Below are 56,059 nucleotides of genomic sequence, written 5' to 3' on the forward strand. Positions count from 1 at the left end.
GCCGAGGTTGTTGAGCGCCGTGGCGGTCTCGGGATGATTGTGCCCATGCATGCGCGTGGCGGCTTCCAGGGCCTGCGTGTAGTCTTTGGCGGCTGCGGCAGAGTCGCCAAGATGGCGATGAATACTGCCAAGATGATTCAGCAGGAGTGCATGCTGGGAGAAATCCCGCTGGTCTTCGTACAGTGCGACGGCTTCCTGCGTGCGCTTGATTGCTTCATCGTGACGGCCTAGTCGCTCAAAGAGCAGCCCGAGCTTGGCCGAGAGGCGGGCCTGCGAGGAGTGGGCGCCGAGGCGCTCCGCCGTTTCCCGGGCTTCCTCGAAGTACTTGGCCGATTCGACATCCTCCCCGGCGGCTTGAAATACATCACCGACGATTTCCAGCGCATCGCACATGCGGACGCTGTCCGGACGCAGGACGAGGCGCGCGGAAGACAGGAATTTCTTGCTGATTTCGCAACAATCCTGAGCGCGCGAAACCTGCCGTTCGGACTCAAAGTCCCGGCATAAAACTTCCCACAAATTGGACGTCGTCTGCATGCTGCGCCGGATTGGCTTTATTCTGTGTGATCCGGCGGTGGCTGGCGAGCGGATTTTTTCTGCTCCAGGAACCGCCACGCAGTCTCGCGAGAGGCCGGGAGGCGTCCGTAAAGCGACTCGAGAGCCTGCGCCGGACTGAGGCCTCCCGAGGCGTCGTAAACGCCCAGCTCGCGGCAAAGCTCCTTTTCAAAATGGAGCAGCCCCTTGGCTTCAGCCGGAGTGTTTTGTACGTAGTCGAGGCCCCGCTTGAGCAGGTCAAAGATCTCCGGCGCGGGACTCATGGCGGGGGCGGCGCGGCCGGCCAGCTCCGCAAAATACGCCGCGAGGTAAAAACCGCCGCTGCCCGCGCGATTCGGGTCGAAGGCTCCCAGGACGTGGCTTTCCTGGAGCACGTGCAGGTCGCTCTTGGTGCTGACGCGGAAATTGATCTCGGCGAGATAAAACAGGTCGAGCTTCCCCGCAAACGGGCTGCCCGCCTTCCGCGCGCCGCGAGCCACGGTGCGCACGGCGCCATGTTCCTCGGTGAGCCAGGAGATGATCAGGCTGGTCTCGGACCAGTTGGTTTTACGCAGGAGGATGGCCCGGGAGGTTTCCATGCGGCGGGTGAGGCTATTCCTCGAGCGTTTCGATGAGCCACTGCTGCACGGCGGCGTAGAAATTGATCTGCAGCAGCGCGAGTTCCTTCTCGTTCGTGATCTGGAGCGGTCCCGGTTGGGAAAGCTCGCCCTCGTCGAAATTGTGCTGCGCCGCCAGGGCTAGGCGCGCCTGGTTCAGGGCATTGAGCCACGCGGGCACGTGCTTGGAGGAGAATTCCACCGTGAAAAAATCGCCCTCCTCCTTGAGTCCGCGCAGGTCGGCATCGACGGTCTGGCGCGAGGTTTGGAAGAGTTCGTGCAACTCCGGCTGCACATACGCCTTCCAGTCGTCCCGTGCGCCCTCCTCGAGCGGATCTTCGGTCGGCGGCGGAAAGAGTCGGGCCTCGACGGCCTCATCCTCGAGATCGGAGCAGGTCGGCACCTGACGCAGGATCTCGGCCAGCACCGGCGGGATGTCGCGGAAGCCCAGGCGGCCTTCCGGGGTTTGGTAAAAAATCATATCACTCTCCTCGTTCCATCGTGGCGAGGAGCAGGTATCCGTGAAGGGTCTGCACATAATGCTCGGCATGTTCCCTCGCACCGGACCAGACGATGGACCGACCCTTTTCATGAACCTCGAGCATATGAGCCTCGGCCTTCTCCTTGGGATAGCCAAAAACCTTCTGGAATACCATCGTGACGTAACTCATCAGGTTGATGGGATCGTTGTGCACAATGACATTCCACGGCAGATCGACGGCTGTCGCGTCCTTGGTGGAGGTCCCGGTTTCTGTCTGGCTGGAACTGATCATGCTGCGCGCAAATGGGCGGATGCGTCGGGCGGGGGACAGGCTTGCACCATCTCAAAACACCGCTGCGGCTCTCCGCTGCCGAACTCCCCGACGCTCTCCAACAGCACGTATCCACTCAATGCCAGGCGTGGCGAAACATGGAACGCCGCAGCCCGCAAGGCCATCACCGTGGCGAGATGCGCGTGGGTGCGACCCTCGATCATGGCGGTGTAAAGCCGCGTCCAGTTTTTCTCGGCGGCGGGAACCGTGTACGCCTTCATCAGCGACTGGCCATTGCGACGGCTCAGAGTTTCCGCCCTGGCGGGAAGGGCCTCGCCGATCGTGCGGTCGGCCTCCATCCAGCCGGCAAGATTACCGGAGGCGTAGGATGCCCAGGCACGCAGAAATTGCGGAGCGAGCAGGGAATCGAAAATGTCTTTCTTCCAAAGATCCCATGGCTTGGTGGCGATGCCGGGCGTGGCGACGAAGGTCACGCGGGAAACCGATTCCCAGCCGGGGTGGCAGAGACGCACCGCCTTGAGCACATCGAGATACGGATTCCCGATGGTGGTCAGGTCATTGTCAGCCTCATGCATCATTGGGGCGAAAATCTAGTGATCCGTGTCGCGGGAGGCAAGGACGGCGCGGGAATTTCCCGCACTCTTCAGGCAGATTTCAACGCCGCCCTGGCCAGCTGGAAGATCTTTTCCTGCCGTTTGGCCATGGACTCGGCCTCGCGTTTCCGCAGGTCGTTCCATCCGGCGAGATGCAGCAGGCCATGGACGACGCAGAGCGCGGCCTCGTCGTTGGGCGACTGGCGATAGGTTTTGGCGTTGGCGCGGATCGTCTCCGCTCCGAGCACGAGTTCGCCATGGAGGAAGGTGATCACGTCTGTCGGCGTAGGGTCGTCAAAAAACTCGCCGTGTACTTTTGCGATGGTCTTGTCGCTCACGATGGACACCTCGACGGAGCGAAGGCTGGCTAGCGCGGCCTCATCGGACTTGCAGGCGGCCACACAATGCGGCATCGCGAGCTCGCCGATGCGGCGGATGAACTTGACGTCGTACGAGACAGTGCGCTGGCGGTTCACCAGCAGCAGCTCCGGCAGATGCTCAGGCGGCGGATTGCTGCTCACGGCGCGGGGAGGAGGTTTCCTTGTCCTTCTCGTCGCGCTTCGGGTAGGCGATGCGGGCGTGGAGCATGTTGACCAGCGTGAAGCGGAAGCTCTGGGCCACGCGGCGCAACTCGGCCAGCGTAAGCGGGCATTCGTCGAGCTGGTTCTCCGCGATGCGCTTCTCGATGAGGCTGTTGACCAGATCCTCGATGCGCTGGGGCGTTGGGCGATCCAGGCTGCGGGAGGCGCTTTCCACCGCGTCCGCGAGGCTGATGATGGCCGACTCCTTGGTCTGCGGCTTCGGGCCGGGATAGCGGAAGCTCTCCTCCTTCACGTCCGGGATGTCCTCCGGGCGCATGTTCATGATCTTGCCGCCCAGCTTGGCGTCATTCTGTTGCTGGAGGGCGCGCTGGTAAAAGTACGAGACGAGAGAGGTGCCGTGGTGCTGGAGGATCACATCGACGATCTGCGGGTTCAGCTTGTTCTTGAGGGCGAGGTCGACGCCCTCCTTCACGTGCGCGATGATGATGAGCGCGCTCATCGTCGGGGTCAGGTCGTCATGCGGATTCGTCCCCGGGCGCATGTTCTCCGTGAAATACTCCGGCTTCACCAACTTGCCGATGTCATGGAAGTAGGCGCACACGCGGGCGATTGTCGCATTCGCGCCGACGCTCTCGGCGGCGGCTTCGGCGAGATTGGCCACCGCGAGGCTGTGATGATAGGTGCCGGGAGCTTCCAGGCTCAGGCGGCGCAGAAGCGGGTGGTTGAGGTCGGACATTTCCAGCCAGGAAATGTCCGTGGTAATGCGAAAGATATTCTCCAGCACCGGCAGGATGCCGCTGGCGAGGATCGCAGTGACAAAACCCATGCCGACCGCTGCAAGACTCTGCCAGCCGATCATCTTCCAATCCGTCTCCCCGAGGAGATTGATTGGGCCGATCTGGCCAAAGGCGGCGGCGAGGATCCAGGTGGCGATACCCACATAGGCGCCGGCGCGGATGAGGCGGCTGCGGCGGCGCACCTGGATCGTCAGGTAGACGGCGATAAAGCCCGTAATGAGCGAGATAACGAGGAAGATCGGGTCGATGCGCCCAACGAGAAACGCACCCCACAGGCTGGCGAAGACCGCCGCATAGATGCCGTGGTTTTTGCCTAGCAGCACGGAAAGAACCAGCGGGGCAAAGGCGTAGGGAACAAGCAGCGGGACGAGCTGGAGATCGATACGACCGGCTACCGCCTGCATGAGGAAGATCTTGATCGCAGCCAGCTGGATGAAGAGCACCGAGAACAACAGCGCGAGACGCGAGTTGCTGTGCATCGTCTCCGGATGGTTGATCCAGAGCTGGGCCACAGCAGTGACAAAGATGAGCAGGCAGAGCAGGAATTTCTTGGCGGGCTCGGCATTGCCGTCGAATCCGCTGAATCCGGCCTGCTGGCCGGTAAAGATCAGGAGGGCCAGACCGCCGACGAAGGCGGCCAGAATGACGGAGCGCACAAGCCACCCGCACTCGATATTCTCGAGCAGTTCATTCTCGGAGACGGTACGACGTGTCTTGCCGCAAGCCATGCCCTTTTCCACCAGGCGGCGACGTTGGAGAAAGTTCCACATTGAGATTAAGAGAAGCAATTAAGCCTGAAAACGGCTCTCTTGCAATCCGCGATGATCCCGGTACGCGTGGATGATCGCCTGCACCAAAGGATGCCGGACGACGTCGGTTTCATCGAAGAAATGAAACCCGATGCCCGGGACCTTTCGCAGGGCCTCGACGGCCTCGATCAATCCGCTGCGCTTGTTGCGCGGGAGATCGATCTGGGTGCCGTCGCCGGTGACCACGCATTTCGAGTCCTGACCGAGGCGGGTCAGGAACATGAACATCTGCTCGGTTGTTGTGTTTTGTGCCTCATCCAGAATGACATACGCATTGCTCAGCGTGCGGCCGCGCATGTAGGCGAGGGGGGCGATTTCGATTACGCCGCGGTCCATGTACTTCTGGATTTCCTCGACATCCAGCATGTCGTGGAGAGCGTCGTAGAGGGGACGCAGGTAGGGGAGAATCTTCTCTTGGAGGTCGCCTGGGAGGAAGCCCAGCGCCTCGCCAGCCTCCACCGCCGGGCGGGTGAGGATGATGCGGCTGACCTTCTCCTGCTTGAGCGCCGCCACGGCCATGGCCACGGCGAGGTAGGTCTTGCCCGTTCCCGCCGGACCCACGCCAAAGGTGATGTCATGGCTCAGGATGGAGCGCAGGTAGGCCTGCTGGCCCGCCGTCTTGGGCACCACAGGGGCTTTTTTGGGCGAAACCTGGATCTTGAGGTCGATCAGGTGGCCGAGGCCGTCCTTGCCCTCCTGGGCGGAGGAGCGCAGGGCATACTGAAATTCATGCCGTTTGATCGTCACTCCACGTCGGCGGGCATCGTCGAGTTGGTCAAAAACCTTCCGCGCCCGGCTTACACCCTCGGCCGGACCTTCGACGCGCAACCAGCCGTCGCGCGTCGTAACCTTCACACCCAGAGCGGTTTCCAAATCACGGAGCAGCTTGTCGTCGCCTCCGTAGAGACTTTGCAGCGCCCGGGCATTTTCAAACTCGAGCGTGAGAGTTTCCTGATTATCGGTAGCCATAGACGAGCGCCCAGTGCGTGCGCTCTTGGGGGGACTTCTCGATGGTCACGATGGCGTAGTAGGTGCCGGTCGCCTTGGGTACCACCTTGGCGGCGGCGAAGCGGCCCTTCTGCCACGCCTCGGATTCCGCGAGACGTCCCTGAGAGTCGTAGATGTGGACATTGATCACGGCGCCCTTGACGTCCGTGGCCATGCAAAACCAGTATTCGTTGCCCTTGAAGAGCTGTGCTGTGACGGCCTTCTGATCCTTCACGCCGAGATCGCCGCCCCAGGCATCCTCACGGATGGTGAAGCCCTGCTTCACGTAGGGAACCGCACACTCGTGGGCAAACGACAGGGCGTCGTCGACAGTGGCGTACAGCGGCGTCAGGCAAAGGACGGCCAGCGCGATGAGCACGCGCACAGGAGAGAGGGAAAGGAAGCGCCGGTTCATTGATCCTCCGAGGTGATGGCCTTGACCGTATCGGTGGTCAGCTTGTTGACCTTCTGCACATTTTCCACCGTGATCGTGTCTTTGCCGATGATCGGCTTGATGTCGCGCAGGAGCTTGCGCACCTTGACCACGAGTTCTTCCTTCTTGAGGTTCCGGCTGCGCATCTCATCGATGCGGCGGGCGAAATAGTTGAGCAATTCCGGCTGGTTGAGCAGTTCTGCTCCGGCCGGGCTGTAGTTCTGGCCTACGATGGAGGTGAGCACCTGGGTGCCGCGAATCCAGCCGCCGAGGCTCACCAGTTGGGCGAGTTCGTCGTCTCCGAGTTCCTGCATCGCTCCACGCACATCCTGGAGGGCGCCATCGAGTTCGGATCGCACCGCTCGCCAATCCTTCGCTTCGGCCTTGTCGGTGATGCTCTTGCTGCGAGCGATCACGGCCTTGCGGACGTTGATGCCATCGGCGAGCACGAGGACCTCCTGGCCGATCTGCTTCACCTTCTCGGAATCCTCCGCTTCCACGGCGATGAAGCCGTCGGCGATCACGGTGCCGAGCAGGAGGGCGATCTGGGCGCGGTTCCCGGTATTGGTGCCGAGATTGTCGCGGAGCTCCCCTTTCCAGTTCGGAGTTCCGAGTTTATCGAGGACGATAAAGATTTCGCTCGGGACCGGAACGACCACGTCCTCCACGGCGGCTGCCGGGAATTTTGACAGGTCGATTGTGGACGGCGGTGGCTCGGCAAGTGCGTTGGCCACGGCGAATCCGCAGAGGGCGGTGGTTATCAGACGAGGCAGCATGGGAAAAATAAGCTTCGCGGATGGGCCGTTGCCCGTTAAAAGCGCGCGCATCATTAGATGAATCTAGATAGAATACAACATCTTCTTGAGCAAGCGCGCAAGCGGCGGTTGCTGGTTGTCGGGGATGTCATGCTCGACGAGTTTGTGTGGGGTAAAGTCTCCCGTATCTCTCCCGAGGCTCCCGTTCCCGTGGTCGAGGTCCAGCGCGAATCCAGCTACCCCGGTGGAGCGGCCAACGTCGCCCGCAACCTGCGTGAATTCTGCGCCACCGTGCATATCTCGGGCCTGGTGGGGCAGGATGCCGGAGCTAAGCGGTTGGCGGATCTCCTTCGTGAGGAGGGGATTGCGACGGATGGAATTATCGAGGCGGAGCATTTCGAGACGATCGTGAAGACGCGGATCATTGCGCGGCAACAGCAGGTCGTCCGTGTCGACCGCGAGAAGAAAGGGGCTCTTCCCGCGGAGGTGGTCGAACTCGCTGCCGAAAGAATATCGGCCCTCCTTCCCGAGGTGGATGCGATCATTTTTGAGGACTACAACAAGGGGTTCCTCACCCAGGAGCTCGTGGATCGGGTCAGCGCCGTCGCTTCGGCGGCGGGAAAGGTGATCACTGCCGACCCCAATCCGGGCAACCGGCTCGAGTGGCGCGGGGTCACAACGATCAAGCCCAACCGCTCCGAGGCCTTCGCCATGGCCGGACGCAGCGACACCGGAGCCGCCGACGAGCCGTTGAAAGACGAGCCGCTCCTTGAGGTCGGGCAGATCCTTCTGGAAAAGCTCGGCGCGCCCTCGCTTCTCATCACCCTCGGCGAGCATGGCATGATCCTCTTTGATCGCGCCTCGCCGCCCTATCACACGCCGACGCGGGCGCGTGAGGTGTTTGACGTTTCGGGCGCGGGAGATACCGCCATCGCGCTCTTCACGCTCGCCCTTTCCGCCGGAGCCACCCTCCAGGAAGCCGCGGAGATCTCGAATCACGCCTCCGGCGTGGTCGTGGGCAAGCTCGGCACCGCCACCCTCACCGTGGACGAACTTCTCGCCAGCCTGGAGAAAGATCATGCCTGATCGCAAAGCCGTGTTTTTCGACCGCGATGGCACCCTCATGGAGGAGGAGGACCATTGCGATTGTCCCACTCGCGTTCGCGCCATCAAGGGCGTGAAAGAGGGGCTCAAGCAACTCAAGGACGCCGGCTGGGCCGCCATTATCATCACGAACCAGAGCGGCATCGGCCGCGGGTATTTCACGATGGCGGATTTTGAGGCCGTAAACCAGGAACTCTACCGCCAGATCGGCGGAGGTATCGACGGAGCCTACTGCTGTCCCGACCTCCCGACCAATCCCACGCCGCGCCGCAAGCCGGGCATCGGCATGATCGAGGAGGCTGTGCGCGATCATGGCATCGACACCCGCAAATCATGGTTCGTGGGCGACAAACCCATCGACATCCAGTGCGGGCAGAACGCCGGGTGCCGCACCATCCTCGTTCGGACCGGGTACGGAGCGAAGGGCGAAGCCAGCGCCTCGCCGGATTTCGTCGTCGACGATGCTGCCGCCGCCATCCAGATCATCCTTTCCCATTCATGAGCAAGACCGCCGTCATCATTCCCGCCCGTTGGGCATCCACCCGTTTTCCCGGCAAGCCGCTTTTCCCCATCCTGGGCAAGCCGCTGCTTCAGCATTGCTGGGAGCGCTGCCTGAAGGCGAAGAGCGTTTCGCAGGTGATCGTCGCCACGGACGATATGCGCATCGCGGAAGCCGCCTTTGAGTTTGGCGCGGAGGTGGCGGTGACCTCGCCTAAGCACCCCAGCGGCACCGACCGTGTCGCCGAGGTGGCCCGCAAACTCACGGGCGTGACCAACATCATCAACGTGCAGGGCGACGAACCCGCCATCGACCCCCGGCTCATCGACAAGCTGGCCGCGCGGCTGGATGACGATCGCAAGCTCGACATGGTAACGGCGGCGGTCCCATTTGCGGATTTCGTCTCGGCGGCGAATCCCAATAACGTAAAAGTCGTCACCACGAAGGACGGTCGTGCCCTGTATTTTTCCCGCAGTCTCATCCCATTCGACCGGGACCAGACAGGTGCGGCGAAGTACTTCTGGCACGTCGGGATCTACGGGTACCGCCGGGCGTTCCTGGCAAAGTTCGTAGCCTGGAAGCCGACACCGCTTGAGGAGTCGGAAAAACTCGAGCAACTGCGCGTCCTGGAAAATGGCGCGTCGATTGGCGTCATTATCGCCAAGGAGCACGGCGTCGGGGTGGATACCCCCGAGGATGTCGAGCGCGCGGAAAAGATTCTTCGCGGGAAAAAACGCTAACATCGCCAAATCGCCGCCGGGCGTGGAGGGAAGTTAAGGTTTCCTTGGGAATATTCTTGCAGCGCGAGGCAAGTTGTTCCAAACGGGGAATTGACGTTTTTCCATGCCAGCTTCGCGGCGCAGGGCTGAAATTTGGCCCACCATCAAGAGGTTTCTCCCGTACCTTTGCGTGTACTGGAGGAGACTGATCGTGATCTTTTTCCTGCTGCTGATCGCGGCGGGATTTGACCTGATCCGGCCCTGGCTGATCGGTCGTATCGTCGACGGGGCGGCGAAGGTTCAGCCATGGGCCACGGTGATGTGGCCTCTCGGGTTTTTCCTCCTCTCGGTGCTCGGGCGCAGTATTAGCATCCTCAGCCGCAACTATTATACGCAGCAGACCGGCATGCGCATCACCTGCGATCTGCGGGTGGATCTCTTCCGGCACCTGCAAAGCCTCTCGCTCCGGTTTTACGACTCCCGCCACACGGGAAAGATCGTCCACCGCATCAGCGGCGATACGGCGGCGATTCACAGCCTCGTCACCGGGGCGTCGGTGAATTTCATCGGCGACATCATTACGATCATCGGCGTCCTCGTCGTCCTGGCCAACGCCCACTGGCCTCTCGCCGTGGTGACCTACACGCTGCTGCCGCTCTTCGTTTTCAACTACCTCTGGCACCGCCGCCGCCTGCGAGTGGAAAGCCGTACGCATCGCCGCAACTGGGACCGCGTGATGAGCTTCCTCCACGAGCGCATCGCCAGCACCCGGCTGGTGCGAGCCTTTGCCACGGAGGGGACGGAGATCGAGAGCTTCCGCCAGCGTATCGAGGCGGATTATGTGAACTACAGCCGCGTGGTCTGGCGCAACTCGCTCCTCAGCGTCGGGGCGGATTTTCTGACCGGCATCGGTGTCTTTGTTGTCCTTGGCTACGGCTCCTGGCTCGTGATGAACGGCAAGGGCGAGCTCACCATCGGTCAGCTAACGGCGTTCCTGTTTTACCTCGGCCTGCTCTACACGCCGATCATCCGCGTGGTGGATTCCAATGCCATCGTCCAGCAGGCGGCCACGGCGCTGGAGAAAATCTTCGCCCTCCTCGATACCAAGCCGCACATCCCGGAGAACGAGAAGCTCCCGCAATTGCCAAAGCTCGACGGCAGCATCACCTTTGACCACGTCTCCTTTGCCTACCGGCCGCAGCACACCACGCTGCACGATCTTTCCTTCCGGGCAAATCCTGGTGAGACCATTGCGCTGGTCGGACCCAGTGGATCAGGCAAGACGACTGTCATTACACTCCTGGCGAGGTTTTACGATCCCACCGCCGGGCGCATCCTGCTCGATGATCTCGACATCCGCGATTACAACGTCCAGTCGCTGCGCCGCCAGATCGGAATCGTCATGCAGGACAATATCCTTTTCTCCGGCACGATCGCGGAAAATATCCGCTATGGCCGCCCGGAGGCGACGGACGAGGAAATGTATGAGGCAGCCAAGGCGGCGAACGCGCATGAGTTCATCGTCCAAAGTCCCCAGGGCTACGGAGCCATGCTCGGCGAGCGTGGCATGCAGCTTTCCGGCGGGCAGAGGCAGCGCCTCGCCATTGCGCGGGTGATCCTGAAGAACCCGAAAATCCTCATCCTTGACGAAGCCACCTCGGCGCTTGATACGGAATCCGAGCGGCTCGTGCAGGAGGCTCTTGAGCGCCTGATGGAAAAACGCACCTCGATCGTCATTGCGCACCGGCTCTCCACCATCGTCAATGCCAGCCGCATTCTCGTGCTGAAGGCGGGCCGCATCGAGGAGCAGGGGCGTCACGACGAACTGCTCAAGAAGGGCGGCCTGTATCACCACCTCCACAAGCTCCAGTTCGCCCGGCAGGACGCAGTCGCGGCGTAGGGGTAAAATGAAGCCGGGACGCCCGGAGGCATCCCGGCTCCTGGGAAATTACATCATGCTCGCGCCCATCTCGGCGAGCGGGCTGCGTTCCCCCTTGGAGAGGGAGATGTGGGCCGTGATGCTCTGTCCGCGCAGGCGATTGCGGGTATAGACGAGCCCGTTGGACCGGCTGTCCACGTAGGGATTGTCGATCTGGGCGGGGTCGCCGACCATCACGAGCTTGGAACCCTTGGACATACGGGTCACGACCGTCTTGGCTTCGAGCGGCGTGAGCTGCTGGGCTTCATCCAGGACGAAGAACCGGTCCGGAATCGAGCGTCCGCGGATGTAGCAAAGAGCCTCGATTTCCAACAGGCCGCGAGCCATGAGCTGTTCGTAAGGTTTTACGATGGGATGCTGGCCGTTGGGTGCGCCGGGAACCGTCTGGGCGGGCTGCGCGTGCTGGTGATGCTGCTGTTGCTTCTTGCGCTCGGAAGAGGGCTTGGAGTTCTCCTTCGTCTTCGGCGGATTCAATGGGAGCAACACCTCAAAGGCGTCGTAGATCGACTGGAGCCAGGGGTGCATCTTTTCATTAAGCGTACCGGGCAGGAAGCCCAGCGTGTCGCCCATCGCCACCACCGGGCGGCTCACTGTCATGCCGCTGAAGGTGTGGAGGCCTGTCAGGTACAATCCCGCAGCCACCGCCATGAGCGTCTTGCCTGTTCCCGCCTGGCCGTAGCAGGTGATGAGGGAAATCTCGGGATCGAGCAGGGCATCGAGGAAACACTGCTGGCCGGGATTCGCCGGGCGCAGCTCGATGCCGCGTGGCATTTGCAGGCTTTGCGGGATGTTCAGCCGGATGAAGTTTCCCTCTCCGATATGGCGCGCCGGCAGAAGCTTTTCGTCCGAGGCCTTGAGAAGCACGTATTCGTTGATCTCCATTGCTCCGGTGCGGGCGGTCTCGAGATGAATCTCGCGGGCGCTGCCGAACCGCTGTAGTTCGTGCGACTCGATGATGATCGAGCGCATGTCGTAGCCCTCGGCATCCTTCACCGAGACCTTGTCATTCAGGTAATCCTGGCAGGTCAGGCCAATGGCGAGGCCCTTGAGCTGCATGTTGAGATCCTTCGTGACCAGGATGGTCGGCGCTTTTTCCCGCTCCTGCAGGGCGAGGCACGCGCCAATGATGCGATGATCCATTCTTTCCTGATCCGGGAAGATCTTGAGGAAACGCTTCATCGCCGGGGAAAGCTTGGCTGCATCCAGCGCGTCGTTGACGAGGATGCAGACCGAGCCGCCGCCGGCCGTGGGCGCGCCCTTGATCACGCTCTTGGCGTTGTGGCCGAATATCTGGTTAAGGAACCGGTGCACCGTGCGGGCGTTGGCTCCGCGCTCGGATTGCTCGTTTTTGAATCGGTCGAGTTCTGAAAGCACCTCGACCGGGATGAAAACATGGTTGTTCTCAAAGCGGTTCAGGCTGTGCGGGTCGTGCAGCAGCACGTTGGTATCCAGCACGAAATTTTTCACCATCCCTGAGGTGTCCCGCCCTTCCGGGCGCTGGGGGGTGGAGAAGAAGAGGCTTTGTTCCTCGGGGACATCCATCAGGTTGGTTCGATGCATAGGTTGCGGTTAGTCGGTGACGTGGAAAGTGATCCGCTCCAGCCACCGACACGACGAGGGTGGGGACGGTGGAGAGTAGAGGCGACGAAGACTGGGAATCCGTGACGGACCCGGGACGCGATTCCAAACGAGTTGATTGGTCGAGCAGTCCAAACCTGAGCACTCCCTTACATCTCCTGCTCCGCAGATACAATCAAAATATTGTGGTTGAATCAGATTTGCGAAGGCCAAAACCACAATGGGGTGGGCGATCCCGGTGGAACAAAAAAAGCGCCGGGCGGATTACCCGGCGCTCTTTTGGCCATTTCTCTGGATGGTTACGGACTAGTACTGAACCCGGTCCGGCTTCTCGTGATATTGTTTCCAGACCTCGACGGCTTCCTCGCGGAGGATCTGGGTCATCTTGATCGTACGCTCCTCCTTGGGCAGGGCGAGCTGCTTGTAGATCGGGCTGTCGTCAAAGTTGCCGTATTTGAACGCGTCCTCGACCGTGGCGGCGTAAAATACCTGGTCGATACCGGCCCAGTAACACGTGGCCATGCACATGGGGCAGGGCTCCGCTGAGGTGTAAAGCGTGCAGCCGGTGAGCTTGAAGCTCTGAAGCGAAATGCAGGCGAGCCGGATGGCCTCCATCTCGGCGTGCCAGGTGGGATCATGGCTGGCGACGACGCGGTTCATGCCCTCGGAGATGATTTCGCCGTCCTTGACGAGCACTGCTCCGAAGACGCCTCCGGTGCAGAGTTCCAGGGACGCCCGGCGCGAGTTGGCAATGGCTCGGCGGATGAATTTTTCGTGATCAGGTTGGCTCATGTTTTGTGGATGGGTGTGGGTTTCGTTGTGAGGGAAGGGTCAATACAAAAGATGCCAGAGCACCGCGACCTCGGCGGCAAAGCCGGCCAGAATGACGAGCGCGCCGCGCAGGTCCATGCTGCGGCTCGGGTTCTTCGGGAAAAGCCACCATCCGAACATGGCGACAAAGACCGGCATCGTTCCCCACGTCGTGAGAGCCACGCTGATGGAGTTGCCGACAAAGGTCGCGAAGGCGGAGTTCAGCGAGGCCAGCAGGGGGCTGAGGAACCGCACCTCCAGCATGACGATGGGATAAAGGCCGAGGAGCACGAGCATTGCCGCCTTCCAGTTGGGCGGGCCATTTCCCGTGCGGGGATCGGTGGGGAACCATCCCGGAAACGACCCCGGCACGTGCTGCACGTGGGCGTAGTCAATAAGCGCTTCGGCTTCCCTCAGCAGCGCGGCGCGTTCCTGGGAGTTGAGCCAGTTTTCCAACTGCCCCGGTGTGGCGAAGCGCATCAACGTCGTCCAGCCCTGGCTGGCGCTCGACGGCGGCTGGACATACGACCCGAGGTAACCGGGAAAGCGCGCCTGGGCCTGCTGCGCCCGGGTCTCCCATGCACGGTAGGCATCCTCGCACCCTGGTTTGACCTTCGTAATGATCACTTCGGTCACTCCCTCCGAGGACTCGGCGTTGTCGACACGGACTTCGGCGATCGGTTCTGTACCCTCGGGCAGATGCTGCCGCGCTCTTTCCAGCAATCCCATCCACTCCGGCGAGGTTTGCCATGTTTGCAACTCCCCGGCGCCAGTAAAGCGCTGGATGGTGATCCACTCCCTCTTGCCGTTGGACGTCGGGGGCTTGGCCTCTGCATTGACAAAACCCGGGAACCCGGAGGCGAGCGTCACAGCCTCGGCCTGCCAGGCCACGATCTGGTCGCGGCGGTCTTCACGAATGGGCAGGCGGGTGAGCAGGACGTGGATGAGTGCGGCCATCGGTATGGAAAGAGGATGGGGGGTGATTTTAAAAAAGCACGCTTACTCGCATGGTCAGCGCCCAGGCGGGATCGAGGTCCGATCCTCCTCCAGGAGTGGGAATGAAACTGACAACGGGTTGCGCATATATGCCATTCCAAATATGGGCTTGGTAATACGTCTGGAACATGAGTTCGCTGCTGCGGTTGAAGTCATTGGCATTGAGCCACGCCAGTGCCAGGCCTGCTCCGACGGAGTCGTCCGGCCGGCCCGGCACGAGGCCGAATGCTGTAAGTCCGCCACCAAGATATTCTCGGAAGGGCAGCGTGCTCGAGGTATTGGCTCCAAACTGGGCAAAGGCGCTGATCCCCGAATTGTCCTTTCCCGGGTGGCGCAGCCAGAGGCGCTGGGAACCGAACAGATAAAAACCGCTCGCGCCGGATTCGCTCGAGTTATTGCCGCCATTCATCTCCCCGGTTTGCAGCCAGCCTCCGAGTCCCGCGCTGCCGGGCAGGCCTGCGATTTCCCAGGCTCCGCCGATTTCGAGGATCTGAAAGTAATAACCGTTGAATTGCGGACCGAGCATACCCGTCTGGGCGCCCGAGGCCACGTTGCCATCGTAAAAGCCATAGGAAATGTAGGTTTCCCGGGTCGGCGCGACAGTCACGGTGACGCCACACGCGGAGTTGTAATAGCCCGGCATCACGCCGAGCAGGGTGGAATTCACAAACACCGGGGTAAACGCGAGGCCGGTCACCGCAGGGATCGCAAGCGCCTGGTCCTGCTCGGGCACGGGACGCAGGACGTTGTTGAAATCATCCGTGGGCACGAGCTTGCCGACGCGAAAGATCAGTTTCCCGTCAAAGAGCTCCTGCCGCCACCAAAGTTGATACAGCTCGGAGCGATCCAGCGGGTCGGGTCCGGGAAGCGAGTTGTACCCCTGTGCGCTTCCCGCCTGCTGGTTGGTGGCCTGTCCGTTGAACTGCAGAAACTCGATGCCGAACTCCCCGCCTTTCCAGCCGACGAGCTTTTCGGCATCCACGGCGAGGCCTGCGATGAACAGGCTGTTCCACGACCACCTGCCGGGATCGTTCCCCCCGGAGATCAGGTAATTCGTGTCGCCGACCCAGATGCCGCCGAGCCGGATTCCCCAGTCGGGGTTCAGGCCGAGCCACTCGGCGACCTGACCGGTGCCGGTGAAGGCGTCTGTGGCTCCAGGGTTGGAACTGATGCCGAGGCGACTCTCCTCGGCGTGACATACGAGGAGACCGGCCAGCGCGAGCACGGCGCAAACTGTGGAGCGGATGGGCACGTGGGGGAGTGACCGCCAGTGAGCGCGGAAATCACCCCGATGGCAAGAAGAACCGGCCTGTTTAGTCAAACAGGGCGGGGGAAGTCTTGGGATCAGGCAATCCCCAGGTCTTCCACAACCGGAGATATTCCTCGCGCGGGAGCAGCACGTAGTGCGGGTTGTCCCCCTTGCGCAGCCAGCGGATGAGCCGAACGATGGCGGGCTGAGTCATTACCGTGCAGCCAGCGGAGGGGCGGTCCGGTCCGCGCTGGATGTGAAAAAAAATGGCACTGCCTGCCCCGGGAACCGGCGGGTCGCTGTTGTGCCGGATCTCAACCAGCCAGCGATGCGGCGGATCGTCGAGCCGCATCTTCTGTTTTTCAAACCACGGCGGAGGGTTTGCCGGATCGATCACCACATGCTGGTTGTAGAGCGGGTTCAGCGGATCGTCTACCCAGGCGTCGGCTGCCGTGATGGTGTGAAAAGGATAGCTCGCGCCATCGGGCAAAGCCTTGTCGTAGGTGTAAATCGTGCCGAGGGCGAAGACACCCGCCGGGGCGCGCTTGTCTCGCTCGGCTTTGTGAATTCCCTGCTGCTCCTGGCCGAGTTCGCCCTTGCCCCAGGCCAGGCCGTTCTTGCCGTAAAGAACCCGGACGGGTTCACCGACTGGCATCCAGGTGTCCTTTTGACGCTCGAAGAGCTGGAGTTTGCCGACCGAGGAATCCCATGTCGGCGCGATGGAGACGATCAACTGGCGCACCGAGGAGTCGAGCGCGAAGACCGGCTGGCAGACGGCCAGAGTGAGAAGGAGTAGGAGGAGCCTCATGAGAAGCGCTTCGTCAGGCGGATGATGTTGCGATGCCCGCTGCGCTCGTACGAGAAGGTGTCGAGCATGTTGCGGATAAGGTGAATGCCGAGGCCGCCCACCGGGCGCTCCGCCAGCGGAGTGGCGGTGTCGGGAGTTTCCACCGAAAAGGGATCGAAGGCCGCGGCCTCGTCCTCGATGACCAACTCCACGTGATCGGCCATCACATGGACCGAGATGGAGATGCCGGGATGCACCTCAGGGAAGAGTCCATACTTTATCGTATTGGTCACGATCTCCTCCAGCGCAAGATTGGCGGCGAAGATTGCAGCCGGCGGCGTTTCCTGATCCTCGAGGAAAGACGTCATCAACGCGGCCACCCGGCTCAACTCAGGCAGGGTTCCCTGGATGGTGTATGCTGCCGTCGCCGCCATGGATGAGGTCTAGCCGTGCTTTTCGATCAGGGCGTAGGCGTTGTGGTTGTGGATGGACTCGAAATTTTCCGCCTCCACGCGATACCAGAGAATATTGGCGTCTTTCTCGCAGCGGGATGCGACATTGCGCACGAGGTCTTCCACGAAGACGGGGTTGTCGTAGGCGCGTTCGGTGACGGCTTTTTCGTCGGGGCGCTTGAGCAGGCTGTAAAGTTCCGAGCTCGCGCTGTCCTCGACGAGGCGGATCATATCCTCGATCCACATCGGCTTGCTACAGCGGACGGCGAGGGTGACGTGACCGCGCTGGTTGTGCGCGCCGCGGGCGCTGATCGCCTTGGAGCAGGGGCAAAGGGTGGTCACGGGCACGACCGTGGTTACGATGAAATCCATCTTGCCGTTCTCCACTGTGGCGTTGAACCGTGCGACATAGTCGATGAGGCCTACTGCGCCGGTGACGGGAGCTTTTTTCTCGAGGAAGAAGGGAAACTCAAAGTCCACATGTGCGCAGGTGCTCTGGAGCTTTCTGGTCAGTTGCTCGAGCACGTCGCGGATGTTGTCGACGTGGAGGATGGGGCCGTGGGAGTTGAGCACCTCGACGAAGCGGCTCATGTGCGTGCCCTTGAAATGATGCGGCAGGTCGACGGTGAGCTGCACCGTGGCGATGGTGCTTTGCAGCGAGTGATCCTTGTCGCGAATCTGGATCGGATAGCGCAGATCCTTTACGCCCACACGGTCGATGGGCAACCGGCGTTCATCACGCTGGTTCTGTGTATCTTGCAGGGTCATGGAATCCCCAGCATACCTGCTCCGGAGGGGGCTGCACGAAAGAAAATCCGGCGGAAATCGACTGGAAGCTGGATTTTCCCCCTGCCAATGGGGAAATTCTCCCGGGTGAAGTCCGCTCCCGTCCTGGCCCTGGACCTGGGCACCTCCTCCGTCCGGGCCGCCCTCTTTGATCCCCGTGGCAAGCGCCTGCCCGGAACCTTTGCCCAGCGCACCTATACCCTCCGTACCGCCGCTGATGGCACGGCTGAGCTCGACCCGTTTGAACTCCTCCGCCAGGCCAAGGCCTGCCTGAAGACCGCCGCTGCCGGGTGGCATGCCATCTCGGGCGTAGGCGTTTCGTGCTTCTGGCACAGCCTGCTCGGCACGGATGAGGAGGGGAATCCGCTGACCCCGATCTATACCTGGGCGGATTCTCGCTGCCGGGAGGACGCGGCGCGTCTCCGGGCGGAGTTCTCCGAACAGGACGTCCACGAGGAGACCGGCTGCATGCTGCGGAGTTCCTTCTGGCCGGCCAAGCTGCGCTGGATCAAGCGCACCGACCGCGCGCGGTTTCGCAAGGTGCGGTACTGGATGTCGCCCGCCGAGTGGGTGCAGTGGAAGATCGCCGGACGCGCCACCTGCGCCATCGGCATGGCCACAGGCACGGGGTTGTTTGACCCGACGAAACTCGATTGGAGCGAGCTCATGCTCGAAGCCTGCGATTTCTCCGCCGATCGTATGCTGCCGGTGACCGACGCGCCGACCCTGTGGAAGGGCGTGCCGTGGTTCCCCGCCATTGGCGATGGCGCGGCGAGCAATCTCGGCTCCGGCGCGACCCGGCCGGGCTTCGGAGCCATCAATGTCGGCACCAGCGCCGCCCTGCGCATCATGAAAAAGGGACCGGTGGCCAAGGCGCCGTTCGGCCTCTTTGCCTATCGCGTCGACGCCTCCCGCTACCTCGTGGGCGGAGCGGTCAGCAATGCTGGAAATCTCCACGCCTGGTGCCTGCGCGAGCTGAAGCTCTCCGACGATCCCGCGGAAATCGAGAAAGCCCTCGCTCTGCGCCCGCAGGCCACGCACGGCCTCACGGTATTGCCGTTCTGGTCGGCGGAGCGGGCTCCGAGCTGGGACGAGGCCGCGCAGGGAACCATCGTCGGCCTGCGCCACGATACGACCGCCATCGACCTTTTGCAGGCGATCAACGAAGGGTTTTACCTTCGCCTCGCCACCATCGCCGAGATGATCGCTGGCCGCCGCCAGCCGAAGTGGATCCTTGGCGGAGGCATCCTGAAATCGAAGTCCGCCGTGCGCCGTCTCGCCAATGTCATCGGCAGTCCGCTCTACGCCAATCCCGAGGCCGAGGCTTCCCTGCGGGGCGGGGCGATTTTCGCCCTCGAGAAACTGGGAGCGCCGATCGAGGAGCAAAAGCTCGGCAATCCCATCCTGCCATCGCCTGTTCTTCAGAAGCTCTATGTTGACGAGCGCCGGAAGCAGGCTCAATTGGAGGCTTTGATGGCTCGTGGACGATAACGCCAAACTCACAATCAACGAAATCTACCTCTCGGTGCAGGGAGAGAGCACCTGGGCGGGGCTGCCGTGCGTGTTTATCCGGCTGACCGGCTGTGACTTGCGCTGCTCCTACTGCGATACCGAGTACGCCTTCTACGAGGGGAAAAAACGGCTGGTCAGCGAGGTGCTGGCCGAGGTGTCGGACATGCCATGTCCGATGGTCGAGGTGACGGGGGGCGAGCCGCTCTTGCAAAAGAACGTCAAGCCGCTCATGGCCGCCCTTTGCGATGCCGGAAAAACCGTGCTCATCGAAACGAGCGGCGCCCACGACATCTCGGGCATCGACCCGCGGGTCCATCGCATCGTCGACCTCAAGACGCCCTCCAGCGGCGAGTCCGGGCGTAATCGCTACGAGAATATCCCGCACCTGACCGAGCGGGATGAGGTAAAATTCGTCCTCGGTTCGCGAGAGGATTACGAATGGGCCCGCGAGCAGATCGGTCGATACGACCTCGGTTCTCGCGTAAGGGCCGTGCTTTTGAGCCCGGTTTTCGGAAAAATCGACCCCAAAGACATCGTGCAATGGATGCTGGATGACCGGCTTCCCGCCCGGTTTCAGCTGCAAATGCACAAATTCATTTGGGAACCGCGCGCCAGAGGGGTATAAAGCCGGGGTGAAAGCTCGTCTCTCTAAGGATTTCTTTTTCGAAGCAGGTCAATCATTGCCCAACGTGCCTCCCGGGCACAAATGCGGGTCGATGCATGGCCATAGCTTCAAGGTCGAAATCGTGGTCGAGGGCGAGGTGGACCCCCACATGGGCTGGGTCTACGACCATGCCGAGATCAGCCGCGCCATGGAGCCGCTGCTCGACTACATCGATCACAAGTACATGAACGAGCTGCCCGAGCTGGAAAATCCCACCATCGAGCACATTGCCGCGTGGTTCTGGCGCAAGCTGACCCCGACCCTGCCGGGTTTGGCGGAGATCGTCGTGCACGAGACGCCGACCGCCCGCTGCATTTACCGCGGCGAATAGCCTCGTCCTTGCTTATTGGCGCGGAAGGGATTACCATCCGCGTCGAAGTGAGAATTGTTGAGCAACTCGCCGTTTTCATCGCCAACAAACCCGGCACCCTGGCGGAAGTTTGCGATGCCCTCGCCGCAGAAAGAGTCAATATTTACGGCCTGACCGTAAGCGACACGGTCGATCATGCGGTCGTCCGCCTGGTCGTCAGTGACACGCGCAAGGCGCTGGCCATTTTTGAAACCCGCGGCACCCTTGTCCTGGAGACGGAGGTGTTGATGTTTGAGAATGACAACCGCCCGGGCAGTCTTTCCCGCATCGCGGCGGCCCTGTCCAAGGCGAAAATCAACATCGAGTACGCCTATCTGGCCTCGATGCCCTCCGCCCGCAAGGGCCTGCTCATCGTCCGCGTGGCCGATCCGAAAAAGGCCCTCAAGGTGCTTCAGTCGGCCAAGCTGTTCGAGAACGAATAGGGGGCGTTTCAGGATTCCCCGCTGTTTACGGTGGGGTGAGTATGACGTCGCAAGGCCCGACTCGGGCAACGGGAGCGTTTTCGGCGAGTCGGACCGTCCGTCAATGGACGACAGCACGAAGCGCGATGTCTTTGTGGCTCGGGCGGCTGTCCACCCGCTCCATGTCTTTTCCTTTGAGGACGCTTGTCCATTTGCGCCGGATTGCTGGAAGCGCTCGTGCCACTGCGGGGCGTGGGACTCAATGGGACACCCCGGCGAGTCTCGTCTCGTGACTTTCAGGGAATAAAAAACGCCGGACGGAAACCGCCCGGCGTTTTCTTGGAAAACTGTCGGATCAGGCGAGAGCTTCGAGGCGACGCACGATCTCGGCTTTGCCGGTCATGCCGAGCGACTGGTCCTTCTTCTCGCCGCCCTTGAAGTAAAGGAGCGCGGGGATGTGGCGGATGCCGAATTTCTCCGCGACGATCGGGGAGTCGTCGACATTCACCTTGGCGATCTTGAACTTGCCGACGGATTCCGTGGCGATTTCATCGACCACTGGACCGAGCATACGGCAAGGAGCGCACCAAGGAGCCCAAAAATCAACCAGCACCGGTTCGGAAGCCGAGGAAACCACGGATTCGAAGTTGGTGTCGTTCAGTTCAACAACATTCGCGTTTGCCATAGGATTGAGAGGTTAGCAGAAAAACGGAAATTCGCCACATAAAGCAAAAACGGGAAGCCCCCTTTTCGGAGAGCTTCCCGTTGGAAATGCGGGCTATTCTTTTTAGCTGAAGTAAACCCAGAGCTGGATCGCAAAGGCGATCAGCGAGAGGCCGAGAGCGGCGCCGCCGATGACCGGAGTGATCTCGCCGCCAGCAGCCGGGGCCGCGGGCTGGGGAGCCACGCTGATGGCTGCTCCCGGAGGCACGGACTTCGACGTGGAGGCCGAGGTCGAAACCGGGGGTTTCTTCTGAAGCTGGACAGTCGCCTGGGGCAAGCCTGCCTTGGAGGCGGGTGCGCCCACGGGAACCTTGGCTGTCTCCTTCTTGCTTTCCGCGCTCAGCGGAGCCGGTGCGATGGCCGGAGCCGGCGCTGCGGCGGCGGGCTTGCCGGGAAGGGAAGCCGCCGGGGCGGGTGCGGGAGCCACTGGACCCGGAGCTGCCGGAGCGGCAGGAGGGGTCGGGGGCTTCACTGCGCCAGCCGGAGCGGCTGGAGGAGTGGCCACGCTTCCCGGGGGCTTCGGAGCCACAGGAGGAGTCGGGAGGCTGCCCGGAGGTTTCGGGGCTGCCGGCGGCACGACTGGCGGCTTGGGCGCACCAGCGGAGGCCGGGGCCGGAGGTACGGACGGCGGCTTGGGAGCGGCCGGCGGAACTACCGGAGGTTTGGGCAAAACGGGAGCTGCGGGAGCGGCTGCTGCCGGGGCGGCGGGGGCCGGAGGCACCGATGGGGGTGCCGGGGGCTTGATACCAGCCGGAGGCGGCACGGACGGAGCAGGTGCTGCACCAGGAGCGGCTGGGGCCGGAGGTTTCGGCACGGGCTTGGGGGGAAGGTTGATCATCGCGGTTTCGCGAGGATTCGAGGCAAGAGGTTGACCGTCCCGGCGCGGGGGGAGGACGATGCGTACGGTTTCCTTCTTAGGTTCGTCAGCCATAGGACTTTGTTTTGGGGCAGCAGGATTGAACTAACTTGTCGATAGTCACAAATTCCTCTGGCGGTGTCAATAAATCCCCCGGCGAATTCGCCGCGGAGGGCGGCGTTTCAGGGGGATTTCCTGACAGGCTTGCGGGAGTTTTGACTCCTCCGGTTACTGCAGAGACTTCTCAGGCTGAACGCTGGCGGTCTTGTCCTGGCGGTTCAGGTTGATGTAGTCGCGCATGATGCGGAGCGCTTCGTCTCGGATGGGGTCCGGTTGCGGTACGTCGGGTTTCTTCGGGTCCGCCGGTTCGTCGTCATCGACCGCCATGGCGGCCTTGTCCGGCTTGCGGTTGTAAGCGACAGGGCGCAGCTTGGGAGCGGAGACGTCGTCAAGGCGCACCTCGTAGGTTTTCACGTCAAAGACCGGGCCGCGAGCGATACGTTCGGCGTCGCGGTGTTCCTTGCGCGTCTTGTCGGCGTCGAGCTCGGCTTTGCGCTCTTTCTCGTTGAGCGAGAGAGTGTTCTTCTCGACCTTGTCCTTGATGCGGGTGATGTCCTCCTTCACGTAGGCAAACTCGGGATCGCCAGCCACGCGCTGGGAGGAGCGGGCGCGGAGTTCATCGATGGCGAGGGGTGTTGCCACATTGGATTCCGTGATCTTGACCGGAGCCACCTCGTCGTACGGGAGACGATGCTTGAGCGAACCTTCCCCGAACTCCTTTTGATCGCTGAGCGACGGCAGCACGATGTCAGATTCCACGCCCTTGAGCTGGGTCGAGCCGCCCTTCACACGGTAGAACTTCTGGATGGTCAGCTTCAGTGCTCCGGCCTTGGTCGAGTCGTCTTCCGAGGAGCCAAGGCTGAAGAACGGCATGAGCTGGCCGATTTTCAGCACGGTTTGCACGGTGCCTTTGCCAAAGCTGCGCTCGTCGCCCACGATCACGGCGCGGCCGTAATCCTGCAGGGCGGCGGCGAAAATCTCGCTGGCGGAGGCGCTGAGGCGGTTCATCAATACCACGAGCGGACCGCTGTAAGCCACTCCGGGGTCGGTATCCTGCGAGACGGAGATCTTGCCATTCGGGTCTTTGGCCTGCACGACGGGGCCGCGCGGGATGAAGAGCCCGGTGAGATTGATCGCTTCCTCGAGGGAGCCGCCGCCATCGCGGCGCAGGTCGATGATCAGCCCCTGCATGCCTTCACGCTTGAGGCGGCCGATGAGGGCGGCCACGTCCTCCGTGGTGCTCTTTGGCGCGCCGGAGTCGTCCATGTTGGCATAGAAGGAGGGCAGCGTGATCCACCCGATGCGGGTGGTCTTGTCGTCCGGCCCCTTGATGTCGAGCAACTCGCCCTTGGCTTCCTGGTCCTTGAGTTTCACCTCATCGCGCACGATCTCCACGACCTTGCGCTTCGAGGGATCGGTCGCGTCGCCCGGGATGACCATGAGGCGGACGGTGGAGCCCTTCTTGCCACGGATTTTCTCCACGACCTTGTCGAGCTTCATATCCACCACGTCTTCGAAATCGTCGGTGCCCTGGGCTACCGCTGCGATGCGGTCGTTGACTTTCAGGCGACCATCCAGATCGGCCGGGCCGCCGGGGACGACTTCCTTGATCTTGGCGTAACCATCCTCGGACGAGAGGACGGCGCCCACACCCACGAGCGAGAGCTTCATGGAGATCTGGAAGTTCTTCAGGTCCGACTGGCTGAGATATTCGGAGTGCGGGTCGTATGTCTGGGCGAGGGAGGTGAGAAAGGTCTTCACCACGTCCTCATCGTCCATCTCGCGGACATTGCGCACGACCTGGTCGTAACGGCGCGTGACGGTTTCTTTCGGCGGGCGCAGCTTCAGGTCGGCGAGATCCTCGCGGAGGAGCTCCGCCTCGATGCGCTCGGCCCAGATACGGTCGGCGTCGGCTTCGTCCTTCGGCCAGGGAGAATCCTGACGGTTGATCTCCACCGTGCGATTACTGTCAAACTTGTAGTCCTTCTTGATGAGGGCCGTGTTCTTGACCGCGCGGGCCTCCACCTTGGCCTTGAACTTCTGGAAAATCTCCCGGGCGGGCGACACATCGCCGCGCAGAACGCTGTCGCCCAGCGTGGTGCCGTATTTCTTCTCGAACTCGTCGACGTCCTGCTGGGTGAAATACAGTTTATTGTAGTCCAGCGCGGTCAGGTACGTCTGGAGAAACTTCGCCGACATCTCGTCGTCGAGCTTCTGGCGCGTGTAGTGCCCCTGCTCGAGCCAGCGTGCGACGGAAATGGCGATCTGTCCGGGATCGACCGTATCGCGTGCGAACGCCAGAGAGGGGAGGAAGAGTGCCGGGAGGAGGAGGCGCCCTGTTAAGCGTGATAACGTACCCATGATTTTATCGGCGTCGGCAAACCTTGCAGAGGATGGTAAGAAAATCAAACGTGGACATCTCATACTCTGACCATTTTTCACCGAATCGGTTCAAAACCTTTACCGGAGGCGTGCTGGACACCAATAGCTACCTCTACGAAGCCCCCTCCGGCGCGCGTATTCTCTTCGATGCTCCCCAGGGCGCCTACCAGGCTTATCTCGACGAGCGGATCGATGCCCTCGTGCTCACGCATGGGCATTTTGACCATGTCGCTGATGCCGCCGCGCTCATCGCCAGTCACGGCTGCCCCTCGTACTGCCATGTCGATACGGTGCCGATGGTGACGGATCGGGATTTCTTTCGTCGGTGGGGCTTTGAACTTGAGATCGAGCCCTTTACGCCGACGCACCTCCTCGAGGAAAGTCCGCTCGTCGAGGTGGCCGGTGTCTCGATGCAGACCTTTCATGTCCCGGGGCATAGTCCGGACAGCCTGTGCTATTACTTCAAAGACGAGGGTGTGCTGGTTGGTGGAGACGTTCTTTTTTGCGGCGGAGTCGGGCGTTGGGATTTACCGGGAGGAAACGGAGAGCAGCTTTTCCAGGGTATCAAGGCCAAGCTTTTTCCTCTTCCCGGCAATGTCATCGTGCTGCCCGGCCATGGGCCAGCTACGACGATCGGACGCGAAAAGTCGGAAAATCCTTTCCTTCAGGTGTAGACAGTTCTTTCCTCCCCGGGCAGACAGTGTATTTTAACCAGATCGACTCGTTCACCCCATCATGCCTCGATATTCTTACGTTGCCCTAGACGCCCGCGGCCAAGAAGCCTCGGGAGTTATTGAAGCCGATTCTCAAAATGCTGCGGTAGGCCAGCTCCGCCAGGCAGGATATTTCCCGAAAAGCATCTTTGAAGAGGGCAAGGGAAAGGCTCCGAAGATCAAGGCCCCCAAGGCTGCCACTGCCGCGAACAAGCAGATCAACATCTCGATCCCCTTCCTGGAGCGCAAGACGGTCAAGGGCAAGACCCTGATGATCTTTACCCGCCAGCTCGCTACGCTGATCGATGCCGGTCTGCCCCTTTTGCGTGGACTTACCGTGCTGGCCAAGCAGGAGCCGGATCAGGTCCTGCGCAAGGTGATCGTGAGTCTGGCCGAGGCCGTGCAGGGTGGCGGCACTTTCTCGGAGAGCCTCGCCGGGCACCCCAAGATCTTCAACAAGCTTTATGTGAACATGGTGAAGGCCGGTGAGCTGGGCGGTGTGCTGGAGCTGGTGCTGCTGCGTCTGGCCGAGTTTCAGGAAAAGGCCCAGAAGATCAAAAACAAGGTCGTATCGGCCATGTTTTATCCGGCGATCGTGCTGGTGATCGCCATCCTGATCATGGGCTTCCTGCTCGTCTTTATCGTGCCGAAGTTCCAGGCCATCTTTGATGACATGCTCGGCGGCAAGCCGCTCCCGGCCCTGACGACTTTCGTCATCGCCACGAGTAACATGGTCAAGAGCAACATCCTCCTGATTATCGGCGGCATCATCCTGCTGGTCATCGGATACAACGTGATGAGCAAGACGGCCAAGGGCGGCGCGATCATCGACGCCTTCAAGCTCAAGGCTCCGCTCTTCGGCGATCTCACCCGCAAGAGTGCGATCTCCCGCTTCAGTCGTACGCTCGGTACCCTCGTGACGAGCGGTGTGCCGATCCTTCAGGCTCTCAATATCACCCGTGAAACCGCGGGCAACTCGGTCATCGCTGCCGCCATCGGCAAAGTGCACGACAGCGTCAAGGAAGGTGAGTCCATCGTTCACCCGCTCGAGGCCAGTGGCGTGTTCCCTCCCATGGTTATCAGTATGATCGACGTGGGTGAGGAGACCGGACAACTGCCCGAGATGCTGCTCAAGGTCGCGGAAGTGTACGATGATGAGGTGGACAACGCCGTGGCGGGTCTCACGTCACTGTTGGAACCTATCATGATCGTGTTCCTCGCCATCGTGGTCGGCACGATCGTTATCGCTCTGTTCCTGCCGCTCATCAGCATCATCAGTGGAATGCAGCAACAAGGCGGCTAGCCGCCGCTCCCCATGAACATGAAGAAACGCACATCTTTCCATGGTTTCACGCTGGTGGAACTCCTGGTCGTCATAACGATCATCGCCATCCTGGCCGCCCTGGTGCTCAGCACCGCGGGCGGCATCCAGGACAAGGCGGCCCGCAGTCGCGCCCAAAGCGAGATTGCTGCGTTGAGCGCGGCGTTGGAGAGCTACAAGGCGGACAATGGGGACTACCCGACGGGAACATTCACGACGAATGCGACGGGGAATAAATTTGTCGTCACAAACCTGATGCCTGCCACGGGAAAGGTCTACTTCGAGTTCCCGAAGAACATGACCAACTCCAACGGCGACATGATTGATCCCTGGGGTGTGACGTACGGGTATCAGTATCCCGGCGCCACCAATCGCAGCGGTTCAAATTTCTTTGATCTCTGGACTGCTGCGAACAAATCCACGAACTCCAACGGCTGGATTAAAAACTGGTAAGTCCCGTGTTGCGTTCCTCCTGAAATGGAGGAAGCTTCATTTGAGGACACCATGAAAGGTCTAGCCATCATTGTGATCCTGACGGGATTGTTTGCCATGACGTCTCCGGACATTACGGCATACCTGATGGGCGCTCCGCGACCTGCACATTCGCAAGCCGCGGTGACGACCGTCGCGTCCGTATTGTCTGTTGCCGGCTTCGGGCTGGTGATGATCGGCGGCATACTCTTTGCAGTCGCGGGAGTAGCTGCCGAAGAGCGTCGCAAACACGCCTCGTAAGGATCCTCGGGAGAAGGAGGGTGAGAACGCGCTTGCGTGGGCAAGTGTGCGGGGAAATCCGGCGACTCGTCCGTCAAGGGCCGTCGAGAGGGCGTCGTATGCAGGAGTTCTTCGTTCGGGCGAGTGAACCTAACTGGCGCTCAATGGTAGTTGAGGGAGCCTGCGCATTCTCTCTGCTGTGGCCGGAGGCTCCGGCGCGGGAGGTGGTGCCTTTTTCTTGTGTGACGCTAATGAGCCAATGGGGCCAGGCCATCCCGCGGCATCTCGGCCACAGACTGCCTCCGACCTGCTCTCATCGCGGATCATCAAGTGCACCAGCCCGATTAAGCGAAACCAGCAGACCCTCGGGCGATTTCATGTTTGCTGGCGATCCCTGGCGATTTATCCCGTGAACTGCCGGTGAGGAAGCCGCTCTCTCTGCCAGAGACGGAAATAGCTCAGGCGGGGGCTGGAAAGGACGCGTGCGGTAACTGCGAGTGGACCCGATCGCCGATCTGGACGCGGTATACGAAATCTCGCGTCCGGCGAATGCTAGTTGCCGTTCGAGTTGGGCTGCATCGGCGACGTCGCATTGTCGAAGGCGAACGGCAGGGTAACCTGCGGGGCGTCCTTCAGCGAAAGGATGAGGAGCAGACCATAATCGGTGTCGCCACCCTGGTTGTCGCGGACCTGGGCGCCGATCGAGGCCACCCAGCTCGAGAGATCGCGATGGAGGAGATAGCGTTGGTACTGGAGTACCGAGGATTCAAACTCGTACTGCTCGTAGAAGCTGAAGGCCCAGTTGTCGTTCACGCGGAAGTAGGCGTAGAAGTCGAGCTGGCTGTTGTTGTCGAAGTAATCGTTGCCCTCGATGTAGCGGTGGCCGATGCGGAAATAGGTGTCGCGCGTCGGCATGAAGTTGAAGGCGGTATTGTATTCCGTGAATCCCTGCTCGACCACCGGGGTCTGGGATTGCACATCGAGATAGAACCACTGAACGGGACGGAACCGCATGAGGTTGAAGAAGTTCGAAACCGAGGCATCCGTGTAGGGGTTCTGGAAGTTGACGTCGACAAAGGAGTCGATCGTAAACCACTGGTAGGTGCTCTGGTCACGCCGGGTCTGGAGACGGTTCCGAATACCGAGGCGCATGATGTTCCAGGTATCGATGGTGTCGATGGCGGTGAACTGCGGGAAATCGATGGGCATGAGCTGGGTCGACGGCACAACGCGGTCAAACTGCAGGATCTCATCGGGCCCGGGTCCGAAATTGTAGACGTATGAGTAGTTCATATACGGCTGCACGACATGCCGCACACCGTCGAGGCCGAGCCAGCGGGACTGGATTTTCTCGTAAGCCTTGGAGAACTTTGTAGACGCCTCGACTCCGAAGTTGGCCACCGGGCGGAAGAGCGAGCCACCGTTATTGAGCTGAGTGGTTGGAGCATTCAGCTCGTTGGGCTGGTTGGGGCCGTCGATGATCTGCACCTCTCCAGTCTCCGGATCGACTTCTTCCACGCCGGTCTGGTTGATGAAAGAGCCGCTCTTGGAGTACGCCGTGGCGCGGATGCCGGCGCGTGGGGTGACGTTCAGCCAATCAAACCACTGCATCGGGTAGGAGAGCTGGTGGAAGGTGTCGAAGCGGAACGAGCCGTAGTTCTCAAACTCGGTCTCGTCGAATTGCGGATCGTTGGAGAACATGCGGCGATAGCTGCCGGCGCTGGTCTCTCCATCGTAGTAGACCGGGAGACCAAAGAGGCGATGCTGTTTGAAGTCAAAGACGGCTTCCGGCAGGCGCTCCGTGGTATCCTGGAAGTCATTGAGCTGCCAGCGACCGAGGAGCGTAAGGGTGTAAAACTCGTCCCACTTCGTCACGCTCAGGTAGCTGTCGGGGTAGGGGTCGACGCGGAACTCGGACGGGTAAAAATCCTCCAGGAAGTCGACGTCGCTGATGAGGTTGAGGTCGGCGGTGGCGTAGATGTCGTCGGTGAGGAAGAGGCGGTGCTTGAAGGTGACGCGATAGCGATTCGTCGTACGCGTTTCCGTCGGCTCGCCAGGAGCAGAGACGGTCTTCACATCCTTGGTTTCAGCGACGTAATAGGTAATGAGTTCGCCGAAGCTCCGGTCATTTTTGCCGTAACGGAAAAGAAGGTCGCCACCGACGGCTGGGCCGAACTTTGAGCGCAGATCGAGGTGGGCCTTGGCGATGATGCTGTTATTGGGCCCGATCGGGAAGCTGTAGGAGGTCTGAACGAAGGCGCCCCAGCGGGAATCGTAGCCAGGGAGGAACTGGAAGCCGGTATTGGTCGTATTGGCGAAGAGGTACGGGAACCAGAAAATCGGCGTCTGCCCGACATAGAGGGTCGAGTTGAGCAGGATGACGCGGCTGTCGGGATAGATACGTACGCTGCGGGACTTTACGTGAAAGTCGGGCTGCGATGAGTCGTCCGTCGTCATGATGGCGTCGGTGACGTTGAATTCATTCAGCGAGGGGGCGCGCAGACTGGTGGCACGGAAGAGGGCCGGGTAGTGGCTGCCGGAGAACTCGAGGGCGCGCATCTGCTTGGTCTCCAGATTGAAGAGGGCGCGCTGGCCGGTAAGGAGGTCGGTCGGGGTGTAAAGTCGGATGTTGCCCACGAGCAGGACGTCGCGGGTGTCAGGATTATACTCGGCGTAATCGCAATAAATACTGTAGTCGCCGTAGTGAATCTGCACGTTGTCCTCGGCGATGGCGACGCCTCCCTCGAAGCGGGTATTGCCATCAGCATTGATCTCAACCGGCACATCCCCGAAGCTGCCGAACTGGGCAAGAGCGCAAACTGCGCCTGCCAGCCAGATCAGGACTGCCGTAAAACAACGTGTCATCATGCGAAATGGGCAGGCTATTTTGCGGGTCTGGGGTGGCAAGAGAAAAAGACGATTTTCCCCGTGAGCGGGCATCTTTGAGCAGGAGAATCCGCTTTCGAGTTTCCAGTGGAGGCGCGTGCTTGCGGAATTGGCCATTTTTTACGAACGGTTGGCGAGAAAGACGACGCTCACTCCCGAGAGGATGAGCAGGCCGCCGAGAGCGGTCTGCCAGTTCATTTGCAGTTCGCGAAAGAACAGCCACGCGAAAAGGGCGACGAAGAGCGGGTAGGAGATCTCGATGAGCGATGCGACGGTGGCATTGCGACCGCCGATGGCGTGGTAGATGCAAAGGCCGCCAATGCACGAGGTGACGATGGAAAGGACCAGCCACCAGATTTCTCCCCCGAGGTTTCGGGGCTCGGAGAGGATACGGGCACCTCTGCCGGAGATCAGCAGCGAAGCCATCGACCAAACCGCGCCGGAGACGGTGAAGTAGAAGAAAAAGACCAGCGGCGACATCCCGCGCTCAATGACCCGGCCGCTCGAGGCATAGCTCGCTCCCCAGCAGATGGCGGCGACGAGGGCAAAGACGAACCACATGGTGTTATCCCCCGACGGATTCGTAACGGCGCAACCCGGCTCTCCACATCCAGCGTGCGCCGAGGAAGGCGATCAATACCCAGGCGGCCTGAATGCCGAGACCTATCCAGAGCTCGGTGCCCTTCACCTTTTCGGTCAGGATCGCGACGGGGAAGTACAGCTCATAGGGGAAGGGCAGGAGCATAAGGATGTTGTGCAGCCAGTCGGGCATGATGTTGAGCGGAAACAGGCGGCCGCTGAGGAAGTACTCGAAAGAGTAGAGGATGAAGACAATAGTCGAGATCTCGAGAATCCAGAAGGCCAGCATGGCCAGGGCATAGGCAATGAGAAACTGAAGCGCGCCCGCCATGACGAGGGAGACGAGGAAGATCGGCCATGTCGTCCACGACTCGGGCAGGGTGATGAATCCCCGGAACCAGAAAAACACCGCCGCCACCGGGACAATGGTGATGGTGGTATAGAGCAGTCGGGAGCTGAGGAAGATGGTGACGCGGTAGGCGAGATAGTCGACGGGCTTGGAGAGGAAGTTGTTGATCTGGCCGTTGCGGATGTCGGAGGCGATCTGCCATTCGTCATCCGAGGGGGTCACGAGGTGCTCCACCAGCAGAATGAGCAGGAAATAGTAGATCATCTGCCCAAAGGTGTACCCCGCGATCGTCTCGCCCCGAGCCTCGAAGAGCGCCCGCCAGATAAAGACGGTCCCGATGAGCGGAACAAACTCGAAGACCGAGCGCAGGAGGAAGTTCCACCGGTAGACAAAGGTATTCTGCAGGCCGGTCGTGAAGACGGTGCAGTATTTGGCGGCGGAACGCATCGGCGACAGCCTAGCGGCTCCCGGCCGGAGGCAAAGCCTGGAGATGGGGAAATGCCGGGCGGATTTTATGCTCGCGGGGCGGCGAGCTTCCATCCAGCATGACGCGTTTGTTGCCAAATGAAGATTCAACGCGCGCTCATTTCTGTCTCCGATAAAACCGGTGTCGTGGAATTCGCCCGCGAGCTGCACGCTCACGGGGTGGAAATTCTCTCCACAGGAGGAACGGCAAAGACCCTGCAAGCCGAGGGTATCCCCACGGTGGAGGTTTCCCAGTTCACCGGTTCCCCGGAAATCCTCGACGGACGCGTCAAGACGCTGCACCCGAAGATCCATGGCGGCCTGCTTTTCATCCGAGGCGACGAGGAGCACGAGCGCCAGGCGGCAGCCAACGGCATCAAGCCCATCGATCTCGTGGTCGTGAATCTCTATCCCTTTGAGGCGACCATCGCGAAGGAGGACGTCACTCTCCCCGAGGCCATCGAGCAGATCGACATCGGCGGTCCGTCGATGATCCGTAGCGCGGCCAAGAACTATCAGTCCGTCACGGTCGTGACCGATCCCGCAGACTACGCCGCGGTGATCGAGAGCATGAAGGAAGAGGGCGGCGGCACGAGTCTCGCGGTACGCGAGCGCCTGGCCATCAAGGCGTTCACCACGACATCCTCGTACGACCGCACGATCGCGGGGTATCTCAACAAGGAGCAGGAAACCTCGGCGGCCTTCCGCCTTGAGCTCCCGCTGGAACTCCGCCTCCGCTACGGTGAGAATCCGCACCAGCACGCCGAGCTCTATGGAGATTTCAGTTCCTACTTTGAGAAGCTCCAGGGCAAGGAGCTCTCCTATAATAACATCCTCGATATCAGCGCGGCCTCAGCGCTCATCTCGGAGTTTACCAAGCCCACGGTGGCGATTCTCAAGCACACGAATCCCTGCGGTGTCGGCACCGATCCCGACCTGCGCGAGGCTTGGGACAAGGCCTTCGCCACGGACAAGCAGGCGCCCTTTGGCGGTATCATCATCTGCAATCGTCCGCTCAATCTCGCCCTGGCCAAGGGCATCTCGGAGATTTTCAGCGAGGTGATCATCGCGCCGGAGTTCGACGCGGACGCCCGCCTGCTTCTTTCGAAGAAGAAGAACCTCCGCCTGATGAAGCTCCTGCGCCGTCCCCCGGAGAGCGGTCGCGATATTCGCTCCGTCCTGGGCGGCCTGCTCGTGCAGGACAGCGATTCCGCCGACGTGCCGGAGCTCGAGCACAAGGTCGTCACCCAGCGTCCGCCAACGAAGGACGAGATCGAGGCGATGGAATTTGGCTGGAAGGTCGTGAAGCATGTGAAATCCAACGCCATCGTGTATGCGGGCAAGGATCGCACGCTGGGCATCGGCGCTGGCCAGATGTCGCGAGTGGATTCCTCCCGTATCGCGGTGTGGAAGGCTCAAGAGGCCGGTCTGTCCCTCAAGGGCAGCGCGGTTTGCAGCGATGCGTTCTTCCCCTTTGCCGATGGCCTTATCGCCGCGGCCGAGGCGGGTGCCACGGCTGCGATCCAGCCCGGCGGCTCCGTGCGCGACCAGGATGTGATCAACGCCGCGAATGAGCATGGCGTCGCCATGGTCTTCACGGGCCTGCGACATTTCCGTCACTAAGTTCGCAACTTTCCTGCTGCCGGGGCGTTTCATCCTCTGAAGCCATGAAACCGTCTGACGAACGCGACCAACTCTGGGATCTGCTGGGCAAAGCGCCCGGCCGGACAGCGTCGCCGTATTTCGCCCGGCGGGTGGTGAATACCGTGCGCGCCGAGCATCAGGTGCGCGCGGGCGGCTTCATGCGGTGGTTCCGCTGGGTGGCACCGATCTCTGCGGTCGCCGCCGTGGCGATCGCCTGGACGGCCAACACCTGGAAACACCAGGAGGAGGTCGCGCTTTATAATGCCTATTTCGACAAGGCGGCGGATCTCCAGTCGCTGGTGGTATCCACCGACGAATCCTCCTGGATTGCGTCGGGGAACTGAGACGTCTTTCTTTTCGGGAAGCGGCCTGACTGTCTTCAGGTCGCGAGGACCTTCTCGAGCTTCTGCACCATCTCGCGATTGTGTTTCACGCGGGTGCGGTCGCGGAGAATATCGAGGCTTTTCTCCGGAGAACCCCACTCGATGATCTCGATGGTGACGTGACGTACGCCCCAGTTGTTCATCGCGCGGGCGGAAGACTTGAAGAGGTCGATGGTGTTGGTGCCGACCAAGGCGCTGCCGGTGTCGTCGACGACGTATTCCTGACCGGTCTCCACGACACGGAAGTGAGTGCCCACGGGCCATTGCGACCAGTCGGCGGCGGCACTTTGGAGCTTGCCGGTTTTCAGCGGTTTGCCCAAGGCATTGCGGGTTTCGTTGCCGGAGCCATTTTGATCTGCTCCGTAAGTGTATGCAGTCGTGCGAATTCCGTCGAATCGCGTGCGGGCTTCCCCGTTGGCTGAGGCGCAGGCAAGGCCCATCGCGCACAGAAACGACAGTGCGGTCGGTAGGTGCTTTCGAGCGTTCATAGGGTCGGCACCCTACGGAGGGTTTCCGGCACCGCAACCGGTTTTTTACTTTACTGCAAGTTGCTTGCGGGAGCGCTTTCCATCAAGCCGAGGAGAATTGGATACACGAAATCGGTCTTTTGGTAGACCTGAGCGGGGTCGATGAAGTCATGCATGATGTTCTCCTCCTTGCTGAAGACATGCGTGATCACGGCATCGGGGCGCTTCGCCTTCCAAAGGGCGATGAGGTGTTCGTTGACCGCATTGTTCACGGCTTTATCGGCCTCGGTCATTACGACGACGATGCGTCCGGCCTTGGGTGGCTCGGTCGCTGCGGAGCGCATGATGGACTGACCCAATACGATGACCTGCCCGATGACATGGGTGGGGAAGCGAGGATAGGTCTGCGGGGGAGCGGGGGCCTGATCCTTGAGCTGCGGATTCCACCAGAGAAAGACGTTCGGCAGGGTGACGAGCAGACGCGCGGTGGGCGTGAGCAGCCACTCGGGCAGCCCCTTGGGGCCGAGAAACGGAGCCAATACCACGACCTGATCGATGTCGGAGCGGGTCTGGGCGAGGAAGGCGGCGCAGGTGCCATTGACGGAGAGGCCGACGACCGTGAGGTGTTTACCAAGAGGACGGGCCAGCGTGGCTGCGAGGGAGGCGCTGTCGGCGAACTCTTGGGCGGTAATGCCTTTCCAGGAATCGGTCAGGCGGTCTTTCTCCCCGTGGTGTGGCATGCGGGGAATGACGACGTTGGCACCGCGTTCGTAGAGGATATGGCCGAGCTTGCCGAACTGCGCCGGGCTGTTGGACAGGCCATGGAGCAGGACGTACACGCGCTCGGTGGGAGCGCCATGAGAGAGGACCACTGGCCGGCTGTCTTCGCGCACGGAATCGGGCGTGGACGCGATCTCCTTTTCCAGGGCGGACATGGCTTCGGCGTAGGTCAGGGTCTTTGGAGGCATGGTGCCGACGGTGGGTAGGGGGCGAAGTAACCAGATGAAGAATACCAGACCAAGCAACAGTGCCCCGGGAAATATGCCGGCAAGACGTTTTCCAAGAGATGTTGCGATGGGATTGCGGACCACGGCTCCGGGATGCTAGAGGAGATGCCGCCGTTATTCCAATTCCCGCGTGAAAAGATTTTCCACACTCCTTTTGTTGGTCGTTGTCCTGGCCGGATGCGCCCGTAACGCCGAGCAAGCCAAATCCCCCGCGGCTGTCTCATGCAGTCTCGTACGTGAGGCGCGCAGGGAGTCCGATCCCTCGGAGCGGCTGGCGCTTTTGGTCGAGGCTTCGGCCAAGGCGATGGCGGTGGGTGAGGCCGGGCAACCCGCCTACGCCCACGCAATGGAGGGCCTGCTGCGCATGGTGGAGACGGGACAGCTGAAGCCGGGAGCGCGCTACGCCGTACGCGGAGCCGATGGCAAATCGATGACGCTGCAGATCGGCGGGAAGTCCCGCAACGAGCGAGACTTTTCCTACTTCACCGATTTCGAGAAAAGCGTGCCGAACCGCAGGGCCGTGGAGCGGGGATTGCAATGGCCGGGCTGGGGATTCCCAACCGTGGGTCATCGCAGTGTCACTGCGGCCAACCGGGCCAATGATCCTTTTGCTCCGCCCACCGGGTATCACCTTCCCGCGACGGTCTTTCTCGATTTTGAAGGAAACAAGGCCACTCTGCGTCTGCTCGATACCTACAAGATCACTTCCTTTGAGTCCGATGGAAAGGACTGGAAGATCGCAGGAGACATCTCCACTCCGACCAACCTGACCTTCCGCTCGCGGCGCAATCCCATTCTCGCCTCCATCGGGTTCCTCCTGATGACGGATCGGTTCAAGTTTCCCAATCAGCTGATCTTCACCGAGCCGTACGACAGGAGCCGCACGCCAGTCGTCCTGGTTCATGGCCTGCTCTCGACCCCGATGATGTGGGGAAATCTGGTGCGATCGCTCGAGGCCGATCCGGAAATTCGCCGCCGCTATCAGTTCTGGGTCTTCTTCTATCCGACGGGCTGGCCGATTCCGCTCTCCGCCGCCCAGTTGCGGCGCAGCCTCGCCGATGCTGACCAGCGTTACCATTACAAGGAACTTGTCCTCGTTGGGCACAGCATGGGCGGCATCCTCTCTCGCATCCAGGTGACTGACTCCAATGGACGCGGCGTTCTTGCGGACATTGTCGGCGACCCGGCGGCGGCGTCGCTGGAGAGGCGCATGCCTGGAAACGGCAAGCTCAAGGACGCGATGTTCTTCAAACCCAATCCCAAAGTGGAAAAGGTTGTCTTCATCTGCACTCCGCACCGGGGCAGCAACCTCGCCCTCATCGGGCCCGCGGGCTGGGTGGCTGGTCTCATCCGCCTGCCAAGCTACGTCGTGTCGTTGGCGAAGGATGTCGGGCAATACTTCAGCGAAGAAGAGCGACGCCGCATGCCGACGAGTATCGGCGGGCTTTCGCCGCACAATCGATTCCTGCAAGCCATAGCGCGTCGTCCGATCCACAGCCGGACTTTCAGCATCATCGGAGACCGGGGACGTGGAGATACGCCGAACAGCTCGGACGGCGTGGTGCCTTACTCCAGCGCGCATATCGACGGTGCTGAGTCGGAACTGATCGTGCCCGCCGACCATGGAGCCTTCAATCATCCCAAGGCCATCGAGGAACTGCGCCGCATCCTTTTGACGCAATAGCGGTCGGGTCGCGCCCGTCACTCTGGAAATGACCCAAGCCAAGGATTCTCCCGCCGACGGGGTGAGGCCGCCTGCGGTGTACCGGCTCGCTGTGGGCATTCTGCGGTGCATCCTGTTCTTCGGGGCACGGGTGCGGGTCAGCCAGGAGGCGCAGCTACCCGAGGGAGCTTGTATCGTGGCGTCGAATCACATCAGCCACTTTGATCCGCCTCTGATTAGCGGGAGCTTTCGGCGCGTGTTTCGCCGGGATATCGACTGGCTCGCGATGCAGGAGCTTTTTGGGCATCCGGCGTCGAAGCGATTCTTTGAGGGAGCCAATGTCATCCCGGTGAACCGGGGTGGCGGCGACCGGACATCATTGCGCGTCGCCCTGCGTCGGTTGGCGCTCGGGCGCATGGTGGGGATCTTTCCCGAGGGAGGAATCCGGGACGGAGAGGCCTCCATCCTGAGTGGCGCTCCGATGAAGGCTGGCGTCGCCCTGCTGGCGAGCATGGCCAAGGCGCCGATCGTGCCGGTGGTGATTATCGGCAGTGATCGCCTCTATAATAAGAGACGATGGTTTCCCGGACGCCGCGCAACGGTCTGGATCGGCATCGGACGAGCGTTTTCCCCGCTCCCGGATCGCGCGGAAACCGAGAACCGGCTCGCTGAAGAGATCATCGGGTTGAAAGAACGAGTGATGGTCAAATACGGCCTCACTGCCGCCGATCTGCCGCATCCCCCGAAGGAGCGGATGGCCGAGGCATGAGACGGCTCATCCAAAAATCCATGGCCCAGGCCATGGATGCCGCGATGTGCGGTATGATGAACGCCCTGCAATGGCGGCGACGGTCCGGGGTGTGCACCCGCGCGGAACTCGACGCCTATCTCACCGCCTGCGAGATGGTGACGCGCGAGGAGTTTTACCCGGTCGTTTCCTTTTCCCCGCGACGCGAGGATATCTGGCTGCGCTGGGAAAGTCCGGTCTCCAGCGGTTTTGCGGAGAATGACAAGGTGAAGGTGCGGCTTTATCTCTGCGACGAGGGGTTTCATGCGCCCACGGTGATCATCCTGCACGCGCTGATGAGTGCCAGCGACCTTGGTTACCAGCGGGTGGCGCGATGGTTCAACGCCCATGGGTGGAATGTCGCCTTCCCCCATCTGCCATTTCACTACTCCCGGACGCCTGGCGGGTACTTCAATGGGGAGCTTGCGATCACGGCGAACCTGATCCGCAATGCCGAAACCCTGCGACAGGGCGTGATGGAGCTCCGCCAGCTCATGGGCTGGCTGCGCGAGCATGGAACGCCGGAATTCGGATTGATCGGAACGAGCTTCGGCGGGTGGAATGCGGCGCTCCTGAGTTCGCTGGAGTCCGATCTGCGCTTCGTCGGCCTCGTGCAGCCCATCGTGAATGTCGAGGCGGCGATCTGGGAAAACCCCACGGCGGCGGTGATGAGGAGGTTGCTCGCACGGCAGGGAATCGGTCGGGGCGAAAGCGCCCGGCATGCACACTTGAGCTCGCCCATGCACGGAAAGCCACTTTGCGGCGGCGACCGGGTCATCCTGACCGCTGGGACCTACGATACGGTTTCGCCTCGGACTGAACTGGTTGCCCTGCGAGAGCTTTGGCCGGGGGCGACGCTTTTGGATGTGAAACAGGGGCATTTCGGATATTCCGCCCTGCGTGAGACATTGCGGGAAATCGCCCGGCGGCTCGGGGTGGCGGACACCGTATAGGAAGAACATCCTATTTCCGTCCGGCCCCTTTTTTTCGAGAATTTCGGACATGGACGGTACTCCCTCAATTCAGCTCCCGACCGCAACGGGCGGAATGGGCGTGTCGTTCGCTCGAGGCGGCATGAATATCGCTTCACCTCTTCCGACTTTATGAACACCACCCTTTATGCCGAAACCCTACCCGGAGGGGCCATGTGGTCGATGCGGGTTCCCCGCCATCGCCGTGTCCGGCTCACCGCGCTCAATGCTGGAGCCAATGTCTCAGCGCTCCTGTACAATGCCGATCAGCCGCTCGATCGGTTGAATGTTCCTGACACGCTCAAGGCTCTGCATACGGCCAAGCTCACCAAGGGCCACATCCTCATGAGTGACATGGGGCACGCGCTGGCTTCCATCGTGGAGGATTCCCTCGGCTGGCACGATCCGCTCGGCGGCCATCTTACGGCGGCCCAGGCGCTGGCGAAGTACGGCGACCACAACTATCAGCAGTACCGCAACGACTTTCACCGCAACGCGCACAATGACTTCCTGGTCGAATTGAGCAAACACGGGCTCGGCCTCGCGGACATCGTGGCCAACGTGAACTTCTTCAGCAAAGTCGCGGTGGACGACGACGGCAAAATGGCCTTCGTGCCGAATCACGCGTCGGCGGGAGATTCCCTCGAGCTGCGCACGGAGATGAACGTGCTCCTCGTGCTGGCGAACTGCCCGCATCCCATGAACCCCGCTTCGGAATATCCTGTCTGCCGCGTGCAGGTGGAGATTTTCCCGACGGAGGCCCCCGGGCCTGATGACTTCTGTCGAAACTTCCGTCCTGAATGCGAACGCACCCTCGCACTGACCGAACGCCTCTTTATCTGATCCGATGAGCACGCTGATTTACACGGAAAGCCCCCTCGATCCCAAGCACGCCGTCTACGACGCGACTATCCTCGCGGGCGATGGATGGTTTCACCCGGTGAGAAAGGGGCAGACGCTCCGCATCGTCGATCTGGAGGGCAACCAGGCGGCGGATACATTTTTCTTCAACGCGGCGGACGTGAAGGAACGCTACAGCGCGCAGGACACGATTCGCGAGCAGGGTTCGATCTACCTGACGACCGGCACGCCGCTCATGTCCAACCTGTGCAACCCGCTCCTGACCATCACAGCGGATACCTGCGGGCGGCATGATACGCTCGGCGGGGCCTGTGCGGCCGAGAGCAATATGGTGCGGTACTCGCTCGACAAGCGCTTCATGCACGCCTGCCGCGACACGTTCCTGCTCCAGATGGCGCTCTCGGGGTACCATGTGACGAAGCGCGATCTCGCGCATAACATCAACTTCTTTATGAACGTGCCGGTGACGCCCGAGGGCGGCCTGCGCTTCGCCGACGGCGTGTCGGAGCCCGGGAAATATGTCGAGATGCGGGCCGAGATGGATGTGCTCTGCCTCATCTCCAACTGCCCGCAGCTGAACAATCCCTGCAACGCTTATAATCCGACTCCGATTCAGGTTCTCATCTGGTAATCCGCCATGTTCACCAAGGTCCTCATAGCCAACCGGGGCGAGATCGCCTGCCGTATCATTCGCACGCTCGACCGCCTGGGCGTGGCCTCCGTCGCCGTGTACTCCGAGGCCGACGCCCATGCCGCCCATGTCCGTCTCGCAGGCGAGGCGGTGTGCGTCGGTCCGGCGCAGGCCGCGCAGAGCTATCTGCTCATCGACCGCATCCTCGATGCGGCGAAGCAGACAGGTGCGCAGGCCATCCATCCGGGCTATGGGTTCCTGAGTGAAAACCCCGAGTTTGCCGAGGCCTGCGAAAAGGCGGGTATTGCCTTCATCGGACCAACGGCGGGAAACATGCGCGACTTTGGCCTCAAGCACACGGCCCGCGCGCTCGCCATCGCGAGCGGAGTGCCGGTTTCGCCGGGCACGGAGTTGCTGGCCTCGGTGGACGAGGCGCGCGAGGCGGCGGCGCGTATCGGCTATCCCGTGATGCTCAAGAGCACGGCGGGTGGCGGCGGCATCGGCATGCAGCTGGCGCGGTCGGAGGACGAACTCGCGGAAAAATTTGCCAGCGTCGAGCGCATGGCCCGCAGCAGCTTCAAGGAGTCCGGGTTGTTTCTCGAGAAATTCATCGAGGCGGCGCGGCATGTGGAGGTGCAGATCTTTGGCGACGGCGAGGGAACGGTGGCGGTGCTGGGCGAGCGGGATTGCTCAGTGCAGCGGCGCAACCAGAAGGTGATCGAGGAGACGCCCGCCCCGCATCTTTCCGAGGAGGTGCGCCAGAGGCTGCACCTGTGCGCGAAGGGGCTTGGCGAGGCGGCGAAGTACCGCTCCGCGGGCACGTGCGAGTTCATCTACGACGCGAACGAGGAGAAGTTTTATTTCCTGGAAGTCAATACACGCCTTCAGGTGGAGCATTGCGTGACCGAGCAGGTCTCGGGCCTCGATCTGGTGGAGTGGATGGTGCGACTCGCCGCCGGGGAAAAGCTGCCACTCGAGGCGTACCGGCATGAGCCGAAGGGGCATTCTGTGCAGGCGCGCGTCTACGCGGAGGACCCGAACAAAAACTTTCAGCCGAGCTGCGGGTTGCTCACGGAGGTGAGCTTCCCGGCGGGTGTGCGCGTCGACGGCTGGGTCGAGCGCGGGTCGGAGGTGACGCCGTACTACGATCCGATGATCGCCAAGGTGATCTCCCATGCGGCGACACGCGAGGAGGCGATCGTCCAGCTTGAAAAGGCGCTGGCGGCCAGCCGGGTCGATGGCATCGAGACAAACATCGACTATCTCGGGGCAATCCTCGGGAGCAGGGAATTCCTCGCGGGCGGGGTCACGACGAAGTTTCTCTCAACCTTCCCCTTCACGCCCCGCACCATCGACGTGCTGGAGCCGGGAACGCACACGACGGTGCAGGATTATCCCGGGCGTACCGGGTATTGGGAAATCGGCGTGCCGCCCTCGGGGCCGATGGATCATCTCGCGTTTCGTCTGGCCAACTGGCTCGTGGGCAATGACGAAAAGGCTGCGGGCCTCGAGTGCACGGTGACCGGGCCGAAGCTGAAGTTTCACCGCGACGCCCGGGTGGCTGTGACGGGTGCGGATATGCAGCCTGAGATCGACGGCGTGCGCCAGCCGATGTGGGAGGCCTTTGATGTGAAGGCGGGCCAGACGCTGAAACTCTACCCGGTCGCGGGCGGGGGATGCCGCGCCTACCTCGCGGTGGCGGGGGGATTTGATGTGCCGGATTACCTCGGGAGCAAGGCGACGTTTACGCTGGGCCAGTTCGGCGGACATGGCGGTCGCATCCTGCGCGCCGGAGATGTCTTGAAGATGGCGCGTGAGGTTGCGCTGACTGCTCCGCGCCGGATCGCGGAGCCGCCGATCTATTCCAACTCCTGGAACATCGCGGTGATGTACGGCCCGCATGGCGCGCCGGATTTCTTCACGCCGGAGGACATCGAGACGTTTTTCGCGTCGGACTGGAAGGTTCACTACAATTCCTCCCGCACGGGCATCCGGCTCATCGGGCCAAAACCCAAGTGGGCGCGACCGGATGGCGGCGAGGCGGGGCTGCATCCGTCGAACATTCACGACAATGCCTATGCCATCGGCGCGGTGGATTTCACCGGCGACATGCCCGTGATTCTCGCCGTCGACGGGCCGAGCCTGGGCGGCTTTGTCTGCCCGGTGACGATCATTCAGGCGGAGTTTTGGAAAATGGGACAGCTTCGCCCTGGCGATACCGTCAAGTTTGTCCCGACCACGGTGCAGGCGGCGGTGGAGGCCGAGCTTGCTTTGGATAACTGGACGACCGAGGGCGAGGGACGCCAGCAGATCGAGTTTGCGCCCGCCGATTTGTCCTCGGACCGCTTGCTGACTGTTCCCGAGGAGGGCGAGCTGCCGCAGGCGGTGTATCGCGCGGCGGGCGACAAGTACCTGCTCGTCGAGTACGGCCCGCTGGTGCTCGATCTCAACTTGCGCTTCCGCGTGCATGCGCTCATGACGGCGCTGGTCGATGCGAAGCTCCCGGGCGTGCTCGACATCACGCCGGGCATTCGGTCGCTGCAGATTCACTATGATAGTCGCGTCCTTTCGCTGGGCGAATTGATCGATGCGCTGAGCGCCTTGGAAAATGCGCTGCCCTCGCTGGACGACCTGGAGGTGCCAACCCGCATCGTGCGGCTGCCGCTCTCGTGGGATGATCCGGCGACGCAGCTCGCGATCGACAAATACGCGCAATCCGTGCGCAAGGATGCTCCATGGTGCCCGAGTAATATCGAGTTCATCCGCCGCATCAATGGCCTCTCCAGCATTGAGGAGGTGAAGGAGATTGTCTTCTCCGCCAGCTATCTCGTGATGGGGCTGGGCGATGTCTATCTCGGTGCGCCGGTGGCCACGCCGCTCGATCCGCGCCATCGGCTGGTGACGACGAAATACAACCCGGCCCGCACCTGGACGCCGGAAAACGCTGTCGGCATCGGCGGCGCGTATTTGTGCGTTTACGGCATGGAAGGGCCGGGTGGATACCAGTTCGTCGGGCGTACCGTGCAGATGTGGAACCGCTGGCGGCAGACGGCGGATTTTGCGCAGCCGTGGCTGTTGCGGCACTTTGACCAGATCCAGTTTTACCCAGTGAGCGCGGAGGAGCTGCTGCGCATGCGCGAAGAATTCCCGCAGGGCAAGCTGAAGCTCGACATTCGCGAAGAGCGGTTCCGGTTGGGAGACTATCGCAAGTTCTTGTCCGGGATTTCGGACGAGGCGGCGAAGTTCAAGGCGACCCAGCAGCAGGCATTCAATGAGGAGCGCGAACGTTGGGCGCTGGCAGGGTCCGGAGATGGCTCCGCTGCCGATACGGTGGAGGAGGATGCGCCCGAACCGCTGCTGGAGCTCGCGGAGGGTTCCCATGCCATTGACTCTCACGTGGCTGCCAATGTCTGGAAGGTCTGTGTCGAACCCGGAGCCGAGGTGGCTGAGGGCGAGACGCTCATGATCCTGGAGGCCATGAAGATGGAGATCGCCATCGTCGCGCCGCTCGCTGGAACGGTGGAGGCTATACGCTGTGCCGAGGGTCAGATGGTCATGCCCGGGCAAACTTTAGCCGTGATCGCTGAAAAATGAGCATCGTTGAAAAAGTTCGCGAAACCTATCGCCGCATCCGCGAACGCCGGGATGACGGCGTCTGGATTTCGCTTGTTCCGGAGGAGATTTCATTGGCGCGAGCCGCTGCGGTGGAGGGGAGTGATCGTCCACTGGCGGGGCTGACTGTCGCGATCAAGGACAACATCGATTTGCAGGGGCTGCCCACGACGGCGGGATGCCTCGCCTTTGCCTACGAGCCCGCGCAGGATGCCGCAGTGGTGAGCAAGCTTCTCGCGGCGGGCGCCATTCCCATCGGCAAGACGAATCTTGACCAGTTCGCCACCGGGCTGAACGGGACGCGGTCGCCTTATGGCATTCCGCGCTGTGTATTCAACGAGGATTACATCAGCGGCGGATCGAGTTCCGGTTCTGCTGTCGCGGTTGCGGCCGGGCTGGTGGATTTTTCCCTCGGCACGGATACGGCCGGGTCGGGGCGCGTCCCGGCGGCTTTTAACAACCTGATCGGCTACAAACCGACGCGCGGGCGCTGGTCGACGGCGGGCCTGGTTCCCGCCTGTCGGACCCTGGATTGCATCACGGTTTTCGCGAAGGAACTCCCGCTGGCGAGGCGGGTGGACGAGGTGATACGCGGGTTTGATCCCGCTGATCCGTATTCCCGCCCGATCCCGGAAGTTTCTCCCCGGCAGGGAGCCATCGGGATTTTGCCGGAGGCGGAGCGCGAGTTTTTCGGAGACACCGAGTATGCGCGGCTCTACTCGGAGGCCCTCGCAAAAGCAGGAGCCCTGGGCTGGGAAGTCGTGGAGTTTGACTACAGGCCGTTCCGTGAGGCGGCTGCTCTCCTTTACGCTGGCCCGTGGGTGGCCGAGCGCACGGCGGCGATGGAGGAATTTCTCGCCGGACATGCTGATGCGGTGCATCCGACGGTGCGCGCCATCGTGGAAGGGGGGAGGAAATTCACGGCGGTGGAGACTTTTCGCGCCCAGTACCGGCTCGCCGCCCTGGCGCGGGAAACCGAGGCGACCTGGGAGCGTTGTGCGGCCCTCATGCTTCCGACGGCGGGAACGATCTATACGGTGGAGCAAATGCTGGCCGATCCGATCACTCTGAACTCCAATCTTGGTCGCTACACCAATTTCATGAACCTGCTGGATTTGTGCGGTATTGCCATTCCCGCGGGCTTTCGCCGGGACGGTATTGCCTCTGGCGTGACTCTGTTTGCTCCGGCATGGCAGGACGGCCATTTATTCGGGCTTGCGGAGCAATGGAGCGGCGGATTGCAATCATCCGACAAACAATAGCAAGCAGCCGTTAGCGGGTGATGGCGGGTTGCGGCATGATCCGCCGCAATGAAATTATCCTTTCGTTCGCTGCTGATCGCTGGAGCCTGCCTGGCTGCCAGCGGAGTTTCCCATGCAACCAGTGTTGGCTACACGGACTACTCCAGCCTTCTCGGAAGCAACGCCAGTTGGTCGCTTTGGGATGTCTTTCCCGGTGGCGGAGTTGTTTTCGGAAGTACGGTGGCTGCTTCCTTTTCGTCCCGATCTGATGACTTGGGAACTTCCAACGCGGTGCTTTCGGCGAGCTTCAGCGGCGGAAATCCAGGTGCCTTGCTGCTTGCCGACGCGGCTGGCACGGCAAACAGCCAGCTCTATACCGGCGGAGCGACAACGTCTTTCACAGTCTCAGCCATAACGACCGGAACGCTCTCGACCTTTGTCCTCCAGGTGAAGCAAAACGCTGCAAATCCCAGTGGCGGTACGGATACCAGCGGCCTGACGAGCTACTTCACGCCAACACTGAACGGTGTTGCCTTTACCAATGCCACGGTCGGATCAGCGTTTGCCGACCCCACCTCGGCTTCGACGAGCGACTGGGTGATCACGACGTGGTCCTGGTCTGGCCTGGATATCAGCGAGGGTGAGTTGATCACGCTCTCCTTCGGAGGCGCATTTGCCCACAAGTCTCTCGATGGCGTGCGTATTGACGCAGACGCAGGCCTGGCGGTACCGGAGCCGTCAACCTACGCCCTGATCGGTCTCGGCCTCGGCGCTGTCATTTGGATGGCTCGTCGTCGCTCCACGGTTGCGGTTTCCTGAGGTGTTGACTCTTACCATCGCAAATCACCGCTAATCTTTCGCAAGCCACCGTAGGCGGGTGAGTGTCCGCCTACGGTAAACCTTTTTACCTATCTCATGTCGAAGACGGATCACGCACCCATTCATAGAGCAGGTTCCCCCCGGGGCTTCTCATTGATCGAGTTGCTCGTGACCATCGGCATCATCGTGACTCTCGCCCTTGTCGGTACGGGCATTCAGGGGACGATGGCCGAAAAGGCTGCCTCAGCGCAGGATGTCGCTGCGGGGAGGACCCTCATCTCGGCATATCAGGCATATGCTGCGGAAAATAGCGGTCAATTGCTGGTGGGATATCAGAAAGGCGCCCAGCCGGTGACGCTGCCGGACGGGAGCCAGATCAGCGGAGAAGCTGCCAGCCGCTATGTATGGAGGCTGGCCCCGTATTTTGACTATTCCATCAATGGTGTGCTGTACTCCAAGGCTCGGGTCCGGGCACAGAAGGAGTCCGAGGATGCCGGGATGAAAGGATACGGGGAAAGTATTTCCGTGGCCTACGGGATCAATGCCTACTACGTCGGGGGATTCGTGGAGAATGGCGAAACGTCCATTCCGAGCGGTGATGTGGCGACCTCGCTTTTGCAGGTGGACAAGCCCTCCTCCCTGCTTGTCTTTGCGACAGCAAGGAGCAGTCAAGGATCGGGGCATTATCTGGTCAAGGCTCCGCGGTTTGTGCCTCGTGCTGCCGGGACGGGGGCATTGTCGCAGCCGGACTGGCCGCAGAATGGCTCGGCGGAGTCGACGGGCAATGTGGACTTTCGCAATGGCGACAAGGCGATGTGTGTCTTCCTGGATGGAAGCATACGATCCTACAAGGTGGCGGAACTGACGGACATGCGCCTGTGGAGCAAGAACGCGGCCCGCGATGATAATCCGAACTATGCTCCCGTGCTCGAGGGAGGAAGTGGCGGAAGGGGAAATCGATGATGATAAATCGTTGGTCAGGACTTTTGGCAGCCGGAGTGCTCGCGATCGGCGGCGGAGCGGCCCGGGCGGACTTTCTCTTCGCTCCAGGTAGTGGCTTTATCGAGCCGACGCTGAACTATGGTGGCTCCACCACACGCTACAGCGAGTGGAGGAATTTCTACTCCACGAGCACGGTGGGCAATCTGCCGGACTACTACGCGGAGTTTGGAGGTGTAAAAGTCGGCTCCGTGTGGCAGCCGACGCCTCGCCCGGTGGATGATCCGGATTTTCCGGCGCAGCCGAGCTACTATACCAGTGATCGTCCGAATGCTTTCTGGAACATCAACAATCCCACGATCACCCAGACGAATGCTGCGACAGGGTATATCAGCAGCACGGGGAACTTCTATGGGCTGAATGGAGCGCAGAGTTTCCGCCTCGACGACAACACCGCCGCGACGGATGACCCCTCGGGCATGCCGGGCTACACGGCTGGGACGGTGGTCTTCCAATTTCAGACGGACGGCCAGTTTGTTGACCTCGCGACGATTCGTCTCGTCTACATGGACGGCGGCATCGAAAAGTGGATCTCCGCCGCGGATCTTGATCGGGCAGAGATGCTACGGGAATACATGCCTCCGGAGGGGGCGAGTTCGGACCCCAGTTCGGCGGAAGGATATGAGAGTCGTTTCGCGATCCAGTGGAACCTGACGGGGCTGGGCATCTCGGACTACTCGATCGTCTGGGATACGGAGTCGCATACCAGCCTCCAGCAGGTCTCCCTGGATACCTCGGATCAGTATGTTGCCGCGATCCCAACGAGTCGGGAGTGGACTGGCGGGAGTGGTTCCTGGAGCGATGGTGCGAACTGGCTGGATCGATCGGCCGGTGGCACCTATGGAACCGGACCGGTCGAGAATGGGAACGTGCGTTTCGAAAACACATCGGCTGCGCTGGTTGCGCTGGCGAGCAGCAAGACGGTCGGGGAGATCGTTTTCACCACGGCTAATGACCTGACCTTGGAGGCCGATGCGGGGGTGGCTTTGACTGCGAATACCGGCATCTCCACGACAGCGGCTGCCACGGGAGTGTATTCCATCAAATCCGACTATGTTTTCGGAGCAGTCAATCTCTTTGACATCGCGGCGGGCACGGTCTTGATCGATGGCGATGTCTCGGGCGATTACGGATTTATAAAAACGGGGAGTGGTGCGCTGGCGCTGTCCGGAAACAATTCGTTTACCGGGGCGATCGACATCCAGGCGGGAAGCGTGCGGTTGACCGGTTCAAACACGACGACCGCAACGGTCAGCGTGCGTGGCGGGGAACTGTCGCTGGCATCCGGGACAGCGTTGACCACGAGCGGCGAGGTGAAGGTGGGTTTTGACAGCACCTTCTTTGACAATCCTGTTCCGGCGGCGCTGTTTATTGACGGCGCCTATACTTTGGGCCGCTCGATCCAGGTCGTCGCGAATAACTCCCAGGTGATCCTGGGCGCACGAAATACCGGGGGCCAGGACGCGGTTTATTCCGGAGCGGTCGGCCTCACCTCCGGAGCGGCGGATGTGCGTCTGCGCACGGAGAGCGCGACAGACAGGGTGAGGTTCACCGGAGCGATGACCGGGGGCGGCACCAATCGCACCATGACGATCGACGGACCGGGCACGGTGATTTTCTCGGGAACGGCAAAGAACTACAATGACGCGACCGTGGTCAGCAGCGGCACGCTGGTGCTGGAGACGACAATCGGCGCAGCCAACGGAACGGGATTTGGCAGCTTCACCGTGAAGAACGGGGCGGTGTTTCACATCACCTCGACCGGACGGTTGAATGGATTTGCGGGGGATATCTTTACCCCTCAGTCGGTTTTGACGATCGAGGCGGGAGGCAAGGTCAAAGGAGCCGGCGTCATTGCGCGAAAAGTCGCGACAACGGGCACGCTGAGCATCATCGAAGCATCGCGCAGTGAGGGAACTTTGACGATGACATCCCTCGATGCCAGCCAGGGTGTCACGTTCCAGTTTGACCTTCAGCAAACCGTTGACCCCGGGATTCCTCTTGTGGCGATCACCGGAGAGTTCAAGGGGAGCGTGCTGGATGATGGAGTCCGCATCGCCTTCTCAAACCTGGGATCGATCGAGGTGGGGCAGGCGTACACACTGTTTTCCTACGGCAGCGTGTCGGGGCTGACCCTGAGCGACCTTTTTCTCGTAAATACCGGATTGGTGCTCGATCAGTCCTTCGGCACGGGGGGCTGGAAGATTGAGAATGGCGAGATCCAGGTGCAGTTTGCAGCAGTTCCCGAGCCGTCCACCTTGGCCTTGCTGGGTATGTGTGGAGTGATGCTCCTGCTGTTTCGCCGAAAGATCCGCTCGCTCGCGTCGTAGGTCGGAATCCTGTCCGGCGCGTCGCATACCTAATTTCCAAACGATCCCTAACAGAGGTAACATGCTATGAAAACCGAAACGGTTGAACTAAAGGACCAGTGGCGAGGACTGCTGGAAAAAGAACCGAAGCTCCGCATCCGAGATGCGGCCACCAAGCTCGGCGTGAGCGAAGCGGAGCTTCTCGCGACCCGCTGCGGTGACGATGTCACCCGCCTCGAGGGCGACTGGGCGGCTCTGATCAAGGAGTTTCCCCGCCTGGGTCGCATCATGTGTCTGACCCGCAATGAAGCGGCAGTGCATGAGCGCTACGGCGAGTTTCGCCAAATCGACTTTTTCCACGGCATGGGCCAGGTGGTCGGGCACGACATCGACCTGCGTTTGTTCATGCATGCGTGGAAGTACGGCTATGCCGTGACGGACCGCACGCCGGAGGGCGAGCGCCAGAGCTTCCAGTTCTTCGACAAGAACGGCACGGCGATTCACAAGGTCTTCCTGCAAAAGGAGAGCAACTACGGTGGATACGGCGAGCTCATGAATCGCTTCCGCGCAGTCGACCAGTCGACGACGCAGCCGGTCGAATCCGTGTCGGCTCCGCGCCCGGTATTGCCCGACGCCGAGATCGACGTGGCCGGATTCCAAAAAGCCTGGCTCGAGTTGAAGGACACGCATGCCTTTTACATGCTGCTCCAGCAGTTCCGCGTGGCCCGCGAGCAGTCGCTCCGCCTGGCCCCGGAGGGAATGACTTGGCGCCTTTCGCTCGATGCCACCCGCGTGATGCTCGAGCAGGCGGCCTCGCGGCAGCTCCCCATCATGGTCTTCATCGGCAGCCCCGGCTGTATCCAGATCCACACTGGAGAGGTGACGAATATCAAGATGTTCGGCGCGGACTGGCTGAACGTGCTCGACGACGAGTTCAACATGCATCTGCATCTCCCCCACGTCGCTTCTGCCTGGGTGGTTCGCAAACCCACCACGGATGGCATCGTGACCTCGGTCGAACTCTATGATGCCGCTGGCGAGAACATCGCGCTCTTCTTCGGCAAGAGGAAGCCGGGCGAGGTGGAGGATGCCCGCTGGCAGGCGCTCGTCTCCGAGTTGCCGGTCAAGGAGAACGCGTGAGGGCGCTCGTTGTTTTGCTGGCCGTGGCTTTCGCACTCGAAAGCCACGCTTCAGACCGCATCGTGAGCGCGGGAGGAGCCATTACCGAGACGATCTATGCGCTGGGTGCGCAGGATGCGCTCGTGGCGGTGGATACCTCCAGCATCTTCCCGGAGCAGGCGGTGGCATTGCCCAAGGTCGGGTACTCGCGGGCATTGTCGGCCGAAGGAATCCTGTCGATGAAGCCATCCCTCGTGCTGGTGAATGCCGACAGCGGCCCGACGGAGGCACTCAGCCAGGTTGAGAAAATCGGCGTGAAGGTCGTTCGTCTGCCCAATGAGCACACCGTGGAAGCGGCGGAAAATCGCATCCGAGTGGTGGGTTCCGAGGTTGGCAAGGCGGAGGAGGCGGACAAGCTGATCGCCACTCTGCGGGATGACCTCCGGGTCGCCAGCGAAAGTGCGGGGAAACCGGAGACTGCGCCGAAGGTGCTCTTCATCTACACCCGCGGAGGCGGGCTGATGAACGTCTCGGGAAAAAACACCGCCGCAGACGCGATGATCACGCTAGCCGGTGCTCGCAATGCCGTGACAGATTACGAGGGCTACAAGCCCCTCACCGCCGAGGCGGCTGTCGCAGCGGCACCCGACGTGATCCTGGTGACATCCAAGGGTCTCGAAAGTGCGGGGGGCATCGACGAGTTGCTCAAGCAACCGGGTCTCGCGCTTACCCCGGCTGGAAAAGCGGGACGCGTTGTTGCGATGGATGATCTGTATCTTCTCGGCTTCGGACCTCGGCTCGGCAAGGCCGCGCTGGAGTTGGGGCAGAAGCTCCGGGCTTCTCCGGGTCTCGCCCAGAAGTGAGCTCCGGCATCCGCCGCGGGCGGAGCCTGGTGGTCGCTGCGTTGATCGTGGCGGCCATAGGCTCTGTCGTCATCGGCCTCAGTCTCGGCGCGGTGCGCATACCTCCAGGGGAAATCCTATCCATCCTCTGGGGCAAGCTGACCGGCGTCGCAACCCCGGGCACTCAGGATGCCGTGCTCTGGCATCTGCGTGCCCCGAGGGTGGTGCTCGGCCTCATGGTCGGAGCCGGTTTGTCTGTGGCGGGCGCGCTCATGCAGGGACTTTTCCGTAATCCGCTGGCCGATCCCAGCCTTATAGGCGTGTCGAGCGGGGCGGCTCTGGGCGCGGTCTTTGCCATCGTGCTCGGCGGCGTGCTGCTGCCGACGCTGCCGTTTCTGCATCATGCGGGCTTTCTTCCCATGGCGGCCTTTATCGGGGCATTGGGGGTGACGTTGTTCATCCAGCGCGTAGCCAATACCAGCGGCTACACGGCGGTGGCGACCTTGTTGCTGGCGGGCGTGGCGGTAAACGCCCTCGTGGGTGCGGTGATCGGCTTTGCCACCTTTCTCGCCACCGATGCCCAGTTGCGCACGCTCTCCTTCTGGACGCTGGGCAGCCTGGGCGCGGCGGACTGGACGATTGTTTGTATTGCCATGCCCTTCTGCCTGGGTCTGGTGGCATTGGCTCCGCTGTTTGCCGGGGCCTTGAACGCACTCTCGCTCGGCGAGGCCGAGGCGGCGCACCTGGGGTACGCGGTTGAGAGAATCAAAGGGCTGATCATTTTTCTCACGGCTGCAGGTGTCGGCGTCTGTGTGGCTTACACGGGAATCATTGGTTTTGTCGGCCTGGTCGTTCCGCACCTGGTGCGCCTCATGATCGGGCCGGACCATCGGTGGCTCATTCCGGGCTCGGCCTTGCTCGGCGCGAGCTTGTTGGTATTGGCTGATACAGCGGCCCGGATCATTGTCGCTCCGGCGGAGATGCCGATCGGAATCCTCACCGCGGCCTTTGGGGCGCCGTTCTTTCTCGGGATGCTCCTGCGGCAGCGCAGAAAGGCCCTTTGGTCATGATCGAGGCGAGGCAGCTTTCCTTTCGTGTTCGCGAGCGCGAGCTGGTGCGGAGCCTGAACCTGCGGGTGCGACCCGGGGAGTTTACGGCGATTCTCGGCCCGAACGGCGCGGGAAAATCCACGCTGCTCAAGCTGCTCTGTGGTCAGCTCAAGCCGACGACCGGGACGATTTTTTTCGCGGGCAAACCGCTGGCGGAGTGGAGCGCGCGCGATCTCGCGAAATATCGCGCGGTACTCCCGCAGCAGTCTGCGGTGCCCTTTGATTTCACGGCGCTGGAGGTCGTGCTGCTCGGGCGTTCGCCCTACGGCGATGCAGGATCGCAAGAGGGCCTCGCCCGCGAGGCACTGCGCATGACCGATAGCGAGCATCTCGCCGACCGGGTGGTGACGACGTTGTCGGGTGGCGAGTTGCAGCGCGTCCAGTTTGCCAGGGTGCTGCTCCAGATTGGCTGGCGCCCCGTGAGCGATGGCCGCTGCCTCATGCTCGACGAGCCGATTTCCAATCTCGATCCGGCGCATCAGCACGGCGCCTTGCAGGTGGCTCGAAACATGGCTCGTCGCGGGGTCACCGTCCTTGTGGTGATTCATGACCTGAATCTGGCCGCTCAATACGCCGATCATGTCATTCTCATGAAAGAGGGTGGCATCGTGGCGGAGGGTGCTCCGGCCGAGGTGATGACGGCGGAGCGCATCGGAGACGTCTTCTCGGTCCACGCCCGCATCACGGCGAACCCGCTCTGCGAGGCTCCGGCGGTTTTCGTGGAGCTGCCGCCCCGCTAGTTTTTCTTTCCCTGGAGCGGGAAGACACACGGGCATGAGCCGAACATCTCGGCAAATGCCTTGGAGAAATGGCTGAGGCTGGAGTAGCCCACGGTAAAGGCCGCCTCGGTGACATTGCACTCGCCCTTGCGTAGGAGCTCGGCTGCCTTTTCCAGCCGCAGGTTGCGCAGGTATCGCGAGATGGTCATGCCGGTCTGCTCGGAGAAGATGCGGCTGAGGTAAAATGAACTGCATCCGACCTCCCTGGCAAGTTCGCCGAGGGTGGGGGGATGTTCCAGGTCGCGCGCGAGCGCCTGCTTGACCCGTTCGACGCGATCGAGGGCGACGCGCTTGTGGCGCTGGCAGAAGAGTTCGCTCGTGGTGTCTATCAGGACATGAGAGACGATCTCGAGCGCCTTGGCGCGGAACCAGAGGGAGTTGATCGGTTCGGGAATCGGTGGGTGGAGGAGTTCTTCCGTTGTGCGCTTCAGGCGTTGGTCGAGCGGCGCGCTGCGGGTCTGTTGCGACGGCTTCAGGTTGCCGCTGAGAAAGGTGAGCGTTTCCCGGTTGAGATGACCTTCGAAGCCGGTGATGGCCTGGTTGAGCCATGGGCGTGAAATCTCAATGGTGAAGAAACGGTGCTTCTGGCCCGCGTGGCGATCCGCTGCCAGCCCTTCGCTGCCCACACTATAGTGGGCCACGGTCTGGGGATTGATCACATGCGTGCGCGAGGGACTCGTGCGCAAGGTGCCGCATCCGGCGAGATTAATACAGATCTCCAGGCTGTCGGGATGAAAGCTGCGTGACCAGTCGAGGGTCGTGGCGCACTCAAAATCATGCCATTCAATGCTCAGCCCTTCCTGGAAGCTCCCATAGATGCGCCTCCACTCCCCCTGGATGCCCTCCCAGGCGGGGCTTTCGACGAAGGTGGCTGGTGCGGACATGGCTCGCCATTAAATGAGAATGAGTCTCAGTCTAGCAAGCGGGAAGTGATCTTGCGGGGAAAAGAATTCGCCCCCATATTGCGCGCGTGGAGACAACCGAGGTCAAATATCGCATCGGAAACGAGAAGCTCATTCGCGTGCTGGATGGAGCCAGCGCCAAGCTGCGGTCATTGCTCGAACGTCAGGGGCGACCGGGCGGCGCGTTGCGGGTGGCAGTGATCGGTGGAGGATGCTCGGGATTGCAGTACAAGATGGACCTCGTCGACGGCCCGGCCAATCGCGACATCATGGTCGAGTCCAACGCCGTGCGCGTGGTCGTCGATCCCAAGAGCGCGCTCTTCGTCAGCGGATCGGAGCTCGACTACAGCGACGACCTGCAAAAGGGTGGCTTCAAGGTGACGAATCCCAATGCCGTGGCGCATTGTTCGTGCGGCGAGAGTTTCTCGGCGTGACGGACGCCTTTTCCCTGTTCGGAATCGCGGCGCGGCCCATTCCCGACGAGACCGATCTCAAGGAACGTTATCTGCGCGAATCGGCTGCCGCCCATCCAGATTCCGGGCGTGGAGACGCCGGGCGATTTACGGAGCTTCAGGAGGCCTATCGCGTATTGAGCGATCCCGCGGCACGATTGCGTCTGCTGGCGGGCGATGGCGACACAGTGGGCCGGCTGGGATCGCCGGAGATTTTCATGCTGGTGGGCGGAACGATGCAGGCGGCCAATGCGGCATTGCAGACCCGCTCCTCCTCGACCACGGCCCTCTCGCGAGCGGTCAGCACCGCGGAATGTCGCGCGGCAGCGGCAAAGGTGACGCTGGCCCTCGAGGCCATCGCAGACTCCCGCGCCAGGCTCGACGCGCGCCTGCGTGAGTTGGATACGCGCTGGCCTGCGGTGGAGCCGGGTGAACTCGCCGCTCTGGCGGGCGATTATGCCTTTACCGGAAAGTGGGAGGCCCAATTGCGCGAGGCGGAATTTAAGCTCGCGCACGGCTGAACGGCACGTAGCGTGCGGTGACCATGATCGTAGGAATCGACCTCGGAACGACAAATTCCCTCATCGGCGCGATGGACGCCGGTTTCCCCGTGCTCTTTGCCGACGAGAACGGGTGCCGACTCACGCCCTCCGCGCTCTATTTCCCGGAAGATGCGACCGAGCCGGTGGTTGGTTGGGAGGCTCTCGAGCATCGCGAAACCGGGGTTTTGTCGATCAAGCGCCTGATGGGTTCGCGCGTTGGCGAGGTGGAGACCACCTTGCCGGTGGTGGGCAGGCCGGGCGAACCGGTGCGCTTGCAGGTAGGTTCCCAGACCCTTAGCCCCGAGGAGATTTCCGCATTCATCCTCCGCAAGCTCAAGGTCCAGGCTGAACGTGTCTTGGGTGGTCCGGTGACGAAGGCCGTCATCACGGTCCCGGCCTATTTCAACGACGCCCAGCGCAGCGCCACCAAGCGGGCGGGTGAACTGGCGGGGTTTGAGGTCGAGCGCCTCCTGGCGGAGCCCACTGCGGCCGCGCTCGCCTATGGTTTGGACCGGCTGGGGGAAAAATCACACGTGGCCGTTTACGATCTGGGCGGCGGAACGTTTGACATCTCGGTGCTGGAGCTTTCCGGCGGCGTGTTTCAGGTGCTGGCGACGAACGGCGATACCCGGCTTGGCGGCGATGACTTTGACCGGGCGATCGCGGAGAAATTTGGCATTTCTCTGGCGGAAGCCGAGGCTCGGAAACGCGAGGGTGGCGAGCAGATTGCAGAAGTCTGCCGCCCGATCCTTGAGAAGACCCGTCTGCATTGCCTGCGTTCGCTGCACGACGCGAAGGTCGATGTCGGACAGCTTGACGAGGTGATCCTCGTTGGCGGCTCGACTCGCATGCCGCTGGTGCGCGAGTTTGTTCGCGAGGTGTTCGGAAAGGAACCCAACGTCTCCCAGCATCCGGATGAAGCGGTGGCATTGGGCGCGGCGATCCAGGCGGGTATCCTGTCCGGATCCGTGCAAAACGTCACCCTCCTCGACGTGACGCCGCTTTCCCTCGGTATAGAGACTTTTGGCGGGTTGATGAATGTCCTCATCCCGCGAAATACGACCATTCCCTGCCGGGCGGGCGAGATGTTTGCCAATGCCGCCGCCAACCAGACCTCGATGCGCATCACGGTGCTCCAGGGCGAGCGCGAGATGGCTCGGGATAACTGG

At 61.6% G+C, this 56,059-nt stretch carries 57 protein-coding genes (2 of these 57 only partly in view); 31 read left to right on the top strand and 26 right to left on the bottom strand.

Features of this window, described 5'->3' with window-relative positions; genetic code table 11:
- The 10 genes from TSACC_RS06770 to TSACC_RS06815 all read right to left on the bottom strand — a co-directional run.
- Positions 1-537, bottom strand: the 5' portion of a protein-coding gene (locus tag TSACC_RS06770; protein WP_075078611.1) for a tetratricopeptide repeat protein. It extends 273 nt beyond the left edge of the window; the window shows 537 of its 810 coding nt (coding positions 1-537); the start codon lies at positions 535-537; its stop codon lies off the left edge, out of view.
- A 17-nt stretch (positions 538-554) separates the two neighbouring features.
- On the bottom strand, positions 555-1,133 hold the full coding sequence (recO, locus tag TSACC_RS06775) for a DNA repair protein RecO (protein ID WP_075078612.1): 579 nt from the start codon (positions 1,131-1,133) through the stop codon (positions 555-557).
- Between the two features lie 13 nt (positions 1,134-1,146).
- Positions 1,147-1,632: a DUF2017 family protein gene (locus TSACC_RS06780; protein ID WP_075078613.1), complete on the bottom strand. Its 486-nt coding sequence runs from the start codon at positions 1,630-1,632 to the stop codon at positions 1,147-1,149.
- A gap of 1 nt (position 1,633) precedes the next feature.
- Positions 1,634-1,924 carry an ATP-dependent Clp protease adapter ClpS gene (gene clpS, locus TSACC_RS06785; protein ID WP_075078614.1) on the bottom strand — a complete coding sequence of 97 codons (291 nt, stop codon included), beginning with the start codon at positions 1,922-1,924 and terminating at the stop codon, positions 1,634-1,636.
- The gene (locus TSACC_RS06790) at positions 1,921-2,502 is read right to left on the bottom strand and encodes an urease accessory UreF family protein (protein WP_075078615.1); all 582 of its coding nucleotides are present in this window, start codon (positions 2,500-2,502) and stop codon (positions 1,921-1,923) included. Before TSACC_RS06790 ends, clpS begins: the two co-directional genes overlap by 4 nt.
- A gap of 65 nt (positions 2,503-2,567) precedes the next feature.
- Positions 2,568-3,038, bottom strand: coding sequence for an rRNA maturation RNase YbeY (ybeY, locus tag TSACC_RS06795; protein ID WP_075078616.1), 471 nt, complete (start codon positions 3,036-3,038; stop codon positions 2,568-2,570).
- Complete coding sequence (locus TSACC_RS06800; protein WP_075078617.1) at positions 3,016-4,626, bottom strand: HD family phosphohydrolase; 1,611 nt, start codon at positions 4,624-4,626, stop codon at positions 3,016-3,018. The genes ybeY and TSACC_RS06800 overlap by 23 nt, the downstream gene beginning before the upstream one ends.
- An 18-nt stretch (positions 4,627-4,644) precedes the next feature.
- Positions 4,645-5,634 carry a PhoH family protein gene (locus TSACC_RS06805; protein WP_075078618.1) on the bottom strand — a complete coding sequence of 330 codons (990 nt, stop codon included), beginning with the start codon at positions 5,632-5,634 and terminating at the stop codon, positions 4,645-4,647.
- On the bottom strand, positions 5,621-6,067 hold the full coding sequence (locus TSACC_RS06810; RefSeq protein WP_075078619.1) for a hypothetical protein: 447 nt from the start codon (positions 6,065-6,067) through the stop codon (positions 5,621-5,623). The genes TSACC_RS06805 and TSACC_RS06810 overlap by 14 nt, the downstream gene beginning before the upstream one ends.
- Positions 6,064-6,861: a hypothetical protein gene (locus tag TSACC_RS06815; RefSeq protein ID WP_153811313.1), complete on the bottom strand. Its 798-nt coding sequence runs from the start codon at positions 6,859-6,861 to the stop codon at positions 6,064-6,066. The genes TSACC_RS06810 and TSACC_RS06815 overlap by 4 nt, the downstream gene beginning before the upstream one ends.
- Positions 6,862-6,918: 57 nt before the next feature.
- On the opposite strand from TSACC_RS06815, the gene TSACC_RS06820 reads away from it, so the two are divergent.
- The 4 genes from TSACC_RS06820 to TSACC_RS06835 all read left to right on the top strand — a co-directional run bounded on the left by TSACC_RS06820 (position 6,919) and on the right by TSACC_RS06835 (position 11,062).
- The gene (locus tag TSACC_RS06820; RefSeq protein ID WP_075078621.1) at positions 6,919-7,926 is read left to right on the top strand and encodes a bifunctional heptose 7-phosphate kinase/heptose 1-phosphate adenyltransferase; all 1,008 of its coding nucleotides are present in this window, start codon (positions 6,919-6,921) and stop codon (positions 7,924-7,926) included.
- A complete protein-coding gene (locus TSACC_RS06825) occupies positions 7,919-8,446 on the top strand; it encodes a D-glycero-alpha-D-manno-heptose-1,7-bisphosphate 7-phosphatase (protein WP_075078622.1) in 528 nt (175 codons plus the stop codon). Before TSACC_RS06820 ends, TSACC_RS06825 begins: the two co-directional genes overlap by 8 nt.
- The gene (gene kdsB / locus TSACC_RS06830) at positions 8,443-9,183 is read left to right on the top strand and encodes a 3-deoxy-manno-octulosonate cytidylyltransferase (RefSeq protein ID WP_075078623.1); all 741 of its coding nucleotides are present in this window, start codon (positions 8,443-8,445) and stop codon (positions 9,181-9,183) included. The genes TSACC_RS06825 and kdsB overlap by 4 nt, the downstream gene beginning before the upstream one ends.
- 169 nt (positions 9,184-9,352) lie before the next feature.
- Positions 9,353-11,062, top strand: coding sequence for an ABC transporter ATP-binding protein (locus tag TSACC_RS06835; RefSeq protein ID WP_237763910.1), 1,710 nt, complete (start codon positions 9,353-9,355; stop codon positions 11,060-11,062).
- A 48-nt stretch (positions 11,063-11,110) separates the two neighbouring features.
- Here TSACC_RS06835 and TSACC_RS06840 read toward each other — a convergent pair whose 3' ends face one another.
- From TSACC_RS06840 to folE2, 7 genes are all read right to left on the bottom strand, one after another.
- Positions 11,111-12,661 carry a PhoH family protein gene (locus TSACC_RS06840; RefSeq protein ID WP_202815917.1) on the bottom strand — a complete coding sequence of 517 codons (1,551 nt, stop codon included), beginning with the start codon at positions 12,659-12,661 and terminating at the stop codon, positions 11,111-11,113.
- Between the two features lie 324 nt (positions 12,662-12,985).
- Positions 12,986-13,471, bottom strand: a complete 486-nt coding sequence (locus tag TSACC_RS06845) for a nucleoside deaminase (RefSeq protein ID WP_075078625.1) — start codon at positions 13,469-13,471, stop codon at positions 12,986-12,988.
- 39 nt (positions 13,472-13,510) lie between these two features.
- Positions 13,511-14,446 carry a putative antibiotic biosynthesis monooxygenase gene (locus TSACC_RS06850; protein WP_075078626.1) on the bottom strand — a complete coding sequence of 312 codons (936 nt, stop codon included), beginning with the start codon at positions 14,444-14,446 and terminating at the stop codon, positions 13,511-13,513.
- A gap of 28 nt (positions 14,447-14,474) precedes the next feature.
- On the bottom strand, positions 14,475-15,737 hold the full coding sequence (locus TSACC_RS06855) for a carbohydrate porin (RefSeq protein WP_202815918.1): 1,263 nt from the start codon (positions 15,735-15,737) through the stop codon (positions 14,475-14,477).
- A 61-nt stretch (positions 15,738-15,798) separates the two neighbouring features.
- Complete coding sequence (locus TSACC_RS06860) at positions 15,799-16,542, bottom strand: L,D-transpeptidase family protein (protein ID WP_075078627.1); 744 nt, start codon at positions 16,540-16,542, stop codon at positions 15,799-15,801.
- The gene (locus TSACC_RS06865; RefSeq protein ID WP_075078628.1) at positions 16,539-16,955 is read right to left on the bottom strand and encodes an ATP-binding protein; all 417 of its coding nucleotides are present in this window, start codon (positions 16,953-16,955) and stop codon (positions 16,539-16,541) included. The genes TSACC_RS06860 and TSACC_RS06865 overlap by 4 nt, the downstream gene beginning before the upstream one ends.
- Positions 16,956-16,964: 9 nt before the next feature.
- Positions 16,965-17,741 (bottom strand): GTP cyclohydrolase FolE2, encoded by a 777-nt coding sequence (folE2, locus tag TSACC_RS06870; RefSeq protein WP_075078629.1) that lies wholly within the window; start codon positions 17,739-17,741, stop codon positions 16,965-16,967.
- 87 nt (positions 17,742-17,828) lie between these two features.
- On the opposite strand from folE2, the gene TSACC_RS06875 reads away from it, so the two are divergent.
- The 4 genes from TSACC_RS06875 to TSACC_RS06890 are packed head-to-tail and all read left to right on the top strand — an operon-like array spanning position 17,829 to position 20,727.
- Complete coding sequence (locus tag TSACC_RS06875; RefSeq protein WP_075078630.1) at positions 17,829-19,250, top strand: gluconokinase; 1,422 nt, start codon at positions 17,829-17,831, stop codon at positions 19,248-19,250.
- Complete coding sequence (locus TSACC_RS06880) at positions 19,240-19,896, top strand: radical SAM protein (RefSeq protein WP_075078631.1); 657 nt, start codon at positions 19,240-19,242, stop codon at positions 19,894-19,896. Before TSACC_RS06875 ends, TSACC_RS06880 begins: the two co-directional genes overlap by 11 nt.
- Positions 19,897-19,903: 7 nt before the next feature.
- On the top strand, positions 19,904-20,266 hold the full coding sequence (gene queD, locus TSACC_RS06885; RefSeq protein ID WP_075078632.1) for a 6-carboxytetrahydropterin synthase QueD: 363 nt from the start codon (positions 19,904-19,906) through the stop codon (positions 20,264-20,266).
- A gap of 47 nt (positions 20,267-20,313) precedes the next feature.
- A complete protein-coding gene (locus TSACC_RS06890; protein WP_075080602.1) occupies positions 20,314-20,727 on the top strand; it encodes an ACT domain-containing protein in 414 nt (137 codons plus the stop codon).
- Positions 20,728-21,061: 334 nt separating this feature from the next.
- On the opposite strand, the gene trxA is transcribed toward TSACC_RS06890, so the two are convergent.
- The 3 genes from trxA to TSACC_RS06910 all read right to left on the bottom strand — a co-directional run bounded on the left by trxA (position 21,062) and on the right by TSACC_RS06910 (position 24,706).
- Complete coding sequence (trxA, locus tag TSACC_RS06895) at positions 21,062-21,391, bottom strand: thioredoxin (protein ID WP_075078633.1); 330 nt, start codon at positions 21,389-21,391, stop codon at positions 21,062-21,064.
- A 102-nt stretch (positions 21,392-21,493) separates the two neighbouring features.
- Positions 21,494-22,360: a hypothetical protein gene (locus tag TSACC_RS21715; RefSeq protein ID WP_153811314.1), complete on the bottom strand. Its 867-nt coding sequence runs from the start codon at positions 22,358-22,360 to the stop codon at positions 21,494-21,496.
- A gap of 153 nt (positions 22,361-22,513) precedes the next feature.
- Positions 22,514-24,706, bottom strand: coding sequence for a carboxy terminal-processing peptidase (locus TSACC_RS06910; protein WP_075078636.1), 2,193 nt, complete (start codon positions 24,704-24,706; stop codon positions 22,514-22,516).
- A gap of 110 nt (positions 24,707-24,816) precedes the next feature.
- Between TSACC_RS06910 and TSACC_RS06915 the strand changes: the two genes are divergently transcribed.
- From TSACC_RS06915 to TSACC_RS06930, 4 genes are all read left to right on the top strand, one after another.
- Positions 24,817-25,401: an MBL fold metallo-hydrolase gene (locus tag TSACC_RS06915; RefSeq protein WP_169809564.1), complete on the top strand. Its 585-nt coding sequence runs from the start codon at positions 24,817-24,819 to the stop codon at positions 25,399-25,401.
- A gap of 61 nt (positions 25,402-25,462) precedes the next feature.
- The gene (locus tag TSACC_RS06920) at positions 25,463-26,743 is read left to right on the top strand and encodes a type II secretion system F family protein (protein WP_075078638.1); all 1,281 of its coding nucleotides are present in this window, start codon (positions 25,463-25,465) and stop codon (positions 26,741-26,743) included.
- A gap of 18 nt (positions 26,744-26,761) precedes the next feature.
- A complete protein-coding gene (locus TSACC_RS06925; protein ID WP_269084867.1) occupies positions 26,762-27,214 on the top strand; it encodes a type II secretion system protein GspG in 453 nt (150 codons plus the stop codon).
- 51 nt (positions 27,215-27,265) lie between these two features.
- Entirely contained in the window at positions 27,266-27,493 is a 228-nt protein-coding gene (locus TSACC_RS06930; RefSeq protein WP_153811315.1) for a hypothetical protein, read from the top strand.
- A gap of 531 nt (positions 27,494-28,024) precedes the next feature.
- Here the strand turns inward: TSACC_RS06930 and TSACC_RS06935 are convergent.
- The 3 genes from TSACC_RS06935 to TSACC_RS06945 form a co-directional block, all read right to left on the bottom strand.
- Positions 28,025-30,340 carry an LPS-assembly protein LptD gene (locus TSACC_RS06935; RefSeq protein WP_169809565.1) on the bottom strand — a complete coding sequence of 772 codons (2,316 nt, stop codon included), beginning with the start codon at positions 30,338-30,340 and terminating at the stop codon, positions 28,025-28,027.
- 138 nt (positions 30,341-30,478) lie between these two features.
- Entirely contained in the window at positions 30,479-30,919 is a 441-nt protein-coding gene (locus tag TSACC_RS06940; RefSeq protein ID WP_075078642.1) for an EamA family transporter, read from the bottom strand.
- Between the two features lie 4 nt (positions 30,920-30,923).
- Positions 30,924-31,733, bottom strand: a complete 810-nt coding sequence (locus TSACC_RS06945) for an ABC transporter permease (RefSeq protein ID WP_075078643.1) — start codon at positions 31,731-31,733, stop codon at positions 30,924-30,926.
- A gap of 117 nt (positions 31,734-31,850) precedes the next feature.
- Here TSACC_RS06945 and purH point away from each other — a divergent pair, with 117 nt between their 5' ends.
- Positions 31,851-33,374, top strand: coding sequence for a bifunctional phosphoribosylaminoimidazolecarboxamide formyltransferase/IMP cyclohydrolase (purH, locus tag TSACC_RS06950; protein WP_075078644.1), 1,524 nt, complete (start codon positions 31,851-31,853; stop codon positions 33,372-33,374).
- Between the two features lie 44 nt (positions 33,375-33,418).
- Positions 33,419-33,739 (top strand): hypothetical protein, encoded by a 321-nt coding sequence (locus tag TSACC_RS06955; RefSeq protein WP_075078645.1) that lies wholly within the window; start codon positions 33,419-33,421, stop codon positions 33,737-33,739.
- Between the two features lie 35 nt (positions 33,740-33,774).
- Here the strand turns inward: TSACC_RS06955 and TSACC_RS06960 are convergent, their stop codons facing one another.
- Positions 33,775-34,266: a 3D domain-containing protein gene (locus tag TSACC_RS06960; protein WP_075078646.1), complete on the bottom strand. Its 492-nt coding sequence runs from the start codon at positions 34,264-34,266 to the stop codon at positions 33,775-33,777.
- A gap of 50 nt (positions 34,267-34,316) precedes the next feature.
- Positions 34,317-35,213, bottom strand: a complete 897-nt coding sequence (locus tag TSACC_RS06965; protein ID WP_153811316.1) for an alpha/beta hydrolase — start codon at positions 35,211-35,213, stop codon at positions 34,317-34,319.
- Between the two features lie 169 nt (positions 35,214-35,382).
- Here TSACC_RS06965 and TSACC_RS06970 point away from each other — a divergent pair, with 169 nt between their 5' ends.
- From TSACC_RS06970 to TSACC_RS07035, 14 genes are all read left to right on the top strand, one after another.
- Positions 35,383-36,936, top strand: a complete 1,554-nt coding sequence (locus tag TSACC_RS06970; RefSeq protein WP_153811317.1) for an esterase/lipase family protein — start codon at positions 35,383-35,385, stop codon at positions 36,934-36,936.
- Positions 36,937-36,964: 28 nt separating this feature from the next.
- Positions 36,965-37,684 carry a lysophospholipid acyltransferase family protein gene (locus TSACC_RS06975; protein WP_075078649.1) on the top strand — a complete coding sequence of 240 codons (720 nt, stop codon included), beginning with the start codon at positions 36,965-36,967 and terminating at the stop codon, positions 37,682-37,684.
- Positions 37,681-38,655 (top strand): alpha/beta fold hydrolase, encoded by a 975-nt coding sequence (locus tag TSACC_RS06980; protein ID WP_075078650.1) that lies wholly within the window; start codon positions 37,681-37,683, stop codon positions 38,653-38,655. Before TSACC_RS06975 ends, TSACC_RS06980 begins: the two co-directional genes overlap by 4 nt.
- Before the next feature lie 150 nt (positions 38,656-38,805).
- The gene (locus TSACC_RS06985) at positions 38,806-39,516 is read left to right on the top strand and encodes an urea amidolyase associated protein UAAP1 (RefSeq protein WP_075078651.1); all 711 of its coding nucleotides are present in this window, start codon (positions 38,806-38,808) and stop codon (positions 39,514-39,516) included.
- A gap of 4 nt (positions 39,517-39,520) precedes the next feature.
- On the top strand, positions 39,521-40,165 hold the full coding sequence (locus TSACC_RS06990; RefSeq protein ID WP_075078652.1) for an urea amidolyase associated protein UAAP2: 645 nt from the start codon (positions 39,521-39,523) through the stop codon (positions 40,163-40,165).
- Positions 40,166-40,171: 6 nt separating this feature from the next.
- Entirely contained in the window at positions 40,172-43,759 is a 3,588-nt protein-coding gene (uca, locus tag TSACC_RS06995) for an urea carboxylase (protein WP_075078653.1), read from the top strand.
- Positions 43,756-45,039, top strand: coding sequence for an allophanate hydrolase (gene atzF / locus TSACC_RS07000; protein WP_075078654.1), 1,284 nt, complete (start codon positions 43,756-43,758; stop codon positions 45,037-45,039). Before uca ends, atzF begins: the two co-directional genes overlap by 4 nt.
- A 48-nt stretch (positions 45,040-45,087) precedes the next feature.
- The gene (locus TSACC_RS07005; protein ID WP_075078655.1) at positions 45,088-45,837 is read left to right on the top strand and encodes a PEP-CTERM sorting domain-containing protein; all 750 of its coding nucleotides are present in this window, start codon (positions 45,088-45,090) and stop codon (positions 45,835-45,837) included.
- Between the two features lie 96 nt (positions 45,838-45,933).
- A complete protein-coding gene (locus TSACC_RS07010; RefSeq protein WP_075078656.1) occupies positions 45,934-46,800 on the top strand; it encodes a type II secretion system protein in 867 nt (288 codons plus the stop codon).
- A complete protein-coding gene (locus TSACC_RS07015) occupies positions 46,797-49,166 on the top strand; it encodes a PEP-CTERM sorting domain-containing protein (RefSeq protein ID WP_075078657.1) in 2,370 nt (789 codons plus the stop codon). The genes TSACC_RS07010 and TSACC_RS07015 overlap by 4 nt, the downstream gene beginning before the upstream one ends.
- Positions 49,167-49,232: 66 nt before the next feature.
- Entirely contained in the window at positions 49,233-50,285 is a 1,053-nt protein-coding gene (locus TSACC_RS07020) for a hemin-degrading factor (protein ID WP_075078658.1), read from the top strand.
- 23 nt (positions 50,286-50,308) lie between these two features.
- Complete coding sequence (locus TSACC_RS07025; RefSeq protein ID WP_169809566.1) at positions 50,309-51,127, top strand: heme/hemin ABC transporter substrate-binding protein; 819 nt, start codon at positions 50,309-50,311, stop codon at positions 51,125-51,127.
- Positions 51,124-52,176: a FecCD family ABC transporter permease gene (locus TSACC_RS07030; RefSeq protein ID WP_075078660.1), complete on the top strand. Its 1,053-nt coding sequence runs from the start codon at positions 51,124-51,126 to the stop codon at positions 52,174-52,176. Before TSACC_RS07025 ends, TSACC_RS07030 begins: the two co-directional genes overlap by 4 nt.
- Positions 52,173-52,955 carry a heme ABC transporter ATP-binding protein gene (locus TSACC_RS07035; RefSeq protein WP_075078661.1) on the top strand — a complete coding sequence of 261 codons (783 nt, stop codon included), beginning with the start codon at positions 52,173-52,175 and terminating at the stop codon, positions 52,953-52,955. The genes TSACC_RS07030 and TSACC_RS07035 overlap by 4 nt, the downstream gene beginning before the upstream one ends.
- On the opposite strand, the gene TSACC_RS07040 is transcribed toward TSACC_RS07035, so the two are convergent.
- The gene (locus TSACC_RS07040) at positions 52,952-53,878 is read right to left on the bottom strand and encodes a helix-turn-helix transcriptional regulator (RefSeq protein WP_075078662.1); all 927 of its coding nucleotides are present in this window, start codon (positions 53,876-53,878) and stop codon (positions 52,952-52,954) included. The two genes, TSACC_RS07035 and TSACC_RS07040, sit on opposite strands and share 4 nt — an antisense overlap.
- Before the next feature lie 86 nt (positions 53,879-53,964).
- On the opposite strand from TSACC_RS07040, the gene TSACC_RS07045 reads away from it, so the two are divergent.
- The 3 genes in view from TSACC_RS07045 to TSACC_RS07055 are tightly spaced (at most 23 nt apart) and all read left to right on the top strand, a layout consistent with a single transcriptional unit that may run on beyond the window.
- Positions 53,965-54,330 carry a HesB/IscA family protein gene (locus TSACC_RS07045; RefSeq protein WP_075078663.1) on the top strand — a complete coding sequence of 122 codons (366 nt, stop codon included), beginning with the start codon at positions 53,965-53,967 and terminating at the stop codon, positions 54,328-54,330.
- Positions 54,306-54,869 carry a J domain-containing protein gene (locus TSACC_RS07050; protein ID WP_237763911.1) on the top strand — a complete coding sequence of 188 codons (564 nt, stop codon included), beginning with the start codon at positions 54,306-54,308 and terminating at the stop codon, positions 54,867-54,869. The genes TSACC_RS07045 and TSACC_RS07050 overlap by 25 nt, the downstream gene beginning before the upstream one ends.
- A gap of 23 nt (positions 54,870-54,892) precedes the next feature.
- A protein-coding gene (locus TSACC_RS07055) for an Hsp70 family protein (RefSeq protein WP_075078665.1) crosses the window boundary here: on the top strand, positions 54,893-56,059 show its 5' portion. The gene runs 471 nt beyond the window's last position; the window shows 1,167 of its 1,638 coding nt (coding positions 1-1,167); it begins with the start codon at positions 54,893-54,895; the stop codon falls past the right edge of the window.

The organism is Terrimicrobium sacchariphilum (assembly GCF_001613545.1).
Taxonomy (GTDB): Bacteria; Verrucomicrobiota; Verrucomicrobiia; order Chthoniobacterales; family Terrimicrobiaceae; genus Terrimicrobium; species Terrimicrobium sacchariphilum.

Bases quoted from the DNA above. Each gene is read 5' to 3' on its own strand.
- recO (WP_075078612.1), bottom strand. From the start codon at position 1,133: ATGGAAACCTCCCGGGCCATCCTCCTGCGTAAAACCAACTGGTCCGAG.
- TSACC_RS06780 (WP_075078613.1), bottom strand. From the start codon at position 1,632: ATGATTTTTTACCAAACCCCGGAAGGCCGCCTGGGCTTCCGCGACATC.
- clpS (WP_075078614.1), bottom strand. From the start codon at position 1,924: ATGATCAGTTCCAGCCAGACAGAAACCGGGACCTCCACCAAGGACGCG.
- TSACC_RS06790 (WP_075078615.1), bottom strand. From the start codon at position 2,502: ATGATGCATGAGGCTGACAATGACCTGACCACCATCGGGAATCCGTAT.
- TSACC_RS06800 (WP_075078617.1), bottom strand. From the start codon at position 4,626: ATGTGGAACTTTCTCCAACGTCGCCGCCTGGTGGAAAAGGGCATGGCT.
- TSACC_RS06805 (WP_075078618.1), bottom strand. From the start codon at position 5,634: ATGGCTACCGATAATCAGGAAACTCTCACGCTCGAGTTTGAAAATGCC.
- TSACC_RS06810 (WP_075078619.1), bottom strand. From the start codon at position 6,067: ATGAACCGGCGCTTCCTTTCCCTCTCTCCTGTGCGCGTGCTCATCGCG.
- TSACC_RS06815 (WP_153811313.1), bottom strand. From the start codon at position 6,861: ATGCTGCCTCGTCTGATAACCACCGCCCTCTGCGGATTCGCCGTGGCC.
- TSACC_RS06820 (WP_075078621.1), top strand. From the start codon at position 6,919: ATGAATCTAGATAGAATACAACATCTTCTTGAGCAAGCGCGCAAGCGG.
- TSACC_RS06825 (WP_075078622.1), top strand. From the start codon at position 7,919: ATGCCTGATCGCAAAGCCGTGTTTTTCGACCGCGATGGCACCCTCATG.
- kdsB (WP_075078623.1), top strand. From the start codon at position 8,443: ATGAGCAAGACCGCCGTCATCATTCCCGCCCGTTGGGCATCCACCCGT.
- TSACC_RS06840 (WP_202815917.1), bottom strand. From the start codon at position 12,661: ATGCATCGAACCAACCTGATGGATGTCCCCGAGGAACAAAGCCTCTTC.
- TSACC_RS06845 (WP_075078625.1), bottom strand. From the start codon at position 13,471: ATGAGCCAACCTGATCACGAAAAATTCATCCGCCGAGCCATTGCCAAC.
- TSACC_RS06850 (WP_075078626.1), bottom strand. From the start codon at position 14,446: ATGGCCGCACTCATCCACGTCCTGCTCACCCGCCTGCCCATTCGTGAA.
- TSACC_RS06860 (WP_075078627.1), bottom strand. From the start codon at position 16,542: ATGAGGCTCCTCCTACTCCTTCTCACTCTGGCCGTCTGCCAGCCGGTC.
- TSACC_RS06865 (WP_075078628.1), bottom strand. From the start codon at position 16,955: ATGGCGGCGACGGCAGCATACACCATCCAGGGAACCCTGCCTGAGTTG.
- folE2 (WP_075078629.1), bottom strand. From the start codon at position 17,741: ATGACCCTGCAAGATACACAGAACCAGCGTGATGAACGCCGGTTGCCC.
- TSACC_RS06875 (WP_075078630.1), top strand. From the start codon at position 17,829: ATGGGGAAATTCTCCCGGGTGAAGTCCGCTCCCGTCCTGGCCCTGGAC.
- trxA (WP_075078633.1), bottom strand. From the start codon at position 21,391: ATGGCAAACGCGAATGTTGTTGAACTGAACGACACCAACTTCGAATCC.
- TSACC_RS21715 (WP_153811314.1), bottom strand. From the start codon at position 22,360: ATGGCTGACGAACCTAAGAAGGAAACCGTACGCATCGTCCTCCCCCCG.
- TSACC_RS06910 (WP_075078636.1), bottom strand. From the start codon at position 24,706: ATGGGTACGTTATCACGCTTAACAGGGCGCCTCCTCCTCCCGGCACTC.
- TSACC_RS06920 (WP_075078638.1), top strand. From the start codon at position 25,463: ATGCCTCGATATTCTTACGTTGCCCTAGACGCCCGCGGCCAAGAAGCC.
- TSACC_RS06925 (WP_269084867.1), top strand. From the start codon at position 26,762: ATGAAGAAACGCACATCTTTCCATGGTTTCACGCTGGTGGAACTCCTG.
- TSACC_RS06930 (WP_153811315.1), top strand. From the start codon at position 27,266: ATGAAAGGTCTAGCCATCATTGTGATCCTGACGGGATTGTTTGCCATG.
- TSACC_RS06935 (WP_169809565.1), bottom strand. From the start codon at position 30,340: ATGATGACACGTTGTTTTACGGCAGTCCTGATCTGGCTGGCAGGCGCA.
- TSACC_RS06940 (WP_075078642.1), bottom strand. From the start codon at position 30,919: ATGTGGTTCGTCTTTGCCCTCGTCGCCGCCATCTGCTGGGGAGCGAGC.
- TSACC_RS06945 (WP_075078643.1), bottom strand. From the start codon at position 31,733: ATGCGTTCCGCCGCCAAATACTGCACCGTCTTCACGACCGGCCTGCAG.
- purH (WP_075078644.1), top strand. From the start codon at position 31,851: ATGAAGATTCAACGCGCGCTCATTTCTGTCTCCGATAAAACCGGTGTC.
- TSACC_RS06955 (WP_075078645.1), top strand. From the start codon at position 33,419: ATGAAACCGTCTGACGAACGCGACCAACTCTGGGATCTGCTGGGCAAA.
- TSACC_RS06960 (WP_075078646.1), bottom strand. From the start codon at position 34,266: ATGAACGCTCGAAAGCACCTACCGACCGCACTGTCGTTTCTGTGCGCG.
- TSACC_RS06965 (WP_153811316.1), bottom strand. From the start codon at position 35,213: ATGCCTCCAAAGACCCTGACCTACGCCGAAGCCATGTCCGCCCTGGAA.
- TSACC_RS06975 (WP_075078649.1), top strand. From the start codon at position 36,965: ATGACCCAAGCCAAGGATTCTCCCGCCGACGGGGTGAGGCCGCCTGCG.
- TSACC_RS06980 (WP_075078650.1), top strand. From the start codon at position 37,681: ATGAGACGGCTCATCCAAAAATCCATGGCCCAGGCCATGGATGCCGCG.
- TSACC_RS06985 (WP_075078651.1), top strand. From the start codon at position 38,806: ATGAACACCACCCTTTATGCCGAAACCCTACCCGGAGGGGCCATGTGG.
- TSACC_RS06990 (WP_075078652.1), top strand. From the start codon at position 39,521: ATGAGCACGCTGATTTACACGGAAAGCCCCCTCGATCCCAAGCACGCC.
- uca (WP_075078653.1), top strand. From the start codon at position 40,172: ATGTTCACCAAGGTCCTCATAGCCAACCGGGGCGAGATCGCCTGCCGT.
- atzF (WP_075078654.1), top strand. From the start codon at position 43,756: ATGAGCATCGTTGAAAAAGTTCGCGAAACCTATCGCCGCATCCGCGAA.
- TSACC_RS07005 (WP_075078655.1), top strand. From the start codon at position 45,088: ATGAAATTATCCTTTCGTTCGCTGCTGATCGCTGGAGCCTGCCTGGCT.
- TSACC_RS07010 (WP_075078656.1), top strand. From the start codon at position 45,934: ATGTCGAAGACGGATCACGCACCCATTCATAGAGCAGGTTCCCCCCGG.
- TSACC_RS07015 (WP_075078657.1), top strand. From the start codon at position 46,797: ATGATGATAAATCGTTGGTCAGGACTTTTGGCAGCCGGAGTGCTCGCG.
- TSACC_RS07020 (WP_075078658.1), top strand. From the start codon at position 49,233: ATGAAAACCGAAACGGTTGAACTAAAGGACCAGTGGCGAGGACTGCTG.
- TSACC_RS07035 (WP_075078661.1), top strand. From the start codon at position 52,173: ATGATCGAGGCGAGGCAGCTTTCCTTTCGTGTTCGCGAGCGCGAGCTG.
- TSACC_RS07040 (WP_075078662.1), bottom strand. From the start codon at position 53,878: ATGTCCGCACCAGCCACCTTCGTCGAAAGCCCCGCCTGGGAGGGCATC.